General features: G+C 63.7%; 53 protein-coding genes (1 of these 53 only partly in view). 24 read left to right on the top strand and 29 right to left on the bottom strand.

What is annotated here, in order from left to right; genetic code table 11:
* The 6 genes from LB536_RS26590 to LB536_RS26565 form a co-directional block, all read right to left on the bottom strand.
* Nucleotides 1–499 carry the 5' end (the start) of a proline racemase family protein gene (locus LB536_RS26590; RefSeq protein WP_224597817.1) on the bottom strand. It extends 500 nt beyond the left edge of the window, so 499 of the gene's 999 nt are visible here — the first part of the coding sequence; the start codon lies at nt 497–499; its stop codon lies off the left edge, out of view.
* A 10-nt stretch (nt 500–509) separates the two neighbouring features.
* Nucleotides 510–1,313: an isocitrate lyase/phosphoenolpyruvate mutase family protein gene (locus LB536_RS26585; RefSeq protein ID WP_140760782.1), complete on the bottom strand. Its 804-nt coding sequence runs from the start codon at nt 1,311–1,313 to the stop codon at nt 510–512.
* A 75-nt stretch (nt 1,314–1,388) separates the two neighbouring features.
* Nucleotides 1,389–2,240 (bottom strand): hypothetical protein, encoded by an 852-nt coding sequence (locus LB536_RS26580; RefSeq protein WP_140760784.1) that lies wholly within the window; start codon nt 2,238–2,240, stop codon nt 1,389–1,391.
* An 84-nt stretch (nt 2,241–2,324) separates the two neighbouring features.
* Nucleotides 2,325–2,996, bottom strand: coding sequence for an HAD family hydrolase (locus LB536_RS26575; RefSeq protein ID WP_224597814.1), 672 nt, complete (start codon nt 2,994–2,996; stop codon nt 2,325–2,327).
* Between the two features lie 53 nt (nt 2,997–3,049).
* A complete protein-coding gene (gene dut, locus LB536_RS26570) occupies nt 3,050–3,535 on the bottom strand; it encodes a dUTP diphosphatase (protein WP_224597811.1) in 486 nt (161 codons plus the stop codon).
* Nucleotides 3,536–3,631: 96 nt separating this feature from the next.
* Nucleotides 3,632–4,102, bottom strand: coding sequence for an Lrp/AsnC family transcriptional regulator (locus tag LB536_RS26565; RefSeq protein WP_140760791.1), 471 nt, complete (start codon nt 4,100–4,102; stop codon nt 3,632–3,634).
* A gap of 113 nt (nt 4,103–4,215) precedes the next feature.
* Between LB536_RS26565 and LB536_RS26560 the strand changes: the two genes are divergently transcribed.
* The 3 genes from LB536_RS26560 (at nt 4,216) to LB536_RS26550 (ending at nt 6,820) form a co-directional block, all read left to right on the top strand.
* On the top strand, nt 4,216–4,464 hold the full coding sequence (locus LB536_RS26560; RefSeq protein ID WP_140760793.1) for a DUF6356 family protein: 249 nt from the start codon (nt 4,216–4,218) through the stop codon (nt 4,462–4,464).
* A gap of 13 nt (nt 4,465–4,477) precedes the next feature.
* Nucleotides 4,478–5,278 carry a class II glutamine amidotransferase gene (locus tag LB536_RS26555; RefSeq protein WP_224597807.1) on the top strand — a complete coding sequence of 267 codons (801 nt, stop codon included), beginning with the start codon at nt 4,478–4,480 and terminating at the stop codon, nt 5,276–5,278.
* 171 nt (nt 5,279–5,449) lie between these two features.
* Nucleotides 5,450–6,820, top strand: a complete 1,371-nt coding sequence (locus LB536_RS26550; protein WP_224597804.1) for an amidase — start codon at nt 5,450–5,452, stop codon at nt 6,818–6,820.
* Here the strand turns inward: LB536_RS26550 and LB536_RS26545 are convergent.
* Nucleotides 6,814–7,887: an NAD(P)/FAD-dependent oxidoreductase gene (locus LB536_RS26545; protein ID WP_224597801.1), complete on the bottom strand. Its 1,074-nt coding sequence runs from the start codon at nt 7,885–7,887 to the stop codon at nt 6,814–6,816. The two genes, LB536_RS26550 and LB536_RS26545, sit on opposite strands and share 7 nt — an antisense overlap.
* Nucleotides 7,888–8,028: 141 nt before the next feature.
* Here LB536_RS26545 and LB536_RS26540 point away from each other — a divergent pair, with 141 nt between their 5' ends.
* A complete protein-coding gene (locus LB536_RS26540; protein WP_224597798.1) occupies nt 8,029–9,621 on the top strand; it encodes a peptide chain release factor 3 in 1,593 nt (530 codons plus the stop codon).
* A 91-nt stretch (nt 9,622–9,712) separates the two neighbouring features.
* On the opposite strand, the gene LB536_RS26535 is transcribed toward LB536_RS26540, so the two are convergent.
* Complete coding sequence (locus LB536_RS26535) at nt 9,713–10,180, bottom strand: VOC family protein (RefSeq protein ID WP_224597795.1); 468 nt, start codon at nt 10,178–10,180, stop codon at nt 9,713–9,715.
* A gap of 247 nt (nt 10,181–10,427) precedes the next feature.
* Between LB536_RS26535 and ilvD the strand changes: the two genes are divergently transcribed.
* Entirely contained in the window at nt 10,428–12,272 is a 1,845-nt protein-coding gene (gene ilvD, locus LB536_RS26530; RefSeq protein WP_224597793.1) for a dihydroxy-acid dehydratase, read from the top strand.
* A gap of 244 nt (nt 12,273–12,516) precedes the next feature.
* Here the strand turns inward: ilvD and LB536_RS26525 are convergent, their stop codons facing one another.
* Nucleotides 12,517–14,271, bottom strand: coding sequence for an ABC transporter ATP-binding protein (locus LB536_RS26525; RefSeq protein ID WP_224597788.1), 1,755 nt, complete (start codon nt 14,269–14,271; stop codon nt 12,517–12,519).
* Between the two features lie 150 nt (nt 14,272–14,421).
* Between LB536_RS26525 and LB536_RS26520 the strand changes: the two genes are divergently transcribed.
* Both LB536_RS26520 and LB536_RS26515 read left to right on the top strand, forming a co-directional pair.
* A complete protein-coding gene (locus LB536_RS26520; protein ID WP_224597785.1) occupies nt 14,422–15,702 on the top strand; it encodes an amidohydrolase family protein in 1,281 nt (426 codons plus the stop codon).
* A gap of 81 nt (nt 15,703–15,783) precedes the next feature.
* A complete protein-coding gene (locus LB536_RS26515; RefSeq protein ID WP_224597783.1) occupies nt 15,784–16,707 on the top strand; it encodes a DMT family transporter in 924 nt (307 codons plus the stop codon).
* 120 nt (nt 16,708–16,827) lie between these two features.
* Here the strand turns inward: LB536_RS26515 and LB536_RS26510 are convergent, their stop codons facing one another.
* Nucleotides 16,828–17,730: a phosphotransferase family protein gene (locus LB536_RS26510; RefSeq protein ID WP_224597781.1), complete on the bottom strand. Its 903-nt coding sequence runs from the start codon at nt 17,728–17,730 to the stop codon at nt 16,828–16,830.
* Between the two features lie 94 nt (nt 17,731–17,824).
* Here LB536_RS26510 and LB536_RS26505 point away from each other — a divergent pair, with 94 nt between their 5' ends.
* Complete coding sequence (locus LB536_RS26505) at nt 17,825–18,457, top strand: class I SAM-dependent methyltransferase (protein WP_318013501.1); 633 nt, start codon at nt 17,825–17,827, stop codon at nt 18,455–18,457.
* Here LB536_RS26505 and LB536_RS26500 read toward each other — a convergent pair.
* Entirely contained in the window at nt 18,454–20,907 is a 2,454-nt protein-coding gene (locus LB536_RS26500) for an FAD-dependent oxidoreductase (protein WP_224597777.1), read from the bottom strand. The two genes, LB536_RS26505 and LB536_RS26500, sit on opposite strands and share 4 nt — an antisense overlap.
* Nucleotides 20,904–21,791 (bottom strand): phosphotransferase, encoded by an 888-nt coding sequence (locus tag LB536_RS26495; RefSeq protein ID WP_224597775.1) that lies wholly within the window; start codon nt 21,789–21,791, stop codon nt 20,904–20,906. The genes LB536_RS26500 and LB536_RS26495 overlap by 4 nt, the downstream gene beginning before the upstream one ends.
* 418 nt (nt 21,792–22,209) lie before the next feature.
* On the opposite strand from LB536_RS26495, the gene LB536_RS26490 reads away from it, so the two are divergent.
* Nucleotides 22,210–22,986 carry a DeoR/GlpR family DNA-binding transcription regulator gene (locus LB536_RS26490; RefSeq protein WP_140810826.1) on the top strand — a complete coding sequence of 259 codons (777 nt, stop codon included), beginning with the start codon at nt 22,210–22,212 and terminating at the stop codon, nt 22,984–22,986.
* Here the strand turns inward: LB536_RS26490 and LB536_RS26485 are convergent.
* From LB536_RS26485 to LB536_RS26470, 4 genes are all read right to left on the bottom strand, one after another.
* A complete protein-coding gene (locus LB536_RS26485; RefSeq protein ID WP_224597773.1) occupies nt 22,983–23,882 on the bottom strand; it encodes an NAD(P)/FAD-dependent oxidoreductase in 900 nt (299 codons plus the stop codon). The genes LB536_RS26490 and LB536_RS26485 overlap by 4 nt on opposite strands.
* Entirely contained in the window at nt 23,872–24,321 is a 450-nt protein-coding gene (locus LB536_RS26480) for an RrF2 family transcriptional regulator (RefSeq protein ID WP_140810829.1), read from the bottom strand. The genes LB536_RS26485 and LB536_RS26480 overlap by 11 nt, the downstream gene beginning before the upstream one ends.
* 68 nt (nt 24,322–24,389) lie before the next feature.
* Nucleotides 24,390–25,751 (bottom strand): sensor histidine kinase, encoded by a 1,362-nt coding sequence (locus tag LB536_RS26475; protein WP_224597771.1) that lies wholly within the window; start codon nt 25,749–25,751, stop codon nt 24,390–24,392.
* 10 nt (nt 25,752–25,761) lie between these two features.
* The gene (locus tag LB536_RS26470; protein WP_224597768.1) at nt 25,762–26,436 is read right to left on the bottom strand and encodes a response regulator transcription factor; all 675 of its coding nucleotides are present in this window, start codon (nt 26,434–26,436) and stop codon (nt 25,762–25,764) included.
* A 292-nt stretch (nt 26,437–26,728) separates the two neighbouring features.
* Between LB536_RS26470 and LB536_RS26465 the strand changes: the two genes are divergently transcribed.
* The 9 genes from LB536_RS26465 (at nt 26,729) to LB536_RS26420 (ending at nt 36,170) form a co-directional block, all read left to right on the top strand.
* Nucleotides 26,729–27,328: a class I SAM-dependent methyltransferase gene (locus tag LB536_RS26465; RefSeq protein WP_224597765.1), complete on the top strand. Its 600-nt coding sequence runs from the start codon at nt 26,729–26,731 to the stop codon at nt 27,326–27,328.
* The gene (locus LB536_RS26460) at nt 27,325–27,942 is read left to right on the top strand and encodes a DedA family protein (protein WP_224597764.1); all 618 of its coding nucleotides are present in this window, start codon (nt 27,325–27,327) and stop codon (nt 27,940–27,942) included. Before LB536_RS26465 ends, LB536_RS26460 begins: the two co-directional genes overlap by 4 nt.
* A gap of 81 nt (nt 27,943–28,023) precedes the next feature.
* Nucleotides 28,024–28,929, top strand: coding sequence for a LysR substrate-binding domain-containing protein (locus LB536_RS26455; RefSeq protein WP_140810834.1), 906 nt, complete (start codon nt 28,024–28,026; stop codon nt 28,927–28,929).
* 300 nt (nt 28,930–29,229) lie between these two features.
* Entirely contained in the window at nt 29,230–30,075 is an 846-nt protein-coding gene (locus LB536_RS26445; RefSeq protein WP_140810835.1) for a class I SAM-dependent methyltransferase, read from the top strand.
* A gap of 216 nt (nt 30,076–30,291) precedes the next feature.
* Nucleotides 30,292–31,446, top strand: a complete 1,155-nt coding sequence (locus tag LB536_RS26440) for an ABC transporter substrate-binding protein (RefSeq protein WP_140810836.1) — start codon at nt 30,292–30,294, stop codon at nt 31,444–31,446.
* A gap of 196 nt (nt 31,447–31,642) precedes the next feature.
* Nucleotides 31,643–32,641, top strand: a complete 999-nt coding sequence (locus tag LB536_RS26435; protein ID WP_224597762.1) for an ABC transporter ATP-binding protein — start codon at nt 31,643–31,645, stop codon at nt 32,639–32,641.
* Nucleotides 32,642–32,852: 211 nt separating this feature from the next.
* On the top strand, nt 32,853–33,818 hold the full coding sequence (locus LB536_RS26430) for an ABC transporter permease (RefSeq protein WP_140810840.1): 966 nt from the start codon (nt 32,853–32,855) through the stop codon (nt 33,816–33,818).
* Nucleotides 33,808–34,623: an ABC transporter permease gene (locus LB536_RS26425; protein WP_140757991.1), complete on the top strand. Its 816-nt coding sequence runs from the start codon at nt 33,808–33,810 to the stop codon at nt 34,621–34,623. The genes LB536_RS26430 and LB536_RS26425 overlap by 11 nt, the downstream gene beginning before the upstream one ends.
* A 119-nt stretch (nt 34,624–34,742) precedes the next feature.
* Nucleotides 34,743–36,170, top strand: a complete 1,428-nt coding sequence (locus LB536_RS26420) for a gamma-aminobutyraldehyde dehydrogenase (RefSeq protein ID WP_224597760.1) — start codon at nt 34,743–34,745, stop codon at nt 36,168–36,170.
* A 128-nt stretch (nt 36,171–36,298) separates the two neighbouring features.
* Here LB536_RS26420 and LB536_RS26415 read toward each other — a convergent pair whose 3' ends face one another.
* The 12 genes from LB536_RS26415 to LB536_RS26360 form a co-directional block, all read right to left on the bottom strand.
* A complete protein-coding gene (locus tag LB536_RS26415; RefSeq protein ID WP_224597758.1) occupies nt 36,299–37,708 on the bottom strand; it encodes an FAD-binding oxidoreductase in 1,410 nt (469 codons plus the stop codon).
* 353 nt (nt 37,709–38,061) lie between these two features.
* Nucleotides 38,062–38,376, bottom strand: coding sequence for a hypothetical protein (locus tag LB536_RS26410; protein WP_140810841.1), 315 nt, complete (start codon nt 38,374–38,376; stop codon nt 38,062–38,064).
* Nucleotides 38,377–38,411: 35 nt separating this feature from the next.
* A complete protein-coding gene (locus tag LB536_RS26405) occupies nt 38,412–38,837 on the bottom strand; it encodes a nuclear transport factor 2 family protein (protein WP_224597756.1) in 426 nt (141 codons plus the stop codon).
* Nucleotides 38,838–38,856: 19 nt separating this feature from the next.
* Complete coding sequence (locus LB536_RS26400) at nt 38,857–39,336, bottom strand: carboxymuconolactone decarboxylase family protein (protein ID WP_140810842.1); 480 nt, start codon at nt 39,334–39,336, stop codon at nt 38,857–38,859.
* Nucleotides 39,337–39,442: 106 nt separating this feature from the next.
* Nucleotides 39,443–40,996 carry an alpha/beta fold hydrolase gene (locus LB536_RS26395; protein ID WP_224597754.1) on the bottom strand — a complete coding sequence of 518 codons (1,554 nt, stop codon included), beginning with the start codon at nt 40,994–40,996 and terminating at the stop codon, nt 39,443–39,445.
* 107 nt (nt 40,997–41,103) lie between these two features.
* A complete protein-coding gene (locus LB536_RS26390; RefSeq protein ID WP_224597753.1) occupies nt 41,104–41,415 on the bottom strand; it encodes a formate dehydrogenase subunit delta in 312 nt (103 codons plus the stop codon).
* Nucleotides 41,405–42,229 (bottom strand): formate dehydrogenase accessory sulfurtransferase FdhD, encoded by an 825-nt coding sequence (gene fdhD / locus LB536_RS26385; protein ID WP_224597751.1) that lies wholly within the window; start codon nt 42,227–42,229, stop codon nt 41,405–41,407. Before fdhD ends, LB536_RS26390 begins: the two co-directional genes overlap by 11 nt.
* Before the next feature lie 280 nt (nt 42,230–42,509).
* The gene (fdhF, locus tag LB536_RS26380) at nt 42,510–45,422 is read right to left on the bottom strand and encodes a formate dehydrogenase subunit alpha (RefSeq protein ID WP_224597748.1); all 2,913 of its coding nucleotides are present in this window, start codon (nt 45,420–45,422) and stop codon (nt 42,510–42,512) included.
* A gap of 10 nt (nt 45,423–45,432) precedes the next feature.
* Nucleotides 45,433–46,989 carry a formate dehydrogenase beta subunit gene (locus tag LB536_RS26375; protein ID WP_224597745.1) on the bottom strand — a complete coding sequence of 519 codons (1,557 nt, stop codon included), beginning with the start codon at nt 46,987–46,989 and terminating at the stop codon, nt 45,433–45,435.
* Entirely contained in the window at nt 46,986–47,465 is a 480-nt protein-coding gene (locus LB536_RS26370) for a formate dehydrogenase subunit gamma (RefSeq protein WP_224597742.1), read from the bottom strand. The genes LB536_RS26375 and LB536_RS26370 overlap by 4 nt, the downstream gene beginning before the upstream one ends.
* A 194-nt stretch (nt 47,466–47,659) precedes the next feature.
* The gene (locus LB536_RS26365) at nt 47,660–48,559 is read right to left on the bottom strand and encodes a LysR family transcriptional regulator (RefSeq protein ID WP_140757979.1); all 900 of its coding nucleotides are present in this window, start codon (nt 48,557–48,559) and stop codon (nt 47,660–47,662) included.
* Between the two features lie 95 nt (nt 48,560–48,654).
* A complete protein-coding gene (locus LB536_RS26360) occupies nt 48,655–49,032 on the bottom strand; it encodes a VOC family protein (RefSeq protein WP_224597739.1) in 378 nt (125 codons plus the stop codon).
* A 145-nt stretch (nt 49,033–49,177) separates the two neighbouring features.
* Here LB536_RS26360 and LB536_RS26355 point away from each other — a divergent pair, with 145 nt between their 5' ends.
* The gene (locus LB536_RS26355) at nt 49,178–50,347 is read left to right on the top strand and encodes an Mrp/NBP35 family ATP-binding protein (RefSeq protein ID WP_224597736.1); all 1,170 of its coding nucleotides are present in this window, start codon (nt 49,178–49,180) and stop codon (nt 50,345–50,347) included.
* Nucleotides 50,348–50,363: 16 nt separating this feature from the next.
* Here the strand turns inward: LB536_RS26355 and LB536_RS26350 are convergent, their stop codons facing one another.
* A complete protein-coding gene (locus LB536_RS26350; protein WP_140757976.1) occupies nt 50,364–50,813 on the bottom strand; it encodes an SRPBCC family protein in 450 nt (149 codons plus the stop codon).
* 151 nt (nt 50,814–50,964) lie between these two features.
* Between LB536_RS26350 and LB536_RS26345 the strand changes: the two genes are divergently transcribed.
* From LB536_RS26345 to LB536_RS26325, 5 genes are all read left to right on the top strand, one after another.
* Nucleotides 50,965–52,770 (top strand): IlvD/Edd family dehydratase, encoded by a 1,806-nt coding sequence (locus LB536_RS26345; protein WP_140810850.1) that lies wholly within the window; start codon nt 50,965–50,967, stop codon nt 52,768–52,770.
* 254 nt (nt 52,771–53,024) lie between these two features.
* Complete coding sequence (locus tag LB536_RS26340) at nt 53,025–53,843, top strand: chromate resistance protein ChrB domain-containing protein (protein ID WP_140757974.1); 819 nt, start codon at nt 53,025–53,027, stop codon at nt 53,841–53,843.
* A complete protein-coding gene (chrA, locus tag LB536_RS26335; protein ID WP_224597734.1) occupies nt 53,840–55,231 on the top strand; it encodes a chromate efflux transporter in 1,392 nt (463 codons plus the stop codon). The genes LB536_RS26340 and chrA overlap by 4 nt, the downstream gene beginning before the upstream one ends.
* A gap of 169 nt (nt 55,232–55,400) precedes the next feature.
* Nucleotides 55,401–55,799, top strand: a complete 399-nt coding sequence (locus LB536_RS26330) for a hypothetical protein (protein ID WP_224597842.1) — start codon at nt 55,401–55,403, stop codon at nt 55,797–55,799.
* A gap of 271 nt (nt 55,800–56,070) precedes the next feature.
* Nucleotides 56,071–56,559: a hypothetical protein gene (locus LB536_RS26325; RefSeq protein WP_224597730.1), complete on the top strand. Its 489-nt coding sequence runs from the start codon at nt 56,071–56,073 to the stop codon at nt 56,557–56,559.
* Nucleotides 56,560–56,622: the final 63 nt, after the last annotated feature.

Below are 56,622 nucleotides of genomic sequence, written 5' to 3'. Positions count from 1 at the left end.
CATAGGCGATATCGAAACCGATTTTGCCATATTCCGGCAGCTCGATCCGCTGGTCGCGGGCGAACAGGAAGGCCGGCACGCTCTCGAACGACACCGAACCGGCCCTGCCATCGCTGACCGCGACAGAGGCGACGACAAGGCCGCACGGCGCCTCGATGTTCACGGTAGTGAACGGCTCCTGTTTCGCCACCAGTCCTTGATCGATGGCGTAGCGGCCGAGCGCGACGATGGCGTGGCCGCACATGGTCGAATAGCCCTCATTGTGCATGAACAGCACGGCGAGGTCGGCGCCGGGCAGGTCCGGCTCGACCAGCAGGGCGCCATACATGTCGTAGTGGCCGCGCGGCTCGAAGATCAGCAGTTTGCGCAAATGATCGAGATGGTCGCGCACATAGGCGCGCTTCTCCAGGATGGTGCCCTTGGGAATGCTGGGATAGCCGCCCGTGACGATCCGGAGCGGCTCGCCGCCCGTATGCATGTCGACGACGGTGAGGTTCATGCGGCCGGTCCTAGCCCTGGGATTTGCCGTACAGCGCCTGCAATTTGCCGAACGGCATGGCGGCGCGGGTGAAGCCGAACGTGCCGTCCTGCTGGATTTCGCGCGCCGCCGTCTCCAGCATGCCGTAGGCGAAATTGGTCAGCCAGGGGCCAAGCGAAATCCGTTTGACGCCGGCCATGGCAAGGTCGGCGATGGTGAAGCCGGGCCTCGCCATGACGTTGACCGGCTTGCCGACCGCCGAGCAGATCGTGCGCACCATCTCGATGTCGCCGATGCCCGGCGCATAGAGCACGTCGGCGCCGGCCTTTTCGAAAGCCTGCAGCCGCTTGATCGTGTCGTCGAGGTCGGACTTGCCCCAGAGGAAATTCTCGGCCCGCGCCGTGAACACGAAATCGCGCTTCAGCGCACGCGCCGCCTCCACCGCGGCCGCGACACGCTCGACCGCGTGCGAAAACTCATAGATGGGCTTATCCGGATCGCCGGTGTGGTCCTCAATCGAGCAGCCGGCAAGCCCGGCGGCTTCCGCCGCGAAGATGGTCTCGGCGGCCTGCTCGGCGCTGTCGCCCTTGCCCTTCTCGAGATCGGCCGAAACCGGCAGGTCGGTGGCGGCCGTCACGTCGCGGCAATGATGGATCATCTGGTCGAAGCTCACGGCTCCATCCGGCAGGCCGCGCGAAAAGGCAAAGCCGGCGCTGGTCGTGGCCAATGCCTTGAAGCCGAAGGAGCCAAGCAGCTTCGTCGTGCCCGGGTCCCAGGGATTGGGCATGACGAAGGTCGAGGCATGCAGGTCGCGAAAAATCTTGCCCTTGTCCATGGATGCTCCCCCATAACGAGTGTCGGGGCGGATGCTAGCGCGCTGTTTGCGGCCGGGCAAACGAATGCGGTTGGTTCAGAAGCGTTTCTCGTTGTCTGCTGCCAATTTCTCGAAAGCGTCGGAATCGGCGACATAGCCCGCCGTTCTCTTATCCCAGCGGTAGGTGACGGAAATGTCGTTCGAGACGGCCTTCGGGGCCGGTTCGTCGCAAGTCTCTTCGCCGGGCGCTGTCTTGTCGGTTATCGTCGCCTTGATCGCCGCGTAGGGCGGGCCATCGCTCAAAGCCTGGAAGGCCAGATCCTGGGAGCGCCGGTAGGAACAGACATTTTCGTCGAACGTGTTGATGAGGTCGATCAGCTCAAAACGGTCGTCTCGCACCAGGATAAGCGGCGTCGACATGTAGCCCTGGTTCGAGTTGAAATGCGTGCTGGAGATCATCAGCGCATCGTCACCGACGCCGAGCGAAAGTTTACCGGGGTGGCGAAAGAAGGTGAAACGGTCGGTCGCCACATTGACGGCATCGAGCAGCCTCGGTTTGCCGGTGAGGTCGTAAAGCGCCAGCACCACATAGCCCTCCGCGCTGTCGGGCGACTCGCCGAGGTCGAACAGCATGGCCAGCCGGTCCTTGCCGCCGGCTTTGATGCCAAGCACGCCGGCGCTGAAAATGCTCGGTGCTTCCGGTGGCGAGCTGTCATTGTCGGGACCGGCAATGTGCCGCATCTCGATCGGCGAGGAGCCGACATAATAGTCACCCTTCGCCGTCAGATCCGGAATGACCATCCTGATGAGATCGGCATAGGTCGTATCGGCGTGGCCGGCGATGGGTTTGGCGAGGTCCGGGCTGGCGGCATCCTGGGCGCTGGCCGCGCCGCACAGCAATGGCACCAACAGGCAGGCAAAGACGAGCCGATGCAAAAATCCTGACATGCTTGATATCGTCCCCTCACCGCAAGCATCGCGAAGCTAACATGGCTTGCGGGGCGCCGCAGCTAGCCAATCCGGCCGGCAAAGTCAGTGGATCGGCACCAGCCCGGCGAGTTCGCGCATGTCGTCGAACAGGATGCCCCCGGCCTGGATCAGGCCGTTGCGGTCGGAATAGGGATCGCCATGATAGGAGAACACCCGCATGCCGGCGGCGATGCCGGCCTGCGTGCCGGCAACGCTGTCCTCGATGACGATGCAGTCGGCGGGCTCGAAGCCCATGGTCCTGGCCGCATGCAGGAACAGGTCGGGGAACGGCTTGCCCCGAGACACCATGGTGGCGCTGAACATGGCATGCTCGAACAGCGGCAACAGCCCGGTCTGGCCAAGCGTTATGTGCATTTTGGAGATCCTGGCCGAGGTGGCGACGCAATAGGCGAGGCCGGCCGCGCGGACCGCCTCGATGAACTCCCGGACATAAGGGATAGCTTCGACGCCATGGGCGAACAGATCCGGCAGGCCGGCATTCCAGCGCTCGACGAAATCGGCGCCGAGCCTGACGCTGGTCGTCTCTTCGATCTCCTTCTGCACTGACACCATGCTGCGGCCGGAGAAGTTCTTCCGGCAATATTCGAAGGTCGTTGCGTAGCCGGCCGCGCTAAGCCATTCGGCCAGGCGTCGGTTGGCCAGGTTCTCGGTATCGACCAGGATCCCGTCGCAGTCGAAGATGACGAGCTTTGGCAGCGGCCGTGTTTCAATCATATTGGATCAGTCTACCCGGCAAACGGCTCAACATGCCGAAACGCAGCCATGCATCAGGCGGTGCCGGTCGATCCGAATCCGTCCGAGCCGCGCGCCGTGCCGCCGGCGAGCGAACGCTCTTCCACCGCCACCTGCGTCACGGCGGTGAAAACGATCTGGGCAATGCGCATCCCGCGCGTGACGGCAAAATCCTCGTCGCCGAGATTGACCAGCAGCACCTTCACCTCGCCGCGATAATCGCTGTCGACCGTGCCCGGTGAATTGAGGACGGTAAGGCCATGTTTGAAGGCAAGGCCCGAGCGTGGCCGCACCTGGCCTTCCATGCCTTCGGGAATTTCCAGGATCAGCCCGGTCGGCACCAAAGCGCGTTTGCCCGGCAGGATCAGAAGCGGCCGGTCTTCGGGCACCGCTGCGCGCAAATCCATGCCGGCGGCGCCGGCGCTTTCATAGGCTGGAAGAGGAAGTCCCTCACCGTGCGGCAGCCTGACGAAGCCGACGGTCGGACCGATGACGGAGGGAGTTTGGAGGGCTGCGCGCATAAAATCGATCCTATCGGCGCGATTGTCGATTCGGTCAACTCGACCGCGGACCTATCAACGGCTTTCTTTCGGGCATCACTATGGCCTGAGGGCGGCTTAGCGAACTTCCATCGGAACAACCGTCGTCTCCTTGATCTCCTCCATGACGAAGGAGGCGGACACATCGGACAGCGCCACCTTGGCGATCAGTCGCTGGTAGAGCCGGTCATAGGCTTTCACGTCGGCGACGCGGGCGCGCAGCACATAGTCGAGATCGCCAGACATGCGGTAGACGCCGATGATCTCGGGCAAGCCGGTCACCGCGGCGCGGAATTTCTGCAGCCAGTCCGGATCGTGGTTGGATGTGCGGATCAGGATGAACACCGAAAGGCCGAGCCCGAGCTTTTCGGCATCGACCAGCGCCACGCGTCCGGTGATGACGCCATCTTCCTCCAGCCGCTTGACACGACGCCAGCAGGCATTGCGCGACAAGGCCACCCGCTCCGACAGCTGGTCGACCGACAACGTGCCGTCACGTTGCAATTCGGCGAGCAGTTTTCGATCGATTTCGTCGATTGCCAGTGTCATGTGGGATGTTTGTCCCATGAAATAGTAAAATGCAAGGATATTTTGGGACCAATGAACCGGTGAGGCGTGTCAGGATATTCATATCGGAACGCAAGCGCTGAAGGGGAACCAGCATGTCGGTCGCAAGGATTTTCACCTCACATCCGGCCAAGGTCGGTGAAACCTATTTCGGCCACATGGCCTTCGCCGCCTGGTTCTCGTCGCGCCTGCTGATGGCGGCGGGAGCAGCATTTGTTCACGCTTTCTTGCCATTTCTCTTCGAGACTACCGCCAGCCGAATCATCCGCGAGCTCTACGAGCGGACGCACAACAGAGGCACACACGCGATCAACGAGCCGGTGGCTCTTCCGGATCGCGCCTAGGGGACGACAAGCGATGTGCCGGTGGGCCGCCTATCTCGGTGAAGCGGTCTTTCTCGAAGACATCCTCACGGCGCCCTGTCACTCGCTGATCGCCCAAAGCCACTGCGCCCAGGAAGCGAAGTCGCCGACCAATGGCGACGGTTTCGGCCTTGCCTGGTACGGCGACCGGCCCGAGCCCGGTCTTTATCGCGACATCCTGCCGGCGTGGTCCGATCCCAACCTGAAGAGCCTGTGCCGGCAGATCAAATCCGGCCTGTTCCTCGCCCATGTGCGGGCCTCGACGGGCGGCGCCACCAGCCGCATGAATTGCCATCCGTTCATCTCCGGCCGCTGGTCGTTCATGCACAATGGCCAGATCGGCGGCTTCGAGAAGATCCGCCGCGCGCTGGAGAACTCGCTGTCCGACGCTGTCTTCGACCTGCGCGAGGGCACCACCGATTCCGAACTCTTTTTTCTCCTGATGATCGACGAAGGGTTGGCTGCTGATCCGCAAGGCGCCGTTTCCCGTGCCACCAGTCGCGTGCTCGAAGCCTCGCGCCGTGCCGGTCTCGAGCCGGCGCTGAAACTCACCGGCGCCTTCTCGGACGGGCAGGCGTTGTATGCGGTCCGCTATGCCACCGACGCCCAGGCGCCGACGCTCTACACAGCGATGTTCGGCAAGGGCGCTGGCCGCTGCATCGTCTCCGAGCCTTTCGATCGCGAGGGCGGCGGCTGGCAGGCGATTCCGCCATCGAGCTTCGTCACCATGACAAGGGACGGCATCGCCATCCGCCCCTTTGCGCCAACTGCGGCGAAACTGGCGCTGGTTGGATAGGCTTTCGCCGCGTTGAGTAACGTCGCGGGACAGAGGGGGGCGCCGTAGAGTGCCGACCTCAACGCAATCCCAATCAAAGGCCGACTTCCAAGGAATGCTCAACTCCGCTTGAAGCCGCGCCGCTGTCCGCCATCTTGAAGGGCAGGCGGCAAGCAAGCTGGAGCATTCGTCATGGACCCGGTCTTTTCCACAACCACCGATCTCGCCGCCGCCATCGCCAATCGCAAGATCTCCGCCGTCGAAGCGCTCGACGCCCATCTCGCGCGGATCGACAGGCACAACCCTGCCGTCAACGCGGTCATCTCACTCGACAGGGAAGGGGCTCGCGAGCGTGCCAAGAAGGCCGACGCGGCATTGGCGCGTGGCGAAGCGCTCGGGCCGCTGCACGGCGTTCCCTTCACGCTGAAGGACGTGCACGAGACATTCGGCATGAGGACCACGGTCGGCTTCCCGCCCTTCGCCGACTATGTGGCGAAAGAAGACAGCCCGGTCGTTATCAGGCTGAAGGCGGCCGGCGGTGTGCTAATGGCCAAGACCAATGTCGCCACCATGTTGTCCGACTGGCAGTCGGACAATCCGCTGTTCGGCCGCACCTGCAATCCCTGGAACCTCCAGCGCACCCCGGGCGGATCCAGCGGCGGCGCCGCTGCCGCCGTCTGCACAGGCATGACACCGTTCGACGTCGGCACCGACATGCAGGACTCGATCCGCCTTCCGGCGGCTTTCTGCGGCGTCTATGGGCTTAAGCCGACCGAACATCGCGTTTCGCTGGCCGGCGCCTTTCCGGATCCTGGCGGTGCCGCGCGCGGCGTGCGGCTGATGTCCTGTCTCGGCCCACTGGCGCGCAGCGTCGAGGATCTGTCGTTGATCTATCGGATCATCGCCGGCCCGGACAGCCGCGACACCGACCTTGCGCCGGTGCCGGTCGAGGCCATGCCGAAGCTCGACCTTCAGACACTACGCATCGCTTTCGCGCCCGACTTTCCCGGTTTCCCGGTGGCCGGCGACATCAGCGCCGCGGTCGAAAATCTTGCAAGGCAACTGCAAGACGCCGGCGCTATCATCGAGGAAGCGAAACTGCCCAAGCTCGACCTGCACGACGATCTCGCCGAGGGCGGCGCGCTGATCGGTATGATGATGGAGGCGGCGCAGGAAACCCCGGAGCGGCCGACATCGGTCTCGCGCTGGTTCGAGGCACTGGCCCGCCGCGACAAATCCATTCTCGCCTGGGACCAATTCTTCGAGGATTGGGACGCGCTGCTCTGCCCGGTCGCCATGACCACGGCATTCCTGCATTGTGCGCCGGGCACTGCGATCAAGGTCGACGGCAAGGACCGGAGCTACTGGATGCTGCCGGCCTACGGCGCCCTCTTCAACTACAGCGGCCACCCAGCGCTTTCGATGCCATGCGGACAGGACAGCGACGGCCTGCCGATCGGCCTGCAGCTTGTCGGCAAACGCTGGTCGGAATCGCGGCTGCTCGCCATCGCCAGGGCGATGGAACCGCTGGCCGGCGGCTTTCGCCGGCCGCCCGGCTATTGAGCGAAGCGCGACAGCCCGTAAGGCGCCATCAGCGGGTCGCGCTCGCCGCCAAGAATTTCGCGGGTGGCGAACAGGCCGACGGCCGGCGCCAGCGTGATGCCGGAATGCATGACCGCGACATAGACGCCATCCATGCTCTCGGCGCGGCCGATGATCGGAAAGCCGTCGATCGGCGTCGGCCGGTAGCCGACCGTGTGGAAATCCAGCTCAAGTCCGTCGCTGTCGCGCAACATGGCTTTCGTGGCCGCGAACAACGCGCGCGCGGTGGCCTCGGCATCCATCCCCGGATCGGCGCCGCCGAAGTCCGAGCCGGCGATGATGCGGCCTTCCGCCGTTTGGCGCATGTGCAGCCGCTCGGCCAGCACCAGTCCGTTGAGCAGCTTCTTGTATGGCCGCGAATGGACGATCAGGCCGGGCGGCGTCTCGATCGGCAGGTTGATGCCGGCGGTCGCCGCAATGTCAGGCGAGCCGACGCCTGCCGCGATCACCACCTCGTCGGCGGCGATCAGCCCATGCGATGTGTCCACGCCGGTTATCCTGCCATTGGTCTGGGCAAGTGCCGTCACCGTGCTGGAGGCGATGCGTGCACCGCGTTGTTCGGCATCCGCCAGCAGCGCCTTGGCGGCTGCGACCGGCTCGGCGACACCCTCTTCGGCTACATGCAAAGCGACATCCGGAAGTTCGGCGAGATTCGGCTCGATGCGCGCCGCGCCGGCACCATCGACGCGCTCGATGCCGTAGCCCCAGGCAGAATGCTCCGCGGCATAGGTTTCCATTTCGGCCGCCGATAGATCCCAGCACAGGCCGCCGCACCAGGCGAGCGGCAGGCTTGGCAGATCCCGCGCTAGCCGAGTCCATTCAGCCATCGCGCGGCTGCGCAGCCGGAAATACGGCTCCGGGTTACCCCAGCTGGCATTGATCCAGGCAAAGGAACTTGGCGTGGCGACACCGCCAATGCCGCTTTCGGAGATGACGGTCACTTGCGCGCCGGCCTTGGTCAGATGCCAGGCGATGGAAGCACCGATGATGCCGGCGCCGATGACGATGATTTGCTTGGTTTCGCTCATGCTTGATCTCCGCCGGATTGGCATCCCTGATGCCATCGCCGCGGTCGGAGCTCAAGTGCGGACAGGGCCCTTCAGGCCAAAACCGTCGACAGGCCGGAAAAGCGCTGCTAGAAGCCCGCGCCACAGACAGGATTCCAGAAATTGGCAGAAGACATCGAACAGGCGGTATCGCGCCGCCGCACTTTCGCGATCATCGCCCACCCTGACGCCGGCAAGACTACGCTGACCGAAAAGCTGCTGCTGTTCGGTGGCGCCATCCAGCTTGCCGGCGAGGTGAAGGCCAAGAAGGACCGTATCCAGACGCGGTCCGACTGGATGAAGATCGAGCGCGAGCGCGGCATTTCGGTCGTCACCTCGGTGATGACGTTCGAATATGAGGACAACGTCTTCAACCTGCTCGACACGCCGGGCCACGAGGATTTCGCCGACGACACCTATCGCACACTGTCGGCGGTCGACTCGGCGGTCATGGTCATCGACGCCGCCAAGGGCATCGAGCCGCGCACGCTGAAACTGTTCGAGGTCTGCCGGCTGCGTGACATCCCGATCATCACCTTCGTCAACAAGATGGATCGCGAAAGCCGCGATCCGTTCGAGATTTTGGACGAGATCGAGCAGAAGCTGGCGCTGGACACCGCGCCCATCACCTGGCCGATCGGCCGTGGCAGGACCTTTTCAGGCACCTATCACCTGGCGCTGAACGCGGTGCGTAAGGGCGATGACGAGAAGGAGCGCACGCCGGTCAACGGTCCCGATTCCAACCGTGTTGCCGGCCTGCTGCCGGAAAACGAGCGCGAGGCCTTCATCGAGGAACTGGAACTCGCGCGCGAAGCTTGCCGCCCGCTCGACATCGACGCCTTTCGCGAGGGCCATCTGACGCCTGTCTATTTCGGCTCGGCGCTGCGCAACTACGGTGTGCGCGACCTGATCGAGGCGCTCGGCGCCTTTGGCCCGCCGCCGCGCGCGCAGGAGGCCGATACCCGCACCATCGAGGCGACCGAGGAGAAAATGACCTCCTTCGTCTTCAAGATCCAGGCCAACATGGATCCCAACCACCGCGACCGCATCGCCTTCGTGCGCGTTTGCTCGGGCAAGCTCGAGCGCGGCATGAAGGCAAAGCTGGTGCGCACCGGCAAGCCGATGTCACTCTCGGCGCCGCAATTCTTCTTCGCCCGCACCCGTGTCACCGCCGATGAGGCCTTCGCCGGCGATGTCGTCGGCATCCCCAACCACGGCACGCTGCGCATTGGCGACACGCTGACCGAGGGCGAGGAGATCCTGTTTCGCGGCGTGCCGAACTTCGCCCCGGAAATTCTGCGGCGTGTCCGCCTCGGCGACGCGATGAAAGCGAAAAAACTTAAGGAAGCGCTGCACCAGATGGCCGAGGAAGGCGTCGTGCAGCTGTTCTCGCCCGAGGACGGCTCTCCGGCGATCGTCGGCGTTGTCGGCGCCTTGCAGCTCGATGTGCTGAAAGAGCGGCTGAACTTCGAGTACACGCTGCCCGTCGAGTTCGAAAAGTCGCGCTTTTCGGTCTGCCGCTGGATCTCGGCCGACGACAAGGCCGAGGTGCTTCGCTTCATCGAAGCGCATCGCGGCGACATCGCCCGCGACCTCGACAACGACCCGGTCTTCCTCGCCCAGCACGCATTCTCTCTGAACTACGAAGCCGACCGCTGGAAAGCGATCCGTTTCGCCACGATCAAGGATTACCAGGTGAGAGACAAGGCGGCGTGATTATAGTGAGTAGTCAGTAGTGTGCAGTGAGTAGTCAGTAGTCAGCAGTGATATTACTACTCACTACTCACTACTCACTACTCACTTGCGATCACCCCTTCGCCGCTTCCTCGATCTTGGCGATGTCGATCTTGCCCATCTGCATCATCGCACTCATCACCCGGCCGGCCTTGGCCCGGTCCGAATCCAGGAGCAGGCGCGGCAACTGTTCCGGCACGACCTGCCAGGAAACACCGAACTTGTCCTTCAACCAGCTGCAGGCGCCAGGCTCCCCGCCCTCGGTGAGCTTCTCCCAGAAATAATCGACTTCTTCCTGCGTCTTGCAGTCGATCGACTGCGACATAGCCTCGTTGAACTTGAAGTTGGGGCCGCCATTGAGCGCCTGGAACGGCACGCCGTCGAGCTCGAACGTGGTCAGCAGCACTTTGCCCTCATCGGCGTGACCCTTGGGCCAACGCAGCACGCTCAGCACCTTCGAATTCTTGAAGATGGAGACGTAGTGGTTCATCGCTTCTTCGGCCTGGCCGTCGAACCACAGGCAGGTGGTGATCTTTTGCATGTCGTGCTCCTCGGTTGCTTCTTGCGCCACAATGAAACGGCCGACTCCCGGAATGGTGCCATTTCTTGCCGTCTGCCCAAGGACGGCCGTGAAACGCCCGATCCGACAGTGGCATCGAATTTTCCTAGAGAATCTGGCGCATTGCAAAAATGTGGCCAGACCATACTTGCGCGTCTATAACCCCTGCGATCAAAATTCAGCGCCGCCGCGCCATTCTTCGGCTGCGGTCAGCCATCAAGGAAAAAACATGCCCGCCTACCGTTCCCGCACCACCACCCATGGCCGCAACATGGCCGGCGCCCGCGGCCTATGGCGCGCCACAGGCATGAAGGACAGTGATTTCGGCAAGCCGATCATCGCGGTCGTCAATTCCTTCACGCAGTTCGTGCCGGGTCACGTCCATCTGAAGGACCTTGGGCAGCTGGTCGCCCGCGAGATCGAGAAGGCCGGCGGCGTTGCCAAGGAATTCAACACCATCGCCGTCGATGACGGCATCGCCATGGGGCATGACGGCATGCTCTATTCGCTGCCGTCGCGCGAGCTGATCGCCGACTCCGTCGAATACATGGTCAATGCGCACTGCGCCGACGCCATGGTCTGCATCTCCAATTGCGACAAGATCACGCCGGGCATGCTGATGGCGTCGCTGCGTCTCAACATCCCGACCGTGTTCGTCTCCGGCGGCCCGATGGAGGCCGGCAAGGTGGTGCTGGCCGGCAAGGCGCAGGCGCTCGACCTCGTCGATGCCATGGTGGCCGCCGCCGACGACAAGATCTCCGACGAGGACGTCAAGGTCATCGAGCGCTCGGCTTGCCCGACCTGCGGCTCCTGCTCGGGCATGTTCACCGCCAACTCGATGAACTGCCTGACCGAGGCGCTGGGGCTTTCGCTGCCCGGCAACGGCTCGACACTGGCCACGCATGCCGACCGCAAGCGGCTGTTCGTCGAGGCCGGCCATCTCGTCGTCGATCTCGCCCAGCGCTACTACGAGCAGGATGACGAAAGCGCATTGCCGCGCAGCATTGCCTCCAAGGGCGCCTTCGAAAACGCCATGACGCTCGATATCGCCATGGGCGGCTCCACCAACACCGTGCTGCACATCCTGGCCGCCGCCCATGAGGGCGAGGTCGACTTCACCATGGAGGACATCGACCGGCTGTCGCGGCGGGTCCCCGTCCTGTGCAAGGTGGCGCCGGCCAAGTCCGACGTGCACATGGAGGACGTCCATCGCGCCGGCGGCATCATGGCCATCCTCGGCCAGCTCGACAATGCCGGCCTGATCAATCGCGACCTGCCGACCGTGCACACGGCCAGCCTCGGGGAAGCGCTCGACCATTGGGATATTTCACGCACCTCGAGCCAGAATGTGCGGGACTTTTTCCTCGCCGCCCCCGGCGGTGTGCCGACGCAGGTCGCCTTCAGCCAGGACCGCCGCTGGGACGAGCTCGACACGAACCGCGAGACCGGCGTCATCCGCTCGGCGAAGACCCCTTTCTCGAAAGACGGCGGCCTCGCCGTCCTGAAGGGCAATCTGGCGCTCGACGGCTGCATCGTGAAGACGGCAGGCGTCGATGAGTCGATCCTGAAATTCACCGGTCCTGCTCGCGTCTTCGAAAGCCAGGACGCTTCGGTCAAGGCGATCCTTGCCAATGAGATCAAGGCCGGCGACGTCGTCGTCATCCGCTATGAGGGACCGCGCGGCGGCCCCGGCATGCAGGAAATGCTCTATCCGACCAGCTATCTGAAGTCGAAGGGCCTGGGCAAGGCCTGCGCGCTGGTCACCGATGGACGCTTCTCCGGCGGCACGTCGGGCCTGTCCATCGGTCATGCTTCGCCGGAAGCAGCGGAAGGCGGTCTGATCGGGCTGGTGCAGGAGGGCGATACGATCGAGATCGATATCCCGAACCGCACCATCCGTCTTGCCGTCGACGACGCGGAACTCGATGCCCGCCGCGCGGCCATGGAGGCCAAGGGCGCGGCCGCCTGGAAACCGCAGGAAAAGCGCAAGCGCAAGGTGACAACCGCTTTGCGCGCCTACGCCGCCTTCGCCACCAGCGCGGACAAGGGTGCCGTGAGGCACGTGCCGGAGTAAGGCTCGAATCTCGTCAGGTCGGCGCTGCCCCTCATTGTCCTGCCGGACATTTCTCCCCGTATAGTGACGGGGAGAAAGAGGCCATTACCAACGGCTTCGCCCAATTGTCGGCGTTGCAAGAAAGCTGAGAGGTTGCGACCAGCCCCTTCTCCCCGTCACTATACGGGGAGAAGATGCCGGCAGGCAGATGAGGGGCGGCACAAACACTGCAGGACTACCTGTCCTCGGCTTGCGCCGCTCCACACTAAGGCATCAACTGATACTCATAGAGCTTCTGGTAAAGCCCGCCCTGCTTGAGCAAGGCCCGGTGCGGCCCGCTTTCCACCACTTTGCCGGCTTCCAGCACCACGATCGTGTCGGCCTGGTGCACGGTCGACAGGCGGTGCGCGATGACGATCGTGGTGCGCCCTTCCGTCAGCTGTTGCAGCGCGTCGCGGAACAGCGCCTCTGACTCCGCGTCGAGCGCGCTGGTCGCTTCGTCGAGCAGCAGGATTTCGGCGTTGCGCAGCATGGCGCGCGCGATCGAGATGCGCTGGCGCTGGCCGCCCGACAAAAGGCCGCCATTCTCGCCGACATCGGTTTCATAGCCTTTCGCCTGCGCGACGATGAAGTCATGCGCGTTGGCCGCCCTGGCCGCGGCGATCACCTCGTCGTCGGTCGCGTCCTCGCGACCAAGCCGGATGTTGTGCATGATGGTGCCGGCAAACAGGAACGTGTCCTGGCTGACATAGGCGATCTTTTCCCTGAGCGAGGCGAGCGTGGCATGGGAAATGTCCTGGCCGTCGAGCAGCACCCTGCCGCTCTTCGGGTCGTACATACGCATGATCAGGTTCAGGATCGTTGACTTGCCGCCGCCGGAAGGGCCGACCAGCGCCGTCATCTTGCCGGGCGCCAGGGTCAGGTCGAACCCATCCAGCACCGGGGAGCCGTTCTGGTAGGCGAAGCTGACCGCGTCGAACCGTATCTCGCCCGGTCCGGCCTGAAGCGGCCTTGCATCCGGCTTCTCGGCCAATGTCAGCGGCTCGTCGGCCAACTGGAACATCATGCGCACGCCGACAATGCCGCTTTCCAGCGAGATACGGACGCGCGCGAGGCGCTTTGCCGGTTCATAGGCAAGCAGCAGCGCCGCGATGAAGGCCATGATGTTGCCAGGCATCTGGCCGCCCTTCAGGACCAGTAAGCCGCTGACCATGACCGCGCCGGCGATCGCCAGGCCGGCCAGCGTTTCCATCACAGGATTGGTCACTGCTTCCAGCGCGGCGATGTTGTTGGCCCGGTCCTCGACATCGGACACCGCCCTGTACATACGCTTGCGCATCAGGCCTTCGAGGTTGAAGGATTTGACCACGCGCACGCCGATCGCGGTTTCCTGCATCACCTGCACGATCTGGCCGACCGAGCGGAACTCCATGGCGGCGAACTTGCGCACGCGCTTCAGGATGCGGTTGACGCCATAGATGGCCAGCGGACCGACGACGAAGCAGATCAGGGACAGCGCCGGCTGCTGCCAGACCATGACCCCAATCAAGGCAGCCAGCGTCACCAGGTCGCGCACATAGGAGGTGACGATGAGGTCGAGCACGTTGCGCGCCGCCTGGGCATTGTTGGTCATGCGGGTGATCAGGTCGGACGACGAGGTCGAATGGTAGAATTCGATGCCTTGCGCCAGGATGCGATCGTAGATCTTGCGTTGCCGTTCGGCGATGATGGCGTTGCCGACGCGGCTCATGAAGTAGGCCTGGACGAAGTTGGCGATGCCCTTGACGATGAAGATCCCGGCGACCGCCACGGCAATCATGTTGACGCGATCGACCCTTTTGTCGATCACGAATTCATTGGTGATTTCGCGCAGGATCCAGGCGCTGGCGGCCGTCATGCCGGCCACCACCAGCATCGACAAGATCGCGGCGGCGTAGCCGGCCCTGTGCTGCCGGAACGATTCCCGGAGCAGCCTTGCGACGAGGCGCTGGTTTTCCGTCGAGCGGAAGAAGCGAAACACGGCTGATCCTTGATGCCGGGATGACGAAGGCGGCTTATAGAGGGAGTTGCCGCCGGAGGGAACCTTTCGCCGCCATCGAAAGAAACCGCTGCGGCAGGCTGTCTTTTGAGACACGATACAACTGTGATTCTTCAAGCGGGATGATGAGAGATGGATTTCGACTTAATCGTTCGTGGCGGCACGCTGCCGGAGGGCGGCATAGCCGACATCGGCATCAGCGGCGAGACGATCGCGGCGATCGAGCCGAAGCTCGAGGGTTCCTCGCGGACCGAGGTTGACGCCCGTGGCAATCTGGTCTCGCCGCCCTTCGTCGATCCGCATTTCCATATGGACGCCACGCTGTCCTACGGCATCCCGCGCATCAACGCGTCGGGCACGCTGCTCGAGGGCATTGCGCTGTGGGGCGAACTGAAGCCGCTCCTGATGCACGAAGCTGTGCGCGATCGCGCGCTCGCCTATTGCGACTGGGCGGTGTCGATGGGGCTACTCGCCATCCGCACCCATGTCGACGTCTGTGACGACAGGCTGCTGGCGGTCGAGGCGCTGCTGGAGGTCAAGAAGACCGTCGCCCCCTATATCGACCTGCAACTGGTGGCATTTCCGCAGGACGGCTTCTATCGCTCGCCGATGGCGCGCCAAAACACCATTCGCGCGCTGGACATGGGGGTCGACATCGTCGGCGGCATTCCGCATTTCGAGCGCACCATGGCCGATGGCACGCGCTCGGTGACCGAACTGTGCGAGATCGCGGCAAAACGCGGCCTCATGGTCGACCTGCATTGCGACGAGACCGACGACCCGCTGTCGCGTCACATCGAGCAACTCGCCTATGAAACGCAGCGCCTCGGGCTGCGGGGCAGGGTGGCCGGCTCGCACCTTACCTCGATGCATTCGATGGACAATTACTATGTCTCGAAGCTTCTTCCGCTGATCGCCGAGGCCGGTGTTTCGGCGATCCCCAACCCGCTGATCAACATTATGCTGCAGGGCCGTCACGACACGTTCCCGAAGCGGCGTGGCATGACGCGGGTCAAGGAAATGCAGGCGCTCGGCATCCGTGTCGGCTGGGGTCAGGATTGCGTACTCGATCCCTGGTATTCGCTGGGCACCGCCGACATGCTCGACGTTGCCTTCATGGGCCTGCATGTCGCTCAGATGTCGAGCCCGGCCGACATGGCGCGCTGCTTCGACATGGTCACCAACGTCAACGCCGCGATCATGGGCCTCGATCATCTCGGCCTGGCCGTCGGCAAACGCGCCAGCCTGGTGGTCCTCGATGCCGGCAATCCGATCGAGGCCCTGCGCCTGCGCGCCGAGCGCATCTGCGTCATCGCCAGGGGCAAGGTGGTGGCGGAGCGAACAAGGCAGGATACCAGGCTTTCGATCTCCGGCAGGCCATCGCAGGTGAACCGCAGACATATATCCACCTAGAACAGCCGATTCCCGACGCTGGTCTTACCGTTTCTCCGATTCCCACTCGTCAAAGTTGGCGCTTGCGGATAGGAGCCGGGCATGGTTGAGCCCGTCGCCCGGAATTCGATGGTCAGGAATGTGCTTCTGGCCGGCATCCTGCTGATGCTGGCGGGCGACTTCCTGTTTGCGCTGAACGACGCGATGGGCAAGTGGCTGGTTACCAGCTTCTCCGTCGGCCAGGTCGTGTTGATTCGCTCGATTGGCGCCTTCATCGTGCTCGGCCCGATGATCGCCAACCAGGGCGCTGGCAGACTGTTCCAGCTGGAACGGCCCGGGCTGCAGATCCTGCGCGTGGTGGCGACGACGCTGGACACCGCTTTGTTCTACGCCGCCGTCGTCTATCTGCCGCTTGCCGATGTGATGAGCTTCTACATGGCCGGGCCGATCTATGTGGCGGCGCTATCGCATTTCCTGCTTGGCGAAAAGGTCGGCTGGCGCCGCTGGGTGGCGATCCTGCTCGGCTTCTGCGGCGTGGTGATCATGCTGAAACCATCCTCTGCCGCGTTTTCGCTGTCGTCGGGTTTCGCGCTTGTCGGCAGCCTTGCCTTCGCATTCGCCATCATCCTCAACCGGCGCTTGCGCGGCACCAGCGACACCAATCTGGTGACGTGGCAGACGATCGGCACGCTGGCGGTTGGCGGCGTGCTGACCATCGGCGCCTGGAAGGCGCCTTCGGCGCTCGATCTCGGCGCCATGCTGCTGCTCGGCATCGTCTCCTGCGGCGCGCATCTGATGATCACGCGGGCGCTGAAACTGGCGCCGGCCTCGACGCTGGCGCCGCTGCATTACACGCTGCTCTTGTGGGCGGTGGTGTTCGGGCTGGTGTTCTTCGGCGACGTTCCCGGTCCACGCATCCTGATCGGCTCCGGCATCATCGTTCTGGCCGGCCTGTTCATCTTCCATCGCCAGAAAGTGGTCGACACCACGGTGCCGCCGGAGAACGTGCCGAAGGGTGTGAACTGAGGCCCGGATTTCGGGTGCCTAATGCATGTCGCCCAAAAGTGACCTCGGTTTTGGGAGAACGACATGCATCAAAACAAAATCTAAAGCGCGTCGCATGAACACGTTTCACTGCGACGCGCTTTAGCCTTGGCGTACCGCAGCAAGGTGCCGCGAAAATTCCTCTGTCTCCATCAGCACCTTGCAGCGCGCGAAGCGGCCGTCGGCATAGGCGCGGAAATCGTCTACTGGGTTGTTGTTGGCAAGCTGGATCAGCCCCCACAGCGTCCACAACAGGTCGCACATCGCCTTGTAGATGACGATGCGGCCGCGCTCCGCCGGCTTCGCCTCGCCACCGAAATAAGCGCGCATCAGCTCCTCGTCCTGGGCCGCGTCGAATTTGCCCTCGACGCTGAGATCGCCGAGGTCCCAGAGCGGGTCGTTCATTCCGGAATATTCCCAGTCGACGATCCACATCCGCTCGCCCGTATCGAGAAAATTTTCGCACAGCGGATCGCAGTGGCAGGCGACGAGGGGCAAGGGGCGGACGGCCAGCGCCGAGCGCACGCTGCCGGCCTCGCGCACCACGTCGTGATAGCCGGCGGGCAGGGCGACATCCCTCGTCGACAGCACCTTGAGATAGTCGTCGATCATCGAAAACAGCTCGAAGCGGAAGGGGAACACCGCGCCGGACGCGTGCAGCTTGCGGAAGGCCTCGGCCGCCCGGGCCGGACTGCCCTGCCGGTCCCTGAATTTCTCCGGCGACATCGTCTCGGCACCAGCGATGTAGCGCGTCACCATCAGGCCCGTGGCGGCATCGGCATGCAGCACCTCGGGGCTGACACCGGCCTTTGCCGCCTCGCGCGCCGCCACCGCCTCGTTGGCGCGGTTGATGTATTCCTCGGTGCCTTTGCCTGGAATGCGCAGGCAGTAATCGCCGGCCTTGAAGACGAGGTTGGTCAGGCCACCGAGCCGTTCCAGCGGCCCGGTGTAGCCGGCCAGCACCGGAATGGCGGCAAGTTTTGCCCGCGCCTCGTCTGTGACCATGCCTGCGTCCCCACGCGCTATTTCTTCGCCGCAACGGTTCCACAATTTTCGTCGTTTGGCTATCATCCCGGCAAGACGAGGGATTGGTGGACACGTGACGGACAGCAAACACCATGGCGCACTTGGCGAGGTCTACGCGGCCAAGCGCCCGGAAGAGGTGGCGGCACTCTATGACAGGTGGTCGCAGACCTATGACGCCGACATGTCGGCCGCCGGCTACCGCCATCCGACGATCTGCCTTGCCTTGCTGGCGCGCCATCTGCCGCGCGGCTCTGCCCCGTTGCTCGACGCCGGCGCCGGTACCGGGCTGATCGGCGAATGGCTGGATATTGCCGGCTATCCCCAGGTCGAGGGGCTGGACATCTCGCAAGGCATGCTGGATCAGGCCGCGCGCAAGGGCGTCTATTCGGCGCTGCATTGCCTGGCGCTCGGCGGCGCCTTGCCTTTTGCCGACGATGCCTATGCCGGTATCATCTCGGCCGGCGTGTTCACCTCGGGTCATGTCGGCGCCGAGGGCTTGGACGAACTGATCCGCATCTGCCGGCCGGGCGGAGTGATCGTGCTGACGGTCAAGAACACGCTGTGGGATCAGGGTTTTGCCGCGCGCATCGCGGAACTCGAGGCGCAAGGTCTCGTCACCCGCGCCGAGGAAACCCGCCCTTACGTCTCGATGCCCGGGGAGGCTGATACCGTCCCGAGTCGTGGCCTCGCCTTGCGCGTGAGTTAAGCCTTCACTCGCTCCATTGCCGGGTCGTATAGCGGCTCGAAATAGAGTTTAGCCGGCGTCCGCTGCATCGCGACCACCAGTTCATAGCTGCCCGAGGCGAGGAAATCGTCGCTCACCCCGTCGGCGTTGCGCACATAGCCATAGCCGATGTTCTTGCCGACCGTGTAGCCATAGCCGCCGCTGGTCAGATAACCCACCGGCTCGCCATCGCGCAGGATGGTCTCGCGCCCAACGAGCACGATCTCCGGATCGTCGACCGTGAAGCCGGCAAAGCGCTTCTTCAGGGACGCGCCGCCAACCTTCTCGAGCGCGCGCCGTCCGACGAAGTCGGTGTTCTTGCGCAGCTTGACGGCCCAGCCGAGCCCGGCCTCCAGCGGTGTGTCGTTGGGCGTGATGTCGGAGCCCCAGGCGCGATAGCCCTTTTCCAGCCGCAGCGATTCCAGCGCGCGGTAGCCGACCGGCCGGATGTCGTGTTTCCCGCCGGCGACCATCAGCGCGTCGAAGACTTCGCCGGTGGCGGCGATCGGCACATGCAGCTCCCAGCCCAGTTCGCCGACATAGGTGACGCGCAGCGCCCGCACCGTGTAGCCGGCTATTGTGATCTCGCGCACATAGCCGAACGGAAAGCCGGCATTCGAAACATCGCTCCCGGTCACCGCCGAAAGCACGTCGCGGGCACGCGGTCCCATCAGCGACAGCGTGCCGAAATCCTCGGTGACATCGGCGAGCTGGGCATCGAGGCCCTCGCCAATATGGTCGCTGATCCACGAGGCGTCATGGGTGCGGAAACCTGTGCCGGTGACGATGTAGAATTTTTCCTCGCCAAGCCGCGACACGGTCAAATCGGCCTCGATGCCGCCGCGCGTGTTGAGGAGTTGCGTGTAGGTCAGCCGGCCGACCGGCTTGCTGACATCGTTGGCGCAGATCCAGTCCAGGGCCTTCGCCGCATCGGACCCGCTCAGCTCATACTTGGCGAAGGACGACTGGTCGAAGATGCCGACATGCTCGCGCACATGCCGGTGTTCGTCGCCGACGGCGGCGAACCAGTTCTGCCGGCCCATCGAATAGATGTCCTTTGGCTCGACGCCCTCCGGCGCGAACCAGTTCGGCCGCTCCCAGCCGAGCTTCGAGCCGAATACGGCGCGCTGGTCTTTCAGCCTGTCGTAGAGCGGCGAGACGATGCGCGGCCGGCCGGAAACATATTCCTCGTGCGGGAAGCCGATCGTATAGTGCTTGCCATAGGCTTCCAGCGTGCGCTCGCACACCCAGTGCCGGTCGCGGTGCAGGTTGGAAAAGCGCCTGATGTCGACCACCCACAGGTCGAGCGGCGCCTCGCCATCGACCACCCATTGTGCCAGCACCCAGCCGGCGCCGCCGCCCGAGGCGATGCCGAAGGCGTTGAAGCCGGCGCCGACGAACATGTTGGCGCATTCGGGCGCCACGCCGAGGATGAAATTGCCGTCCGGCGTGAAGCTCTCCGGCCCGTTGATCATCTGCTTGACGCCGACCGTCTCCAGCGCCGGCACCCGTGCGATCGCCTGAACCATGTGCTGCTCGAAATGATCGTAGTCGTCGTCGAACAGCCGGAACTCCCAGTCATCGGGCACGTCGCCCCCGGGGAGACCGGTTGTCCAGGCCTGCGGGTTCGGCTCATAGCCGCCCATCACCAGGCCGCCGATCTCTTCCTTGAAATAGGTGCGCCGATCGGGGTCGCGCAGCGTCGGCGCGTCGGTCGCCAGTCCCGCGATCTTTTCGGTGATGATGTACTGGTGTTTCACCGGCTGCAGCGGCACGTTGATGCCGGCCACGGCGCCGACCTGTCGTGCCCATTGCCCGGCGCAGTTCACGACCTTGTCACAGGCAATGTCGCCCTGATTGGTCTTCACCGCCGTGATGCGGTCGCCCTTCATCTCGAAGCCGGTGACGCGCACATCCTCATAGAGTTTGGCGCCATGCATGCGCGCGCCCTTGGCCAGCGACTGCGTGATGTCGGAAGGGCTCGCCTGGCCGTCGGTCGGCAGCCAGGACGCGCCGACGAGATCGCCGGTCTCCATCAGCGGCCACATCGCCTTGACCTCCGCCGGAGACAGCAAATGCATGTCCATGCCGAAGCTTTTCGCCGTCGTCGCCAGCCTTTTGTACTCGGTCCAGCGGTCGGCATTGGTGGCGAGCCTGAGGCAGCCGGTCATCTTCCAGCCGGTGGCAAGGCCGGTCTCGGCCTCCAGCCCCTTGTAGAGATCGACGGAATATTTCAGCACCCGCGTGATCGAGGCCGAAGAGCGCAATTGCCCGACCAGGCCGGCGGCATGCCAGGTCGAGCCCGAGGTCAGCTTGCCCTGTTCGAGCAGCACCACGTCGGCCTTGTGGTCGCGCGCCAGATGATAGGCCGTCGAACAGCCGATGATGCCGCCGCCGATGACGACGATCGCGGCCTGGCTAGGCAAGGTCATGATTTCAGGATCCCGTATTTTGTCCGGTAGTTTTCCAGCGCCGCGTCGAGCCGCGCCAGGTTTTCCTCGGTATAGGCGACGTAGTCGATGCCGGGCGCGTCGAGATAGAGCTCCGACACCATGCTCCACATCGCCTCGCGCAGCAGCGAGGCGCATTGCATGGCTGCGTGCGAGCGGCGGATCGCCTCGTCCGGTTCCTTCATGAAATAGGCGGTCAGGAAGGCGAAGGATTCCTCGTCGCTCATGCCCGCGTTCGAAGCGACGCCGGCAAGGTCGAACATTGCTGTGTTGAAGCCGGCATATTCGAAATCGATCAGCCATAGCCTGCTGCCGTCGTCGAGAATATTGGCAGGCAAGAGATCATTGTGGCCAAAGACGATCGGCAGCAGTTTCTGGGCGCGCTCCAGTTCGTCGGCCAGCGCCAGAAAGCGCGGCAGGTCACCGCGCTTGCGGCTGTTACCTTCTTCAAGCGTGCGCGCGTAGTCGCGGATGACGTGGAACACCCAGAACATGAAGCCGGCGCCGGAGATATGGTTGGGCATCTCCCGGTGAAAGCCGCGCATCAGCGCCGCGACGCGGCCGAGATTGGCGCGCACGTCCTCGGCCAGATAGGTTTTGGCGCCAAGAAACGCCGTCACCAGGATTCCTGGTTCGGCATAATGGACCGCCGGCGCGAAGCCGGCGGCGTGAGCCGCCCGCGCGGTCATCACCTCGCGTTCGCGGAAGACATGGTGGAACGGATAATCCTGGCCGAAGCGCACGACGTGTTTGCCGGCGGTGTCGGTGACCACATAATTGGCATTGCTCAAGCCGCCGGGCAGCGGCGCGATCTCGATGGCGCCCGTCCAGCAGGGCAGGGCGCGGATGCGGTCTTCGGCAATCACGAAATCATCCCTGGTTTGCTGGCTTGGTTTGTTGGGCTTCGACAAGGCGCCATGGGCAGCGCAGCGACGGCGGGGAGAAACGCAAACAATCTCGTCGGTGCGGGACGCCAGGATCGGTATCCCGCACCGCACCGACGAGCCCCTTGGCCAGACTTTTGAGCCCGGCATCCGCCCCCGCGGATCTGAAAATTCCTTGAGCCAGACACGTTACGGGCTGTCCGGTCAATGAGTTGCGGCTCTGCCAATTAACCTCCCGCTGCAGCTCCGAACCCTATTGAGGGTGGATTTCACGCCAGGGTTGCCCTTCTGTCAATAAAAAGATGTGACCTTTTTTGGGTATTTTGCCCGAAAGTATAGGCAATTCCTTTAAAAGCGCTAGGAATGCCATAGAAGCGGGCAAATTCTGGGACGCGCACATATGGTCCACTCGAAACGGCATGGCGAGATCCTGCGGCTGCTGCAGGAAGAGGGAACCGTCACCATCGCCAGCCTTGCCGACCGGTTGGGCGTTTCACTCGAAACCGTGCGGCGGGACGTCAAGCCGCTCACCGGCGACGGCTCGGTTCTGAAGATGCATGGCGCCATCGGCCTGCCGTCGATGATCGGCGAGGCACCGTTCGAACGGCGCATGCGCGAGCATGCCGACGCCAAGCGCGTCATCGCGCGCATGGTTGCCGCCACCATCCGCGACGGCGAATCGATCATGCTCGACACCGGCACCACGACGTCGTTCCTGGCGCGCGAACTGCTCGGCCACCGGCGCCTGACGGTCGTCACCAACTCGTCTGATATCGCCCGCACGCTGGCCACCATCAACGGCAACAAGGTCTATATGGCCGGCGGCGAGCTGCGCAGCGATTCAGGCGCCGCGTTCGGGACGTCGGCGATCGAGTTCGTCAGCCGCTTCTCGGTCAGCCACGCCATCATCTCGACCGGCGCCGTGGATGCGGTGACGGGCGTCATGGACTTTGATCTGGACGAGGCGGAATTCGCCCGCATGGTGCTGTCGCGCGGCCAGCGCTCGCTCGTCGTCACCGATCACACGAAGTTCGGCCGCCAGGGCCTGGTTCAGGTCTGCGGCTTCGACGGCTTTTCCGAACTCGCCACCGACCGCGCGCCGCCGCATGACATTGGAGCCGCCCTCGCACAAGCCGGCGCGCGGCTCAGCATCGCCGGCGGGGAAGCCGGAATTTAGCCGAACACCAGGGACTGATGGGCACATACGCCCGCGAAAGTGCCGCCCGACACGGCGAAGGCGATGTTGTGCATCGCGCGTGCCGCGTCTCCGGCGGCATAAACGCCGGGAATCGTCGTCTGCTGTCTGTCATCGACTGATATCATCGAGCCGAGCAGGCCGTCCTTGAAGCCGCAGCCGAGCTGTTCGGCCAGCGGGCTCGCCATCGTGTTGCGTGGCGCGGTGAACATCGCTTTGACGCCGGCCTTCCGGCCGCCGTCCAGGTGGACAACCAGGCCGCCGGAGCCGTCTTCCCTCAGTTCGCTGACCGTCACGGGCTCAAATCTTACATTCTTGCCTTCCAGCACGAGCATCTCCTCGGCGGTGGGCTCGATCAGGCCGTTGCCGAACAGCGTGACGTCGCCCCAGTCGGAAATCAACTGCGTCTGATGCATGGACATCGGCCCGGTCGCGAGCACGCCAAGCGGCCCGCCGGAAACCTCGTAGCCGTGGCAATAGGGGCAATGCAGCACGGTCTTGCCCCATTGCTCGGCAAGCCCGGGAACCTCCGGCAGGATGTCGCGCACGCCGGTTGCCAGCACCAGCCGTGCGGCGCCGAATGTCTCGCCGCCACCGATGGTGATTTCGAAATCGCTGCCGCCGTTCGCAATGGCTTTGTCCGCACGCGCGGTAACCAGCCTGGCTGTCGGATAGGCAAGCAATTGCCGCCTGGCCTCGTCGAGGATGGCGCCCGGCGTGCGCCCGTCCTGGCCGAGAAAGCCGTGCGAATGCGCGGCAAAGCGGTTGCGCGGCTGGCCGGCGTCGATCACCAGCACGTTGCGCCGCGCCCGCGCCGCCTGGATGGCGGCGGACAGGCCGGCGAAGCTGCCGCCGACGACGGCAAGATCATACTGCATGGCTGGAAACTCCAATGAGGTCGAAACGGCGGCGGAAATCTGCGGTCAGGTCGGCCAGGGTGATGCGGCTGAGCTTCTCCGCCAACAGCCTCTCCGCCGCGAGGCGAAAATCGTCGAGCACGGCGATCACTGCTTGCTCGACGAGACAGCCTGGGCTTTCCGGCTCGGTGCTGAACGGCAGCAGCGTTTCGCCAAGGGCAACGCTTATCTCGGCCAGCGAAATGTTCTCGGGCGCGCGCCCGAGCAGCCAGCCGCCGCCATGTCCGCGCGACGAGGTGACGATGCCGGCGTCGCGCAAGCCGGCGATGGTGCGGCGCACCACCACCGGATTTGTATGAATGAAGGTGGCAAGCTGCTCGGAGGTCAGCGCTTGATCGGGTTTCTCGGCCATGTGGACGAGGATATGCAAGGTGGAGGATAGACGGCTGTTGCGCTTCATGTAACTTAATTAGTTACAATAAGCTGCGATGTCAAACGCGCCGGCGTCCCTGTGAACTCGCGGCGACGCTATGCCGGCAAAGCGCGAAAACTCATCCTGAAGCAGGCGCCGCTGGGCTTGCCATCGAGGATCTCGATGCGGCCGCCATGAAGATGCATGATTTCCTGCACGAGGTTGAGGCCGAGGCCGGCGCCATGATCCTGCGGGCGCAGCCGGTAGAAGGGCTCGAAAATGCGCTCCCGCTCGCCCGGCGGCACGCCGTCGCCTTCGTCCCGGACCTCTATGACGGCGGGCGTTGTGACGCCGACGGTGATCTTGCCGGCGCGGCCGCCATGCTCGATGGCGTTCTGGACGATGTTGGTCACCGCACGTTCGATCGCGGTGCGGTCGCCGGTTGCAAAAAGCGTGTCGCTGTCCGGCTCGAACGACATTTCGTAGCCGGCCGAGAACGCCATCGGCGCGAGGTCGACGATAACGCCGCGCGCGATCGCCACGAGATCGACCTTTTCGAAAGGCGATGTCTGCCGGTCGAGCCGCTGCAGGTCAAGCAACTGGTCGGTCAGCGTCGAAAGCCGTGCCGCATCCTGCAGCAGCCGTGCCCGTTCCGGTGTCGCCGGCAGCGAGGCCAGGCGCGTGTTGAGGATGGCGACCGGTGTCCTGAGCTCATGGGCGGCGTCGGTCAGGAAGCGCTTGTGGCGCTCATAGCCCTTGTCCAGCCGCGCAAGGGCTGCATTCACCGCCTTGACCAGCGGTGTCACTTCCGTCGGCACGTCCTTCAGCGGCAGCTGCACGCCACGCTGGTCGATGTCGATCCGTTCGGCCTCGGCGGCTGCATGGCCTAGGCCCGAAAGCGCGCCACGAACCACCCAGGGCGTCGCGAACAGCGTGGCCAGCGCCATCAGCCCGGCGAGCGGCAATATGCCTTGCAGGAAGAATTGCGGCGCCTGGCCGAGCAGGCGCAGCAGCGGAAGCCCGCCGTTGGTGCCGGTGAAGATCTGGACGTTGCCGGCCGCCGTGTCGGTCCAGCGGATCTTTCCCTCCGGCGGCGCGGATTGCCCGATTGCGTGGTCGATACGGGCGTCGCTGATAGTATCCAGCAATCCGGCGAAAGGCTGGAAGATGGGCGGCACGGTGCCCTCCTGCAGCCGCTGGCCCTGCTTGTCGCGGATGATGAACCAGAGATCGGGGACATCGGATCGCAGCTTCGCCAGGTCCGAGGTCTCGCGCAGGACGAGCTTGCCGCCTGCGTCACGCGCCACCGCATCCGCCAGCACGTCCATTGTGCCGTCCTCGTAATCGTGCGGAATGAGCCCGGTGGCGAGCAATGCGACGAGAATGCCGACGATGAGCAGGGTCAGCATGGCGCATTGCAGCAAGGCGATGCGCAGCACCAGGCTCCACTTCAGCGAACGCGGGCGCTTGGGACTCATCGCTTGGCGCTCATGTCGTCTCGCGCAGGAGATAGCCGACGCCGCGAATGCCGTTGATCGCCACCCCGGCATCGGCTTCGGCGAGCTTGCGGCGCAGGCGCGAGACGTGGGTGTCGAGCGCGTTGGACTGGATCTCGTCGTCGAGGCCGAACACCGCCTCCATCAGCGCCTCGCGCTGCACCATGCGGCCGGTGCGCCGCATCAGCGCCTCCAGCACCAGGAGTTCGCGGCGCGGCAGGCTGAGCGGTTCGGCGCGGATAGACGCTTCGCGATGCCCGACGTCGAGCACCAGATCGCCGGCGCGGATGAACTGCGACTGCAGCGGTGCCGGGCGCCTGAGCAGCGCGCGCAGGCGGGCCAGCAATTCCTCGAAGGCGAATGGTTTTGCCAGATAGTCGTCCGCGCCCATGTCCAGCCCATCGACCTTGTCCGATGTATCGCCTCTCGCCGTCAGCATCAGCACTGGCGTCGTGTTCTTGGCCGAACGCAATCTGGGAACCAGCGACAGCCCGTCGCCATCCGGCAACTGGCGGTCGAGCAGGATGGCGTCGTAGCTGTCGGCGGCAACGAAGCCTTCGGCTTCGTTGAGCGAGCCGGCGTGATCGACCACCATGTCGTGGCGCTTCAGCGCGGCACGCAAGGCGGAGACCATTTCAGGCTCGTCCTCGACCAGCAAGATTCGCATCGACAATTCTCCAGCAACGGCCTCGGGCGTTACCGCGCCAACATTGCGCAAACATGGCAAAGCCGAACGGCCGGAGGTCGACGAGCGCTTTCTTTGGCTCCGCGATATTGCGCAATGTCTATGCAACCCAGTCGCGGCAAACAGCGTCGGTCGGCGCGAATCGCCCATGCCGGCGAGAAGGCGTCGGGCCCGAATATGCAACAGGTCGGGCCCGACGTTGGAACGAAATGGCGCTGAAACGAATCAGTTGGCCACACAATCTGGCGTGCTGTTGTCCGGGATCGAGGTTACCATGCCTGTAAATGATGCTCTGTCTTTCCTCGCGGCGTGGACCGTGGCGCCGTTCAGGGTCGGCTCCGTCACGCCGTCCAGCTCCAGCCTGGCGGCATTGATGACGCGCGACATCGGACCCGAGACGGGCCCCGTGCTGGAGCTCGGTCCAGGAACCGGTCCTTTCACACGGGCGCTGCTGTCGCGCGGGGTGAAGGAGGAAGATTTGACGCTGATCGAATCCGATCCGGATTTTGCCGCGCTGCTCAAGCGTCGCTTTCCGGCCGCCCGGATATTCGAGATGGATGCCGTCGGTCTGCGCCATATGACGCTCTTCCACCGGCCGGTCATTGGTGCTGCCGTCAGCGGCTTGCCTTTCCGGCTGATTTCGCCGCGCAAGACGCTCGCCATTCTCGAAGGTGTTTTCGCCAATCTTCGCCCGGGCGGAGCGCTCTATCAGTTCACGCTCGGATGGCGCTGCCCGTTCGACCAGTCGCTGCTCGACAGGCTCGATCTCGAGGTTACGCGGGTTGGCCATACCTTTCGCAACTTCCCGCCGGCGACGGTCTATCGCATCGCCAGGATCAAGACGTCAGAAACCTACGACTGGCGCTTCGCATGACGGGACCGTTGTCAGCCATCCTCGGCTTCGGCCTGTTCGGCGTCTTCTGCCTCGCCTTCACCGAAAAGATCCTGCCGGTTCCGCCCTCGCATGTGTTGCTGCTGTTTCTCGGCATGACGGCGGCGCCTGACGGCGCGACGCTGGCGGTCCTGCTGGCGGTGACGACTTCCGCTTCCTTCGCCGGCTGCCTTGTCTGGTATGCGGTCGGCCGCCGGATCGGATTCGACCGCGCCGACAGGCTGATCGGACGAGCCGGCAGATATGTCTTCCTGCGCCCCGAAACCTATCGCAATCTTGGCCAGGCCTATCGCCGCAATCATGTCAGGGTGTCCTTGCTGGCACAGTTCATCCCGACGGTGCGCAATTACCTGCCGATCGCTGCTGGCGCGCTTTGTCTGCCTGCCTTGCCTTTCGCGACCGCGACACTGCTTGGCGCCACCACATGGAATGCGGCCTTTCTCCTGACCGGTTACGTCATGCGCGGCAGTGGCCAGGATTCCTTCGCGGTGGGCTTGCGCATCATCGTCGTCGTCGTGGCGCTGGAGACAGCCTTCATGCTTGCGCTGCGCTATGGCCCGACATGGCGACGCCGCATCAGGCTGATGCTCGGCTGACCGCGCTGCACCAATCTCCGGTCACGGGATAAGCTCCGCAGCCGGCTTTCCTTCGCTTGCCTGCCGGTGTTTAGTCCGGCCATGGCCTTCACCATCCGCCAGTTGCAGTTCTTCATCGCCGTCGCCGAGCAAGGCACGGTGTCGCGCGCGGCGCAAAACCTCTCCATTTCCCAATCGTCGGTCACCGAGGCGATCAAGGAACTTGAAAGCGATCTTGGCGTCGAGCTGTTCGAACGCCATCCGCGCGGTCTCAACATCACCCACAAGGGCCACCAGTTCCTGCGTCACGCGACAAAGATTCTCGCCGACGTGTCCGATGCGCGCCGCTCTTTTTCCGGCGAACAGGCCGTGGCGGGCGGGCGGCTGCAACTCGGCGTCACCTCGCTTGTCGCCGGCTACGTGCTGTCGGATCTGCTCTCACGCTACCGCCGCGCCTATCCGGGCGTCGAGGTCTCGGCCATCGAGGACAATGGCGACTACCTCGAACACCTGTTGATCGGCGGCAAGCTGGACATTGCAGTCATGGTCACCTCCAATTTGCGCGACCGCACTGCCCTGCAATCGGAAATCCTCGAAGTCTCGGCTTACCGGCTGTGGCTGCCGCTCGGCCATCCCTTGGCTGGCGCCGACATCATCGGCATCGGCGATATCGCCTCCGAACCGCTGATCATGCTGACCGTCGACGAGATCGAGGAGAACACCGGCAAGCTGCTGACGGCGATCGGCGCCAGGCCGCATGTCGCCTTCCGCACCCGTTCCGTGGAAGCCGTGCGCAGCCTGGTCGCCACCGGCGCCGGTGTGGCGCTGCTGCCCGACCTCGTCTACCGGCCCTGGTCGCTGGAAGGCGACCGCATCGAATCGCGCGACATTTCGGGCTCCTTGCCGGTGGTGCAGGTCGGCATGGTCTGGCGGCGGGGCTCCGGCCTGCCGCAGGCGGCCCGCGACTTCGTCGGCCTTGCCCAGTCGCAGCGGACGGTCCGCCGCTAGTCTGGTGTGGCCTACTCCAGGCTGACGCCTGGTGTGGCCTACTCCAGGCTGACGTCGCCAGTCTTGCGCACGATCAAGGCGAGCCGTTCCAGGACGGTCGGGTCGAACAAGCCGCGCAGGCTGCGACGGCCGATCGAAGCGATGAGGCCCTTATCCTGGTAGTAGCGAAGTGTCAGGCGGGCACGCCGGTGCGGCGCGGCACTTTGGCAATGTCGATATCTTTTATGCTTGACCTCAAGTCGGCTCGGACTCGTAGAATGTCGCGACGATCGGTGAGAGCAACAGAAAGTGAGGCCCGTTATGCCGCAATCCGCGCAGCCAAACACACGCCAAGCCGCGCTCTGGAACGACGTCAGCGGGAAGGCCTGGGTCGAGATGCAGCCGATCCTCGACGAGATACTGGCACCGTTGGAGCGGCTGGTGGTCGATGCCGGCTATCCCGGGGAGGGGGGCAATGTCCTGGACATCGGCTGCGGCGCTGGCGCCACAACCCTGACGATGGCGCGCCGCGTGGGCAACGACGGAAATTGTGTTGGGCTCGACATCTCGCGGCCGCTTGTCGCCCTGGCGACGGAGCGCGCGCGGGTGGAAGGGGCAGCAAACGCAAGTTTCGAAGTGGGCGATGCCCAGGCGCATGCGTTCGAACCAGGACGCTTCGACGCTGTTGTCTCGCGCTTTGGTGTTATGTTCTTCGATGATCCAGTGGCCGCGTTCTCCAATATAAGACAAGCCGCAAGGCGCGGTGGCAAACTCGCCTTTGTTGCTTGGCGCAGTCCGGTCGAGAATGATTTCATGACGACCGCCGCGCGAGCGGCTGAGCCTTTCCTGCCGCCCGCACCCGCGCCAGATCCCGATGCGCCGGGACAGTTTGCCTTGGCCGACGGCGCCAAGGTGAAGCGGATCCTTGAAGCGAGCGGCTGGTCATCAATCGAAGTCGAACAGGCGAACGTCCTGTGTCGGATCGCAGAAGGCGATTTGATGACGTTTGCCACCCGGCTAGGGCCGGTCGCCGCCACGCTGCGCGAAGTTGACCGGGCAACGGCCGAAAAAATCACTACGGTGTTGCCTGCTGCGTACGCGCCTTTCGTGAAGGATGGTGAGGCCCGCTTCAATGCCGCCTGCTGGCTTGTGACGGCGCTGGCTTGAAGGGCGTCTTGCTATCGGAAAAACCGATATCGCCTTTCTGATAAATGAATTTGCGAAACCGGAATTTTCAAAGCACCTTCCCTTCAAGGGAGCAAAGCCGCCACCAGAGCGACATGCGTCCGTCGGACGAACTGATACTTTTTCAGTCCGCGCGTTGACCTTGGCGAAAACCGAAACCGGTTTTCGGAGGCCGGGCGCCAAAATGGGAGATCGATGATGAATTCATTCCTGAAGTCATGCACCGCGCTGACGGTCGCGCTGACCTTTTCCGGGCAGGCCGTTGCCCAGGTCAAGGAACTCGGCAAGGGCGAAGGCCAGGTCAACATCGTTGCCTGGCCGGGCTATATCGAGCGCGGCGAGACCGACAAGGGCTATGACTGGGTCACCGCCTTCGAAAAGGAGAGCGGCTGCAAGGTCAACGTCAAGACCGCCAACACGTCGGATGAGATGGTGTCGCTGATGAACGAGGGCGGCTTCGACCTCGTCACCGCTTCGGGCGATGCTTCGCTGCGCCTCGTCGCCGGCAAGCGCGTGCAGCCGATCAACACCGATCTCATCCCAAGCTGGAAGACGGTCGACGACCGGCTGAAGGACGCGCCCTGGTTCACCGTCGACAAGGTGCATTACGGCATCCCCTATCAGTGGGGTCCCAACATCCTGATGTACAACACCGAGGTGTTCAAGGAAGCGCCGAAGAGCTGGAACGTCGTCTTCGAGGAAATGAAGCTGCCGGACGGAAAGTCCAACAAAGGCCGCGTCCAGGCCTATGACGGGCCGATCCACATCGCCGACGCCGCCAACTACCTGATGTTCCACAAGCCGGAACTCGGCATCAAGGATCCCTACGAACTGAACGAGGACCAGTACAAGGCCGCGCTCGAATTGCTGCGCGTCCAGCGCACGCTGGTCGGCCGCTACTGGCATGACGCCGCCATCCAGGTCGACGATTTCCAGAATGAAGGCGTGGTCGCCTCGGGCTCGTGGCCCTATCAGGTCAACACGCTGGTCGCCGCCAAGAAGCCGGTTGCCTCGACCGTGCCGGAAGAAGGCGTCACCGGCTGGGCAGACACCACGATGATGGAAGCCGACGCGGCCCATCCGAACTGCGCCTATATGTGGCTCGAGCATTCGCTGGCGCCGAAGGTGCAGGGCGATGTCTCGGCCTGGTTCGGCTCGCTCCCGGTCGTGCCGGCCGCCTGCAAAGGCAACGAGCTGCTCGGCGAGGAAGGTTGCAAGACCAACGGCTACGACAATTTCGACAAGATCAAGTTCTGGAAGACGCCGGTCTCGAAATGCGCCACCCAGAACGACCAGTGCGTGCCCTACTACCGCTGGGTGTCGGACTATATCGGCGTCATCGGCGGACGATAATTTTCGCTTCGTTTCGTCGATAGTTGGCGCTGCCCGTCACCCTTGCCCTCTCCCCGTGAAGAACGGGGAGAGGGGATCATCGGCGTTGAAGCGCGTCCCTTCTCCCCGTCTCAATACGGGGAGAAGGTGCCGGCAGGCCGATGAGGGGCAGCGCCAACGCCCAAGATTTGACGAGCCTGACAGATCAGGACACCACATGACCCCAGCCGTTTCCTTTCAAAAAGTCTCGCGCCATTTCGGCAGCGTTCGCGCTGTCGACGCTGTCGACCTCGACATTGTACCAGGCGAATTCTTCGCCATGCTCGGGCCGTCCGGTTCCGGCAAGACGACGTGCCTGCGCCTGATCGCCGGTTTCGAGCAGCCGACATCGGGTTCGATCTCGATCTTCGGTGAACGCGCCGAGGGCGTGCCCCCCTACCGCCGCAACGTCAACACCGTGTTCCAGGACTACGCGCTGTTCCCACATCTCAACGTGCTCGACAACGTCGCCTACGGGCTGATGGTCAAGCGTGTCGGCAAGGCCGAGCGGCACAAGGCGGCGGAAGAAGCGCTGTCGCTGGTGCGGCTGCCCGGCTATGGCGCGCGCCGGCCCGGCCAGCTTTCCGGCGGCCAGCGCCAGCGTGTCGCGCTGGCGCGTGCGCTGGTCAACCAGCCCAAGGTGCTGCTGCTCGACGAACCGCTCGGCGCGCTGGACCTCAAGCTGCGCGAAAACATGCAGGAGGAGCTGAAATCGCTGCAGAAGGCGCTCGGCATCACCTTCGTCTTCGTCACCCATGACCAGGGCGAGGCGCTGTCGATGGCCGACCGCGTCGCCGTCTTCAACGATGGCAAGATCATGCAGATCGGCACGCCGGAGGACATCTATCAGCGGCCGAGCACGCGCTTCGTCGCCGATTTCGTCGGTTCCTCGAACGTGCTGCCGCCGGATTTCGTCCAGCGTTATTCCGGCCAGCAACGCTGGGGGAGTCTCAGGCCTGAATCCATTCGCGTCGGCCGCGCCGCGAGCGGCGAGGGCGTCGCTGCGCGCCTCGTCTCGACCAACTATCTCGGCGCCACGACCAGGCTGGCGCTTGATGCCGACGGGTTGAAACTGCACGCCGTGGTGCCTGCCGGCACTGCCTTGCCGGCGGAGGGCGAGGCGGTGGTGCTGACGTTCAATCGCGAGCACCTGCATTTGATGGACGAGCCGGCATGATGAAGGTTTGCGCGATGCGCCCCCCTCTGTCCTGCCGGACATCTCCCCCTCTAGGGGGGAGATCGGATGTCGCATCGGCCTTCGCCAATCTCCAACGTCTGAAGGCTGGCGCCGCGCACGAGCTGCCAATCTCCCCCCACGTGGGGGAGATGTCCGGCAGGACAGAGGGGGGCGCGACGGATCACGGCGTTAGCAGAACTGTGCATCTGTCATGACCATCACCGCCCTCAACCCCAATCCCGTCCCCGCCATCCTGCCCGGCAGCGGCGGCATGCGCGGTGCGCTCTCCGACCTCTTCTGGCGTAGGCCGCAAGTCCTGCTGCTGCTCATGCTTTTGCCGCCGGTTCTGTGGCTCGGCATCGTCTATATCGGCTCGCTGTTCGCGCTTTTGGCGCAGAGCTTCTTCTCCATCGACGAGTTCTCCGGCCTCATCAACCGCCAGTTGACGCTGAAGACCTATGGCGACCTTTTGCAGGCCGCCAACCTCGACATCATCCTGCGCACGGTGACGATGGCGGCCCTGGTCACGCTGGCTTCGGCCATCGTCGCCTTCCCCATTGCCTACTACGCGGCGCGCTATGCACGCGGCCGCTGGAAGGCGCTGTTCTATCTCGGCGTCATGCTGCCGCTGTGGTCGAGCTACCTGGTCAAGATCTATGCCTGGAAGCTGATCCTGGCCAAGGAAGGCATTCTCACCTGGCTGCTCGCCAAGCTGCATTTGTTGTGGCTGCTCGATGCCTGGCTGTCGCTGCCCGTGGTCGGCGGCAATTCGCTGTCGGTGTCGTTCACCGGCACCTTCATCGTCTTCGTCTATGTCTGGCTGCCTTTCATGATCCTGCCGGTCCAGGCGGCACTCGAGCGCGTGCCCGGCAATCTGGTCGAGGCGTCGTCCGATCTCGGCGCCTCGCCCGGCCAGACCTTCCGCAACGTGCTGTTCCCGCTGGCGCTGCCCGGCATCGTCGCCGGCTCGATCTTCACCTTCTCGCTGACATTGGGAGATTACATCATCCCGCAGATCATCGGCACCTCGCGCCTGTTCATCGGGCAGGCCGTCTATTCGCAGCAAGGCACCGCCGGCAACATCCCGCTCGCCGCCGCCTTCACCGTGGTGCCCATCGTCATCATGGGTTTCTACCTCTGGGGCGCCAAGCGCATGGGGGCCTTCGATGCGCTCTGATCGTGGTCAATCCGCTCCCGTCGGCCTCAAGATCGCGGCCGCCTGCGGCCTGCTCTTCCTGCATCTGCCGATCCTGCTGATCTTCGTCTATGCCTTCACCACCGAGGAGAAGAGCTTCGTCTGGCCGCCGCCCGGGCTGACCACGCAATGGTTCGCCGTCACCTGGAACCGGCCCGATGTCTGGGAAGCGCTGTCGCTGTCGGTCCGCGTCGCCGCTATCTCGACCACGATTGCTCTGGTGCTCGGCACGCTGTGCGCCGCCGCCGTGTCGCGGACGAAATTCTTCGGCCGCGAAACCATCTCGCTGCTGGTCATCCTGCCCATCGCACTGCCCGGCATCATCACCGGCATCGCGCTGCGCTCGGCCTTCGCGCTCGCCGACATCCCGTTCTCGTTCTGGACGATCGTGCTCGGCCACGCCACTTTCTGCGTGGTCGTCGTCTACAACAATGCGGTCGCCCGTTTCCGCCGCACCTCGGGCTCGATGATCGAAGCTTCGATGGATCTCGGCGCCGACGGCTTTCAGACCTTCCGCCATGTCGTGCTGCCCAACATCGCCACCGCATTGCTCGCCGGCGGCATGCTCGCCTTCGCTTTGTCCTTTGACGAAGTCATCGTCACCACCTTCACCGCCGGCCAGCAACAGACCGTGCCGATCTGGATGCTGGAAGAGCTGATCCGTCCGCGCCAGCGCCCGGTCACCAATGTCGTCGCCATGGTCGTCGTCCTGGTGACGCTGCTGCCGATCCTGTTTGCCTACTACCTGACCCGCGACGGCGACCAGATCGCCGGAAGCGGGAAATGAAAGAAGTGAGTGGTGAGTAGTGAGTAGGGAATAGCCGAATCCACGGTGGAAACTCATCCACTACTCACTACTCACTACTCACTACTCACTACTCACTACTTCTGCCCAAGGAGAATCCAATGGACACCCAGATGCTGATCGGCTCGAAATTCGAGAAGGGCACCGAGACCGAGGAGCCGATCCTCAATCCAAAGACCGGGGCGACCATTCTCAACCTGCCCGAGGCCAGCCAGGCGCAGATCGAGGCGGCAGTCATTGCCGCCGAACAAGCGTTCGTCTTGTGGTCGCGCACCACGCCGGCGCAGCGCTCCGGCTATCTCCTGAAGATCGCCGACCGCATCGAGGCCGAGGCCAGGGAATTCGCCACGCTCGAGGCGTTGAACTGCGGCAAGCCGATCAACGCCGTACTCAATGACGAAATCCCGGCGATCGTCGACTGCTACCGCTTCTTCGCCGGCGCGGTCCGCTCCATGCCGGGTGTCGTCGCGGGCGAATATCTGCCCGGCCACACCTCCATGGTGCGGCGCGATCCGATCGGCATCGTCGCCTCGATCGCGCCGTGGAACTATCCGCTGGTGATGATGGCCTGGAAGCTGGCGCCGGCGATCGCTGGCGGCAACACCGTCGTCTTCAAGCCGTCGGAGCAGACGCCGCTGACGGCGCTGAAACTGGCCAGGATCCTGGCCGAAATCCTGCCCGAAGGCGTCGTCAATGTCGTGCTTGGCCGGGGCGACAGCGTCGGCAACACGCTGATCAATCACCCCAAGGTTAATATGATCTCGATCACCGGTGACGTCGCCACCGGCAAGAAGGTGCTGCAGGCCGCCGCCAAGTCGGTCAAGCGCACGCATCTGGAACTCGGCGGTAAGGCGCCGGTCATCGTCTTCGACGACGCAGACCTCGGAGCCGTCGTCAACGGCCTGCGCGCCTTCGGCTATTACAATGCCGGCCAGGACTGCACCGCCGCCTGCCGCATCTATGCCGGCAAGAAGATCTACGACAAGCTCGTCGCCGACCTCTCCACCGCCGTCTCGACGATCAAATACAACCAGCCCGACGACACCGAGAACGAGATCGGGCCGCTGATCTCGCGCCGCCAGCGCGACCGCGTCTCGAGCTTCGTCGAGCGTGCCTCGGAACTGAAGCACATCGAGATCACCACCGGCGGCAAGCCGGGCGAGGGCACCGGCTTCTACTATCAACCGACCGTCGTCGCCGGCGCGCTGCAGGAGGACGAGATCGTGCGCCGCGAAGTGTTCGGCCCAGTCGTCTCCATTACCCGGTTCTCGGAGGTCGACGACGCTGTGAACTGGGCCAATGACAGCGATTATGGCCTAGCGTCTTCGGTATGGACGAAGGACGTTTCACGCGCCATGGCAACGGCTGCCCGCCTGCAATATGGCTGCACCTGGATCAACACGCATTTCATGCTGACCAACGAGATGCCGCATGGCGGACTGAAACAGTCCGGCTACGGCAAGGACATGTCGCTCTACGCGCTGGAGGACTACACCGCCGTGCGCCATGTCATGGTGGCTCACGGGTAAGGGGATATCGCATCGCGGCGCTGACGCCCTTTGTCTGAAGGAGGGCGTCAGCGTTACTATACTCTCTATAAGGCCCTGCCTTTGACGGAGGGAAGACCGCCTAAGCGGCATAAGCAGCGATCCGCCAGCTAAGCCGCCGTCCTGCCTTGTACCCCGGATGGCGCGGGCTTGATGTTCTGATTGACCCGAAAGACGTTGGATGGGTCATAGGTCCGCTTCACCTGGCTCAGCCGCTCGTAATTCGCGCCATAGCTTGCCCGCAAGCGCGCTTCCCCTTCGTCCTCCATCATGAAATTCACGTAGCCGCCTTCGCCATTGTGGGGATGGATGCGCGCCCAGTAATTCTTGGCCCACTTGGTGAGGTCGGCCGCCTTGCCCGGATCGGGATCGATGCCGGCTATGACCATTGACCAGCTTGCGTCGCGTGCGTTCCAGGCAGTCTCGTCCTTGCCGACGCGGCGCACGGCGCCGTCTATCGGGTAAAGATGCATGAGAGACAATTCGCTGGGCGCTTGCGCGGCCTGCGCGATATGGGTCGCGATGGCTTCGTCGGGAAGCGACTTGACGAAATCGCCCTTCCAATACCATTGCAGGCCCTTCGGAAGCAGCGGATCGAACAGCGCCTGCAACGCCGGGTACGGCATGACGCCCATCCAGTTGAAGATCGGCGGCGGCAAGTTGTCCAGCAGCGGCGCCATCGCCTTGCGCCCGTCTTCCTCCGTGCCGTTGTAGCAGGAGATGATGGCGCAGGCGCGCTTGCCCCAATACTCGCGCGGGAAGGGATCGGTCGAGGGCACGGACTTCAGGCCGACAAAAGCACCGAGGTCTTCCGGCGCCCCCGGTAGGTAGTCGCGATAGACCTGCATGACGGCCTGAGCATCCTTGGCCTCCCAGAATACCGGGCCGCCGAAGATCATGTTCACAGGATGGGCCCGGAACAGGAAGCTGGTCACGACGCCGAAATTGCCGCCGCCGCCCCGCAGCGCCCAGAACAGGTCGGGATTCTCGCTTTTGCTGGCCCTCACCACGCTGCCATCGGCCAGCACCAGATCGGCTTCGACAAGATTGTCGATGGTGAGACCGTATCTGCGCGTGAGATAGCCCGTCCCTCCGCCGAGAGTAAGGCCGGCAACGCCCGTGGTCGAGACGATGCCGAACGGGACGGCGAGCCCGAAAGCATGGGTGGCGTGGTCCACGTCACCGGACGTGCAGCCGGGCGCGACCCTCACGGTGCGCCTGTTCGGGTCGACATGGACCCCCTTCATCGTCGACAGGTCGATGACGAGGCCGTTGTCGCAAATTCCCAATCCGGCACCATTGTGCCCTCCGCCGCGCACGGCGATCAGGAGGTCGTTGTCGCGCGCGTATCTCACGGCGGTGATCACGTCGGCGACATCGGCGCAGCGTGCGATCAGCAGCGGGTGCTTTTCGATCATGCCGTTGTAGATCTTGCGTGCTTCGTCATATCCGGCATCGTCACGCAGGATCAGCCCCCCGCGCAGGTTTTCACGCAGTTTTGCATGGGTTTCGTCGGTCATCGGTTTTCTCCCTTTGATTGCGCCGGCGCTATGCGGCGTCGGCGCGACGCATCTTGTTGCTTCGTTGTGCCGCCTCCCTCGGGGCGGATGCGTTGGATGGAGCAGAGGCGAGTACATTGCACCGATCCTGTCCCCGCTGCTTCGCCCGAAAGGGCCAATGGGCAATGGCCCAGGAGAGCCATGGCGGGCAGCCGGAAGCCGCCGAAGAGATTGACCGTATAGGAGAGCGGGAGCCACGCCTCGTGGCTTTGCCTTTATCGCATGGCGCATGATGAAGGTGGCCGCCGCCTCGCAGCCACCCTCCTTGGTACTCGCCGCCTCCCAGGGGCTGGGCCACGGCTATCCGACATCAACTATTCGACGATACGGAAAATCTGCCACAGGCTGGTGCCTGACACGACATAGGGCTCCAACTCCTTGCCCCATTTGGCGTGCGCGTCGATCTTGCCGATCTTGGCGAAGAACGCCTCCAACTGGGCGAGGCTCTCGACCTGGTGGTGAGACTCGACCGTCGCTTCGCGCGCGCCGATCGAGCCGGTCATGATCTGGAACTCGAGGTCGGCGAGACCAACCTGTGAGCCGATCTCGCGTTCCCATTTTCGCATCAGTTCGAGCACGGTCTGCTTGTGTCCGAACCTGGCGTCGATCTGCCATCTGGCGCTGAACATCTTGTCCTCCGTTGTTTCGGCATGGCCGCGTTTGACTACTCGTCCCAGGCCTGCACGACGGTTTGCCGCGCGATCTGCCCGTTCTTGAGTTCCAGCATCGCCGCGGCGAACACCTTCGTGCCGTCCGGATAGGCGCAGGCCTGGGTAAAGGCCAGGCTGTCGCCGTCGGCGATGGTTGCATCGACCTTGTGGGTCATCGCGCGGCTGCAGATATCGTCCCAGAACATCGTGATCGCCGCGCGTCCGCGGATTTCGCGTGGCTTGCTCGGCGGGTTGTTGCGGTCGATCACCCGCACCAGCGCGTCGTCCGCATAGAAGCTCGACAGCATCTTTCCATCACGGCCTTCGATCGCCTTCTTGATCGCCGCGCCGTCCACTGTCTGGGTCTTGGTCAGCATTTTGTCCTCCATATGCCCGTCGTTGCGATCGGGCGGTTCATGCTTTGAGGTGTCGCCCGGCACTCATCGCCGGGCCGGGTCGTCACTGCGACTTGGCCTTGACGGCCGCGAACACGTCGTCGGTCTGTTTCTTGAAGGTCGCGAGATCGACCTGGCTGCCGTTGAGGATCGTCGACCAATGGCGCACGATTGCCGCCATCGCGATCGTCTCCTTGATCTCCTCGTCGCTGGCGCCGTTGAGCTTGGCGGCTTCGGTGTGGAAATAGATGCAGTACTGGCACGGGATCTGCGACGCGACCGCGAGCCCCATCAACTCCTTGGTCTTACCATCAAGCGCGGTCTTGGGGTTGAGCTGCACACCCTTGATCTCGGCCCAGGCGCCGGCGATGGCGACATCAGGCAGTGTCCTGAACATGTCCGGCACCGAGCCGAGCGTCGCCCGGATGTCCTTGTAGGCGGCGGTCGCCGATGCATCCTCTGCTCTTACGGGAGAGGTCGTGGTCAGCACGCCAATGCCTGCCACGACCATAAGGGATCTGACATTCAGTTTTGACTTGAGCATCTCATCCTCCGTTCGCAGCGCCTTTCGGCGATATCCGCCTGGACTGCATGGGGAATTGATAGCGCTTACACCGGTGTGCCTGCTTCGCCCGAAAGCGCCATGGCTCTCATGGCCCGTCCGGGCCAGTCTGCCTGGCGGAAAATGCCGCCGCCGCCGCTCGCGATGGCAGGTCGAGCTTGAGCAATATGTTGGCGACGTGGCGCTTGACCGTGTGCTCGCTCAGCCTGAGTTCGGCGGCGATCGCGGCATTGCTCTTGCCGTCGGCGATCAGGCTCACCACCTCGCTCTCGCGCGCGGTCAGGCAAGCCGGTTCGCTCGCCTTGGCCTTGGGACGACAAGCCGGCTCCAGGTGCTGTTCGGACATCGCAAGGACCAGCGCCATGGGCTCGTCCAGTTCGTCGATGCTGACACGGCCAGCGTCGGCGAAATGAAGCCCCGAGCCGGCTGCGAGGTCGGCGACCAGCCTCGACGCCAATATCTCGCCGCGCCCGGCGTGAGCGGCGAGTTGGATCGTCACGCGGCCCGTCAATCCTGCGGGGGGGCCGCGCAATTCGATCTCGCCGACATGCGCCCCTTGCGCGCTTGCCACACCGATTTGTTGCGCCGCGTCGCGCAATGCCGCCGCGCAGCGCAAGGCCCGCCCCGGGCCGTCGAAGCGCGAAATCATCATTTCGCCATGCACATCCGTGCAGCGCCCGCCATGGCGGCCCACAAGTGCCCGCCATATCTCGTGGAAATGCTCGCTGCGTTCGCTCCACATCCTGTCGCCAAGCCGTGCCGTGTCGTAGATGCGTGTCACCAGAAGCGCCGCCAGAACGCGCTCCGCTTCCCCCACGGCGCGTTCGCCGGTCAGGAATTCCTCGATCAGGTCGGCCACCCGGTCGACATCGCCGGTCCAGATCGGATGGTCGCGCCCCGGGATTTCGACCAGTCGCGCGTTGGGAATCTTCCTGGCCAGAAAACGGCTGGCGTCGGGGTCGACCCGCACATCGTTGCGGCGATGGATCAGCAGCGTCGGCGCGCTGATCGCCGCCAGCACGCCGCGCACATCGATCTCGGCGTTCATCCGCGCCAGTGCCACCGCTGCAGTCGGGCTCGCCGACAGTCGTTCGAAGCGGGCCCACCAGTTTGAGAACCGGGCGTCATCAACCCGGCCTGGCGCGAAATTGGGCAAGGTGGCGCCAGTGCCCCAAGCCGTCTCGGCCATCGCGATGAAGGCGTCCAGACGCTCCGGTGGCATCACCCATTTGTGGAAATGCGCATAGCCGCCATAGAGCGTCAGCGCCCGCGTCCGCTCCGGATAGGTGGCGGCGAACAGCATGGCCAGCGGCGCGCCTTCGGAAGCGCCAAGCAGGGCAGCACGGCCGCTGCCCGCCGCATCCATCACCGCTCGCACATCGTCCATACGGGTTTCGAGGCTGGGCAGGTGATGGACATCGACGCGATCGGAGAGACCCGTGCCGCGCTTGTCGAACAGGATTAGTCGGGAGAAGGCCGAAAGCCGCTTCAGGAGCCGGGTATAGCCCTCGTCTTCCCAATGCAGGTCGAGATTGGAGATGAAGCCCGGCACGAAGATGAGGTCGAACGATCCCTGGCCGACCACCTGATAGGCGATCCGCACCTCGCCGCTAAGGGCGTATCGGGTTTCGATCGGCCTCACGAGATTGTCCGCCCGGCCTGACGATTTCTGATCGCCAACCATAGCAGAGCCGCGCCGGTTGCGGCAGCTTAAACTTTAGCAAAGAGCAATATAAGCCGGCGCTGGGGCTATCTCTGCGACGCCGCGACGTCGCCCGGAAAGGCGTCGAGCCCGAGCTTGAGATCGGCTTCCGCCGACGTGATCGGCCGTTTGATCTTAGCCGAAGCCGCCACGACCAGTTCGTCGAAGCCCTCACCGCCGCTGTCCAGCATCTCGAAGAACTGGCGCCGCATTCTCGGCTCCCAGAATTTGTTGATATGCTCGGCGACGCCGGCAACGCCTTCCTCGCGTGGCCTGGAGTGGAAAAAGGCGGCGATCTGGTTGGCCATGCGCACCAGCTTTTCCCGTGTGCTGATGATGTGCTCTTCGTCATGCGACATGCTGGGTAACTCCGGAGATCACCCGGTCAGGGTGGGTAAAAACATCGAAATCGTCGCCGCGCACCAACGCCACCAGTGTCATGCCGGCTTCTTGCGCCGTGCGGATGGCAAGGGCGGTGGGAGCGGAAACGGCGATGATGAAGGCCGAACCGATCGCCGCCGTCTTCTGCACCATCTCGACCGAAACACGGCTGGTCACCACGACGGCGCCCGATGCGCCATCGATATTGGCCTTGGCCAGCGCGCCCGCCAGCTTGTCCAGCGCATTGTGGCGGCCGACATCCTCGCGCGCCATGATGACGCCCTTGCCCGGTACGTAGAAGCCGGCGGCATGCACGGCGCCGGTCTCGGTGTGCAGCGGCTGCACCTTCGACAGCAACTTGACCGAGCGGGTGATGTCTTCGGCATTGAGTGTAAGTTTCGACGCACCGACCGCATCGACCGAGCGCATCGCCTCCTCGATGGATTCGATGCCGCAGAGCCCGCAGCCGACCGGTCCGGCAAGCCGCCGCCGCCGCGCCTCGAAGCGCGTATTGGCCTGGTCCTTCAGCCGGATCTGAATGTCGATGCCGGCGCCATGATCTTCCACTTCGATGGCTTCGATCTCGTCAGGCACAGCGATGATGCCTTCGGTCAGCGAGAAGCCGAGCGCGAAATCCTCGAAATCGGCGGGGCTCGCCATCATCACCGCATGCGTGGTACCGGCAAAGGAGAACGCCACCGGCGTCTCCTCCGGCACCATGCGGCGGGCCGCAGCCGTGCCGCTGGCGCGGTGGGCCAGTCTGGAGATCTGGGTGATAGGAGAGCGGGTCACGAGGCGCCAACCTCTGGCCTGCCGGCCATTTCGCTCAGGAAGCGCCGAAGGTTTTTTGCTTCAATCGGCGATTGCTCTCCCAGGCCGCCCCCCACTCCGTCGCTGCTTCGCAGCGCCACCTCTCCCCCCTCCGGAGGGAGAGGAAGGGTGCCTCCCGGCAGAAGCTCGCACCTTTCCTCTCCCCCGTCGATCGGGGGAGAGGTGTCGAGCGAAGCTCGACGGAGTGGGGATCGATCAACCGTCAAGATTGAAGCTCTTGTTGTCGAATGCCTCGACACAGCTACTCCGCCGCCTGCAGCGGAGCGATGCGGCGGCTCTGCTTGGCCTGTTCGTCATAGTCGCGCTGCCATTCCGACGGGCCGTTGGAAGCGCCGACCTGCACCGCCGTCACCTTGTATTCCGGACAGTTGGTCGCCCAGTCGGAAAAGTCGGTGGTGATGACGTTGGCCTGCGTGTCGGGATGGTGGAAGGTCGTGTAGACCACGCCCGGCGACACCCTGTCGGTGATCAGCGCGCGCAGCGTCGTCTCGCCCGAGCGGCTGGTCAGCCGCACCCAGTCGCCATCATGTAGGCCGCGGTTTTCCGCGTCGTGCGGATGGATTTCCAGCCGGTCCTCGGAGTGCCACATGACATTCTCGGTGCGCCGTGTCTGCGCGCCGACATTGTACTGGCTGAGAATGCGGCCGGTGGTCAGCAGCAGCGGGAAGCGCGGTCCGGTCCTTTCGTCCGTCGCCACATATTCGGTGCGGATGAACTTGCCCTTGCCGCGCACGAAGCCGTCGACATGCATGATCGGCGTGCCGAGCGGTGCCTTGTCGTTGCAGGGCCATTGCACGGAGCCGACCCGGTCGAGCAGTTCGAAGGAGACATTGGCGAAGCTTGGCGTCGTCTTGGCGATTTCGTCCATGATTTCGGACGGATGCGTATAGTTCCAGTCGAGACCGATCGCGCGGGCGAGCTCCTGCGTCGCCTCCCAATCGGCGTAGCGCGCCTTCGGCTCCAGCACCTTGCGCACCATGTTGATGCGGCGCTCGGCATTGGTGAAGGTGCCGTCCTTCTCGAGGAAGGTCGAACCGGGCAGGAAGACATGCGCGTAGTTCGCCGTCTCGTTGAGGAAGAGGTCGTGCACGACCACGCATTCCATCGCGGCAAGGCCGGCGGCGACATGCTTGGTGTCGGGATCGGACTGCAGGATGTCCTCGCCCTGGATGTAGATGCCCTTGAACGATCCGTCGACGGCGGCATCCAGCATGTTGGGGATGCGCAGGCCGGGTTCGTCGTCCAGCTTCACGCCCCATAGGCTCTCATAGATGTCGCGCACCGCGTCGCCCGAAATGTGCCGGTAGCCCGGCAGCTCATGCGGGAACGAGCCCATGTCGCACGAGCCCTGCACGTTGTTCTGGCCGCGCAGCGGGTTCACGCCGACGCCCGGGCGGCCGATATTGCCGGTGGCCATTGCGAGGTTGGCGATCGCCATCACCGTGGTCGAGCCCTGGCTGTGCTCGGTGACGCCGAGGCCGTAATAGATCGCGCCATTGCCGCCCTTGGCGTAGAGGCGCGCGGCACCGCGGATCAGCTCGGGATCGACGCCGGACAGCTTGCCCACGGTTTCGGGGCTGTTTTCCGGCAGGGCGACGAAGGACGCCCAGTCCTGGAATTCCGCCCAGTCGCAACGCTCGCGGATGAAGGCTTCGTCGAAAAGGCCCTCGGTGACGATGACATGTGCCAGCGACGTCAGCACGGCGACATTGGTGCCGGGCTTCAGCGGCAAATGGTAATCGGCTTCGACATGCGCCGACTTGACCATCTCGGTGCGGCGCGGATCGAGCACGATCAGCTTTGCGCCCTGGCGCAGCCGCTTCTTCAGCCGCGAGGCGAACACCGGGTGCGCCGAAGCCGGATTGGCGCCGATGATGACGGCGACGTCGGTGAATTCGACGGAATCGAAATCCTGCGTGCCGGCCGAGGTGCCGTAGGTCTGGCCGAGGCCATAGCCGGTCGGCGAATGGCAGACGCGCGCGCAGGTGTCGACATTGTTGTTGCGGAAGCCCTGCCGCACCAGCTTCTGGACGAGATAGGTTTCCTCATTCGTGCAGCGCGAGGAGGTGATGCCGCCGATGGCGGTGCGGCCGTACTGGTACTGGATGCGGCGGAATTCCTTGGCCGTATGGGCGATCGCCTCTTCCCAGCTCACCTCGCGCCAGGGATCGCTGACCTTTTCGCGGATCATCGGCGACAGGATGCGGTCCTTGTGGGTGGCGTAGCCATAGGCGAAGCGGCCCTTGACGCAGGAATGGCCGTGGTTGGCCATGCCCTCCTTGTAGGGCATCATGCGGATGACCTCGTCGCCCTTCACTTCGGCCTTGAACGAGCAGCCGACGCCGCAATAGGCGCAGGTGGTGACGGCCGAGCGCTCCGGCAGGCCCTTTTCGAGCACGGTCTTCTCGCGCAGCGCATCGGTCGGGCAGGCCTGCACGCAGGCGCCGCAGGAGACGCATTCCGAGGCAATGAAGTCCTCGTGCATGCCGGCGACCATGCGCGATTCGAAGCCGCGGCCCTCGATGGTCAGCGCGAAAGTGCCTTGCACCTCCTCGCAGGCGCGCACGCAGCGCGAGCAGACGATGCATTGCGCCGGATCATAGGTGAAATAGGGGTTGGACTCATCGCGAGCGATGTAGTCGACCGCGAGCGAGCCATGACCGGGGGCGACGCCGCCTTCTTCCTTGACGTGGTTGCGGCCCTCGACGCCATAGCGATTTTCGGTCAGGCCGACGGACTTCGCCACCACATCGAACTCGCTGGCGCCGGTTCCCGCCTTCTCGTTCCAGCCGGTCGGATGGTCCGAGACGTAGAGTTCCATGACGCCGCGGCGGATGGCGTCGAGCCTGTCCGACTGCGTGCGCACCACCATGCCTTCGCCGACCGGCGTCGTGCAGGAGGCCGGCGTGCCGCCGCGCCCTTCGATCTCGACGAGGCAGACGCGGCAGGAGCCGAAGGAGTCCAGCATGTCGGTGGCGCAGAGCTTCGGAATCTCCACTCCGCCTTCCATCGCCGCACGCATGATCGACGTGCCTTCCGGCACGCTGATGCTGCGGCCGTCGACGGTCAGCGTGACCTGCTTCTCGGCCTTCGACTGCGGAGTTCCGTAATCGAGTTCTTCGATCAGCGTCGGGAAGTCGGCCTTGATGTTCATCTGCCAGCTCCTATTCAGCAGCCACGCGCGCTGGCGCGGGCTTGAAATCCTCGGGGAAATGCGTGATCGAGCTCATCACCGGGTAGGGCGTGAAGCCCCCCAGCGCGCAGAGCGAACCGAACTTCATCGTGTTGCAGAGGTCCGTGACCAAAGCGAGGTTCTTCTCCGGCTCGATGCCGGCGGCAAGCCTGTCGATGGTTTCCACGCCTCGCGTCGAGCCGATGCGGCAAGGCGTGCACTTGCCGCAGCTTTCGATGGCGCAGAACTCCATGGCGAAGCGTGCCTGCTTCAGCATGTCGGCAGTATCGTCGAAAACTGTGACGCCGGCGTGGCCGATCAGTCCATCGCGCTTGGCGAATTCTTCGTAGTCGAACGGCGTGTCGAACAAGGCGCGCGGGAAATAGGCGCCGAGCGGCCCGCCGACCTGCACCGCCTTGACCGGACGTCCAGTGGACGTGCCGCCGCCGATATCGTCGACGATCTCGCCCAGTGTCAGGCCGAAAGCGGTTTCGAACAGGCCGCCTTGCTTGACGTTGCCGGCGATCTGGATCGGGATCGTGCCGCGTGAGCGGCCCATGCCGAAATCCTTGTAGAAGGTGGCGCCCTTGTCCATGATGATAGGCACCGAGGCCAGCGAGATGACGTTGTTGATCACCGTCGGCTTGCCGAACAATCCTTGTATCGCGGGCAGCGGCGGCTTGGCGCGCACCACGCCGCGCTTGCCTTCCAGGCTGTTCAAGAGCGAGGTTTCCTCGCCGCAGACATAGGCGCCGGCGCCGACGCGGATTTCCATGTCGAAGGCGTTGGGCGAGCCCAGCACATTGACGCCGAGCACGCCCGCCTTGCGGGCGATCTCGACCGCCTTGTTCATGACAGCCACCGCATGCGGATATTCCGAGCGGATGTAGACAAAACCCTTGGTCGCGCCTGTGGCGATGCCGGCGATGGCCATGCCTTCGATGAGCACGAAGGGGTCGCCTTCCATGATCATGCGGTCGGCGAAGGTGGCGCTGTCGCCCTCATCGGCGTTGCAGACGATGTATTTGCGCTCCGATGTCGTGTCGAGCACCGTCTTCCATTTGATGCCGGTCGGGAAGCCCGCGCCGCCGCGGCCGCGCAGGCCCGAGTCGGTCACCTGCTTGACGATGTCGGCGGGCGCCATGGCCACCGCGTTCTGCAGGCCGTTCAATCCGCCGAGCGACTTGTAGGCATCGAGCGACAGCGGGTCGTTGATGCCGCAGCGCGCGAAGGTCAGCCTGGTCTGCTTGGCGAGGAACGGGATTTTGTCGGGCGCACCGAGCCAGCGCTTGTGATACCCGCCCTTGAGGAAGCCGCTGTCGAACAGGCTCTTCACGTCCGACGGCTTCACCGGCCCATACGCGACACGGCCATTGTCTGTCGCCACTTCGACCATCGGTTCGAGGAAATAGGCGCCGCGCGAGCCGTTGCGCACGATCTTGGCCTCGATGCCGCGCTCGGCAAGTTCATTTGCGATCGCTTTGGCGACCTTTTCCGCGCCCAGCGCCAGCGCGCCGGAATCGCCGGGAATGTAGATGCGGGGGGTCATGAGCGCACCTCGGCGACGATCTCGTCGATCTTGTCGTCATCGAGCCGTCCGATCACCTCGCCGTCAAGCATAGCCGACGGCGAACAGGCACACAGGCCAAGACAATAGACCGGCTCGAGCGTAACCGATCCGTCATGCGTGGTCTCATGGAAATCGATGCCGAGCAACTGCTTGACCCTGGCGGCGACGGCGTCCGAGCCCATCGACTGGCAGGCTTCCGCCTGGCAGAGCTTCAGCACGTGCCGGCCGGCCGGCCGGGCACGGAAATCGTGATAGAAGCTGACGACGCCGTGCACTTCGGCCCTGGAGAGGTTCAGCCCGTCGGCGATGACCGGCAGTGAGGCCTGCGGCACATGGCCGAACTCTTCCTGGATGCCGTGCAGGATCGGCAGCAACGGACCTTCGAGGTCCTTCAACTCCTCGATGATCGCCGCAATGCGCGACGCGATCTCGGTACTTGCAGGCTGCACGGTCATGCAGCGCCCTCCCTGGTCATGGCGGCCCGATATATGTCACCCCAAGATATAGAGCGGTTTTGGGGTAACGACATGCACAGGGCGCAATATCGCTAAGTCCTTACGAAATCAGAGGAAACCCCCGAGATCAATAGAGCTGTCCCGTCGTTTGATAGAAATTTTCTATCGACAACGCTCAGCCTCCATTCTCTAGCCTAGCGATGGGCGCGGAAATCGTCTGCCAGCGCCATCGCCTCGTCCAGCAGCGCCTGCACCAGCGGCGTGTGCGGCTCACGCGGCGCGGCCACCAGTCCGACTGTATGGCTGGCATCGGGCTCGACGATCGGAATGGCCCGGATCGGTTCGGAAAAACCGAATGTTTCCGCAAGGTTGAGTGGCATGATCGACGACCATTTACCGGTTCGGATGTGCGAGAACAGCACGATCATCGAGTTCGATTCCAGCGTCGGCCGCACCTGCACGCCCGCTTCCGCCAGGTGCTGGTCGATGATGCGCCGGTTCTGCATGTCCGGCGTCAGAAGGCACAGCGGCAAATGGCTGATCTCCGCCCATGTCACTTTGTCGCGGTCGGAATAGGGATTGCCGATAGCGGTGATCAACTGGTAGCGCTCGTCATAGAGCGGCACGCTGGTCACCCGTCCCAGCGGTTCGTTGTCGAGATAGGTGATGCCGGCATCGACATCGAAATTGCCCAGCAGCGACAGTACTTCGATCGAGGTGCGCGACAATACTGAAAAAGTGACGCCCGGATGCTTTTCGCGAAACGGCGTCGTCAGCCGCGCCACCATGGCGAGCGCCGTCGGGATGGCGGCGATGCGGATGCGGCCGGAGAGGCCGTGGCGCGCCGCCCGCATCTCCTCGCGCATGGTCCTGGAGTCGCCAACGATGCGGCGCGCCCAGACCAACACCTGCTTGCCCTCCGGCGTCAGCCCCTGAAAGCGCGAGCCGCGCAGTACGAGCATGACGCCGAGCTGGCCTTCCAGTTGCTTGATGCCGGCCGACAGCGTCGGCTGGGTGACGCCGCACACTTCCGCGGCGCGGCCGAAATGCTCTTCCCTGGCCAGTGCGATGAAGAATTCCAGCTTGTCGATCATTGGCGGAAGCTATCCGGCGCAGTGGCGCCGCGCCAGATGGTTGCTGCTACCGCCGACAATCGTGCCGCCCCCAGCCATTGCGCAATCGCAAAAAACTACCTGTCGACGAGATTCAGGATGTTGCCGTCCGGATCCTTGAACCAAGCGACCCTCATACCCTGTCCGACATGGACATCACCTTCCAGCGTCAAACCGGGCATTTCGTAGTGTTCAAAGACGACGCCCTTCGATTTCAGCGCGGCGACGACGGTGCCGATCGCGTCGCCGACCGCCCACGTCACCGCTGTCGCCTTGTTGGTTCCGGCGAATTGGGAGCGATAGACATTGATGGTGGTGTCGCCGCTTTTGTACACGATCAGTTCGCCGCCCTCATCGTGCACCTGTTTCAGGCCGAGCGTCCCCTCATAGAAAGCCTTTGCCTTGGCCAGGTCCCTGACCGCGAGATTGGCCGTTGCGTTGCTGTTTTCAAGCATGATCGTCTCCTTTCCTGGCTGTCATTCCCTCTGGTCATGGAAATAGGTCACCCAGGCCGCTTGACGACCGCCACACGCCTGACGCTTGGAGCCGTCCGCGTTCTGCACTATGTGAGCTGCAGCCGAACGCCAGGGAATAACAGCCATGTCCATCACCAAGGAAATCGTCGTCGAGCGCCTGAAGACCGTCAACGGGCCGGACTTCACCGGCAACATCGTCGATCTCGGCATGGTGTCGGAGATTTTCATCGCCGATTCGAAGGTGTTCTTCTCGATCACCGTGCCCGCCGCGCGCGCCCCGGAGATGGAGCCGTTGCGTGCCGCCGCCGAGCGGGTGGTGAAGGCCATTCCCGGCGTCGCCGGCGCGGTCGTTGCGCTGACGGCTGAAAAGAAAGGCGGCGGCATGGAGGCACCGGTTCCACCGCGTCCCGCACCCAGGCCGGCTCCGCCCACCGCCGCACCACGGGCGGCCCCGCATGCTCCGGCTTCGCAGAGCCATGGCAAGCGCGGCGTGCCCGGCATCGAGGCGATCATCGCGGTTGCCTCCGGCAAGGGCGGCGTCGGCAAGTCGACCACGGCCGTCAATCTGGCGCTTGGCCTTGCCGCCAATGGCTTGCGGGTTGGCGTGCTCGATGCCGACATCTACGGCCCGTCGATGCCCAGGCTGCTCAACATCCACGGCCGGCCGCAGACGGTCGACGGCAAGATCCTGAAACCCATGGAGAATTACGGCCTCAAGGTGATGTCGATGGGTTTCCTCGTCGATGAGGAGACGCCGATGATCTGGCGCGGGCCGATGGTGATGTCGGCGCTCACGCAGATGCTGCGCGAGGTCGAATGGGGGCGGCTCGACGTGCTCGTCGTCGACATGCCGCCTGGCACCGGCGACGCGCAGCTCACCATGGCCCAGCAGGTGCCTCTGGCCGGCGCGGTCATCGTCTCGACGCCGCAGGACCTGGCGCTGATCGATGCCCGCAAGGGTCTCAACATGTTCAAGAAAGTCGACGTGCCGCTGCTCGGCATCGTCGAGAACATGAGCTACTTCCTCGCCCCGGACACCGGCAAGCGCTACGATATTTTCGGCCATGGCGGCGCGCGCCGCGAGGCCGAGAGGCTGGGCGTCACCTTCCTCGGCGAGGTTCCGCTGGAAATGGGCATTCGCGAGAGCTCGGACGCCGGCACGCCGGTGGTCGTCTCGAAGTCCGACGGCGCCGAGGCGAAAATCTACCGCGATATAGCTTCCAAGGTCTGGGACAGGGTCAATGAGGAACGTGGCGCGGCCGAAGCGGCTGTGCCGAACATCGTATTTGAGTAATCCTTCACGGGAAGAATCAGCCGCCGACTTTCTCGCCGAATGCCGAAAAGAACTGTCCGGCCAGTTTCTTCGATGTCGATTCGATCAGCCGGCTGCCGAGCTGCGCGATCTTGCCGCCGACTTCTGCCTTGGCGGCATATTTGAGGACCGTCGCGTCCGGCCCGTCGGCGGTGAGGGTGACGTCGGCGCCGCCCTTGGCGAAGCCGGCGATGCCACCCTTGCCTTCGCCCTGGATGGTATAGGCATGCGGCGGCTTGAGATTTTTCAGCGTCACTTCGCCGTTGAAGGTCGCCTTGATCGGCCCGATCTTCAGCACCACCGTTGCCGCCATCTCGGTCGCCGATTTCATTTCCAGGCTCTTGCAGCCCGGAATGGCGTCCTTCAGGACGGTTGGGTCATTCAGCGCTTCCCACACTTTCTGCACGGGTGCGGCGATACGTTCCTCGCCCTCGATCACCAAAGCCATCTAAACCTCCCCGATCGCCGATGTCGGATTGGTCGTAGCGCGCGGCTCGATAGCTGTCTATCGCACCAAAGTCGGGATTCAGATCACGCGTGCCCCTTGCCTGCATCCGCGCGTTGTCATATCGATTTGTCATACAAATACGGAGACCATGATGGCCGGCGCCCCCACGAAAAAGAAAAAGTTCCGCTCGCAGGAGTGGTTCGACAATCCCGACAATCCGGGAATGACGGCGCTCTATCTCGAGCGCTATCTGAATTACGGGCTGACGCGCGCCGAGTTGATGTCGGGCAAGCCGCTGATCGGCATCGCCCAGACGGGCTCTGATCTCTCGCCTTGCAACCGGCACCACATCGAGCTCGCCAAGCGCGTGCGCGAAGGTATCGTCTCGATGGGCGGCATTCCTTTCGAATTCCCCTGTCATCCGATCCAGGAGACCGGCAAGCGGCCGACCGCGGCACTTGACCGCAACCTCGCCTATCTCAGCCTGGTCGAGGTGCTCTATGGCTATCCGCTCGACGGCGTCGTGCTGACCATCGGCTGCGACAAGACCACGCCTGCCTTGCTGATGGCGGCGGCGACCGTCAACATCCCGGCCATCGCGCTATCGGTCGGCCCGATGCTCAATGGCTGGCACAAGGGCAAGCGCACCGGCTCGGGCACCATCGTCTGGGAATCGCGCCAGCGCCTGTCGGCCGGCGAGATCGACTATGACGAGTTCATGGACATCGTCGCCTCATCGGCGCCGTCCACGGGCTACTGCAACACCATGGGCACCGCCACCACGATGAATTCGCTGGCCGAGGCGCTCGGCATGCAACTGCCTGGTTCGGCCGCCATCCCGGCGCCGTACCGCGAACGCGGCCAGATCGCCTACGAGACCGGAAAGCGCATCGTCGACATGGTGCACGAGGACCTGAAACCGTCCGACATCATGACTCGCGCGGCCTTCGAAAACGCCATCGTCGTCAATTCGGCGATCGGCGGCTCCACCAACGCGCCGATCCATCTCAATGCGATTGCCCGCCATCTCGGCGTGCCGCTCGACAATGACGACTGGCAGAAGGTCGGCCTCAATGTGCCGCTCATCGTCAACCTGCAGCCGTCGGGTGAATATCTCGGCGAAGACTATCACCACGCCGGCGGCGTACCCGCCGTGGTGGCCGAACTGATGAAGGCCGGAATGCTGCCGCATCCCGATGCCTTGACCGTCAATGGCAAGTCGATCGGTGCCAACTGCGAGGGGGTCGCCAACGAGAACACCGACGTCATCCGCACCGTGGCCGAGCCGCTGAAGTCCAATGCCGGCTTCATCAACTTCAAGGGCAATCTGTTCGATTCGGCGATCATGAAGATGAGCGGCATCTCGCCGGAATTCCGCGAGCGCTATCTGTCCAACCCGAACGATCCGGAAGCCTTCGAGGGCAACGCCATGGTCTTCGACGGCCCGGAGGATTACCACGCCCGCATAGACGATCCGGCGCAAGGCATCGACGAGCACACCATCCTGTTCATGCGCGGCGCCGGCCCTGTCGGCTATCCTGGCGGCGCCGAGGTCGTCAACATGCAGCCGCCGGCCTACCTCATCAAGAAGGGTATCCACGCGCTGGCCTGCATCGGCGACGGCCGCCAGTCCGGCACGTCGGGCTCGCCGTCGATCCTCAACGCCTCGCCGGAAGCCGCCGTCGGCGGCGGCCTGGCGCTGCTCAAGACCGGCGACCGCGTCCGCATCGACCTGCGGAAAGGCACCGCGAATATCCTCGTCAGCGACGACGAAATCACCCGGCGTCGCGCCGAACTGGAGAAAGATGGCGGCTATCATTATCCCCAGCACCAGACGCCGTGGCAGGAGATCCAGCGCGGCATGGTCGACCAGTTCTCGGCCGGCATGGTGCTGAAGCCGGCGGTGAAATACCAGGATGTCGCGCACACCATGGGCGTGCCTCGCGACAATCACTGATTCTTCCCCGGAATAATCATCGATTATTCCCCGGAATAATCATCGATTATTCCTGGCTGGTCACAGATAAATAAACGAACACCGGCGGCCTGATCGATCAAGCCGCCGTCCTCACGTCGTAGGCCGCGAACGCTCCGTCCTTGACAAGCCCGCCCAACAATTCCACCATCATGCCAAGGGGTGCATCGCGACGACCCCGTGAGGCGTCAGCCCAATGTTCGCGTCCAGGCTTCTTTGTTCAGGAGGTGGACGCCATGCCGTCAACAACCGCTATCACCGTACAGCAACTATCCCGTCTGATTGGTCTGCCCGGCGCACCTGTGATCGTCGATGTCCGCATCGATGACGATCACGACGCCGATCCGCGCCTGCTGCCGGCCTCGCACCGGCGCAACTTCAAAACCGTCTCGGTCTGGGCAAACGATCTTGCCGGCAGCCAAGTGGCCGTCGTCTGCCAGAGGGGGCAAAAGCTTTCGCAGGGCGTGGCCGCATGGCTGCGGCACCAGGGCGTTGCCGCCGAATCCCTCGAAGGCGGTTTCGAGGCCTGGCGCGATGCCGGGGGCCTTCTAGTCCGCGCCGGCAAGATACCGTCCCGCGATGAAAAAGGCCGCACCGTCTGGGTGACGCGGGCTCGCCCCAAGGTCGACCGCATCGCCTGCCCCTGGCTGATCCGGCGTTTCATCGATCCGCATGCGGTCTTTCTTTTCGTCGAGGCGGCCGAAGTGCCTGCCGTCGCCGACCGCTTCCAAGCAGTGCCCTTCGACATCGACAATGTGTTCTGGAGCCACCGCGGCGAACGCTGCACCTTCGACACGATGATCGAGGAGTTCGGGCTGGAATCCCAGGCACTCGACCGCCTTGCCACGATCGTGCGCGCGGCCGACACCGCCAGGCTCGATCTCGTTCCCCAGGCCGCCGGATTCCTTGCCGCCTCGCTCGGCCTGTCACGCATGTTCCGCGACGATCTGGAACAGCTGGGGGCGGGGATGCTGCTCTATGACGCGTTCTTCCGCTGGTGCCGCGACGCCACCGACGAGACGCACAACTGGCCGGGCGGGGCAAAGCCGTCATGAGCAGCCTCGTTTCGGGGAAAGATGCGGACGTCGTGGATGTGCCGGCGGTCCCGAGCTTCCGCGAGGCTACGAAACTCTGGGCGAAGATCGGATTGCTGAGCTTCGGCGGACCCGCGGGGCAGATCGCGCTCATGCACAAGGAATTGGTCGAGGACCGGCGCTGGATCGGCGAACAGCGTTTCCTGCATGCCTTGAATTACTGCATGCTGCTGCCCGGTCCCGAGGCGCAGCAGCTCGCCATCTATATTGGCTGGCTGCTGCACAGGACGGTCGGCGGTCTCGTCGCAGGCGTCTTGTTCGTGGTGCCCGGTGCGCTCGTCATGCTCACCCTGAGCACCTTTTATGCGCTCTATGGTGATGTCCCGCTGGTCGAGTCGCTGTTCTTCGGGGTCAAGGCCGCCGTGCTCGCGGTCGTGGTCGAGGCGGTGATCCGCATCGGCCGCCGCGCCTTGAAGAACCGGGTGATGGTGGCGATCGCGGCTTGCGCTTTTCTCGGCATCTATGTGCTCAGCATCCCGTTCCCGCTCATCGTCCTGCTTGCAGGGCTGGTGGGATGGCTGGGAAACCGGGTCGCGCCAGCCCTGTTTTCCGGCGCGGCGCACGGCAAGAACGACGCTCCCGACATCAGGGGAGCGGTCGACCTGATGTTCGAACGCGGCGAGCTAACCCATACCAGGCCGACACGATGGCATGCGCCGCGCACCGTCGCCATCTGGCTGCCGATCTGGCTCGGGCCGGTTCTGTTGCTCTGGGCGCTCACCGGCACGAGCAGCGTGTGGACGCAGATAGGCGGGTTCTTCAGCCTGATGGCGGTCGTCACCTTCGGCGGCGCCTACGCGGTTCTCGCCTATGTCGCACAGGCGGCCGTCGAATCTTTCGGCTGGCTGGCACCCGGCGAGATGGTCGATGGCCTCGGGCTTGCCGAAACCACGCCTGGTCCGCTCATTCTGGTGTTGCAGTTTGTCGGCTTCATCGCCGCGTTTCGCCACTCCGGCTCGCTGAACCCGTTGCTTGGCGGATCGCTTGGAGCGCTGCTGACCTTGTGGGTCACGTTTACCCCATGCTTCTTCTGGATATTCCTCGGTGCGCCCTATATCGAGGCCTTGCGTGGCAACAAGGCTCTGTCGGCCGCGCTGGGCGCGATCACCGCCGCTGTTGTCGGCGTCATCATGAACCTTGCTCTGTGGTTCGCCATGCACGTCATCTTTCACCAAGTCAGCAAACTTGGCCTCGGCATGAATGTGCCGGTGCCGTCATCGATCGACTGGCGAGCCGCATTGTTGTCCTGTGCCGCCATGATCGCCATCCTCAAGCTGAAGATCGGCATGCTGCCGACTCTCGCCGGGTCGGCCCTGGCTGGTCTGCTGCTGCTGGCGGTGAGCGGATAGACGCATGTCGCTGCCTTTGTATTCTGCCAGCCAACCACCTAGAGCGGTTCAGTGTTTGATAGAATCTCTGACCCGCTCTAACTTCTTGTTTTTACGCAATTCCGGACGGAAAACCGCTACGCACTTTTCCTGGAATTGCTCTAACTGGTTGGAAACGGATTGGACCATCATGGCGCAACGACGCTCTTCCCTCGGCTTTCTCGGCATGTTCGGTCGCTCGGGCGATTTGCGACAGCTCGACGCCGCCTTGCGCGGCGCCGACCTGCATCCCGCCCTCGTGCCCGAAGGGGTGAAACTCACCATCGTCAATCTGATGAAGGACCGCTGGCCCGAGGAGCCACCGCCGCAGGCCTATTCGCAGGTGGCGCAGCTGTTCAGCTATTGCATCGCCGGCCCGGAAACCTTCGAGCGTGCGCAAGGCTTGCTGCAGCGGCTCGACGCGGAGCGCCGGATCGAGGCTGCCCTTGAAACCGGCGACAGCTTCGATGCGCGGATCGTGCTGATGGCGCTGCACGCCAAGCTGATCAACGCCGAAGTCGTCGAACGCTATGGGCTGGCAGCCGGATGATTTCAGGTCTAATCGACCTGAAATCTGAATCCCTCTCTAAATCAAAGAGATAGAGCATGATACCGTCCGAGGAGATTTATTTAGTCCCGACCGACGGGTAAAGGGCGTAGGGGTTGAAAGGTAGGTCGGACGCAACTCAGCAGATATCGCCTAGCCAGTAACGTCAAAGAGGACAAACGAGGCTACTTCTTCTGCACCTGTGACAAATAATTCGACAAAGCCAAATGTATCTGATCGAGAGAATCAATCTACGCGAAATGCGATTGGACTGATGGGTGGTTTAGCCGCATTGGGCTGGAATAGCAGCGCTCGCTTTCTAAGGGGTGAAATTATGTCGGATTTCGACTTAGGGAAGGTAATCAAACAGAAACTAGAAGTCTTACTTTATGCCATCGATAGTCGCCAAGGTGGATTTTCCGAACTTGGCTATACCGGTATGCAAGATATTTTCCTTGAGCCTGCAATGAGGGAAATCGGATTAGATCGTTCTCAGACAGAAGCCGTGTTCATGTCGCGACGACTCCAGCAAGCGATGCCTCTCTCCGCGGGCATGAGCCCTGCTGAGGAGAACTCGCTCAATAACATTGTTACAGACGTAGGTATGTGGAAAGAGCGGACGGGTTATCTCTTTCGCCATGACGAAAATTCTCTTGAACGTAAAATACCGAATGGTGCTGAGGTTAAGATTGCCGGATCGGTAGTAAAAGATTGCTTTGTATCGTCAGGATTAAAAGACGTTTCCTATACTAGAGCGGGATGAGATTAGTTTCGGTCATATCCGGAGTTTTCGAAGTAGTGTGAGCATTCTGTCGGTGTGATGCGG

The organism is Mesorhizobium sp. ES1-3, assembly GCF_020164795.1.
Taxonomy (GTDB): Bacteria; Pseudomonadota; Alphaproteobacteria; order Rhizobiales; family Rhizobiaceae; genus Mesorhizobium.
The sequence above is the reverse complement of the archived record's forward strand: the minus strand, read 5'-3'. Positions and strand labels throughout refer to the sequence as shown.

What these genes read in the sequence shown, in the direction of transcription:
- LB536_RS26325 (WP_224597730.1), top strand. Translation starts at nt 56,071, where the DNA reads ATGGGTGGTTTAGCCGCATTGGGCTGGAATAGCAGCGCTCGCTTTCTA.
- fdhF (WP_224597748.1), bottom strand. Translation starts at nt 45,422, where the DNA reads ATGAACATCAAGGCCGACTTCCCGACGCTGATCGAAGAACTCGATTAC.
- LB536_RS26535 (WP_224597795.1), bottom strand. Translation starts at nt 10,180, where the DNA reads ATGCAAAAGATCACCACCTGCCTGTGGTTCGACGGCCAGGCCGAAGAA.
- LB536_RS26350 (WP_140757976.1), bottom strand. Translation starts at nt 50,813, where the DNA reads ATGGCTTTGGTGATCGAGGGCGAGGAACGTATCGCCGCACCCGTGCAG.
- LB536_RS26490 (WP_140810826.1), top strand. Translation starts at nt 22,210, where the DNA reads ATGGTCCACTCGAAACGGCATGGCGAGATCCTGCGGCTGCTGCAGGAA.
- LB536_RS26565 (WP_140760791.1), bottom strand. Translation starts at nt 4,102, where the DNA reads ATGACACTGGCAATCGACGAAATCGATCGAAAACTGCTCGCCGAATTG.
- LB536_RS26515 (WP_224597783.1), top strand. Translation starts at nt 15,784, where the DNA reads ATGGTTGAGCCCGTCGCCCGGAATTCGATGGTCAGGAATGTGCTTCTG.
- LB536_RS26550 (WP_224597804.1), top strand. Translation starts at nt 5,450, where the DNA reads ATGGACCCGGTCTTTTCCACAACCACCGATCTCGCCGCCGCCATCGCC.
- LB536_RS26455 (WP_140810834.1), top strand. Translation starts at nt 28,024, where the DNA reads ATGGCCTTCACCATCCGCCAGTTGCAGTTCTTCATCGCCGTCGCCGAG.
- LB536_RS26340 (WP_140757974.1), top strand. Translation starts at nt 53,025, where the DNA reads ATGCCGTCAACAACCGCTATCACCGTACAGCAACTATCCCGTCTGATT.
- LB536_RS26560 (WP_140760793.1), top strand. Translation starts at nt 4,216, where the DNA reads ATGTCGGTCGCAAGGATTTTCACCTCACATCCGGCCAAGGTCGGTGAA.
- LB536_RS26415 (WP_224597758.1), bottom strand. Translation starts at nt 37,708, where the DNA reads ATGACCGACGAAACCCATGCAAAACTGCGTGAAAACCTGCGCGGGGGG.
- LB536_RS26485 (WP_224597773.1), bottom strand. Translation starts at nt 23,882, where the DNA reads ATGCAGTATGATCTTGCCGTCGTCGGCGGCAGCTTCGCCGGCCTGTCC.
- LB536_RS26370 (WP_224597742.1), bottom strand. Translation starts at nt 47,465, where the DNA reads ATGACCGTGCAGCCTGCAAGTACCGAGATCGCGTCGCGCATTGCGGCG.
- LB536_RS26375 (WP_224597745.1), bottom strand. Translation starts at nt 46,989, where the DNA reads ATGACCCCCCGCATCTACATTCCCGGCGATTCCGGCGCGCTGGCGCTG.
- LB536_RS26520 (WP_224597785.1), top strand. Translation starts at nt 14,422, where the DNA reads ATGGATTTCGACTTAATCGTTCGTGGCGGCACGCTGCCGGAGGGCGGC.
- LB536_RS26585 (WP_140760782.1), bottom strand. Translation starts at nt 1,313, where the DNA reads ATGGACAAGGGCAAGATTTTTCGCGACCTGCATGCCTCGACCTTCGTC.
- LB536_RS26355 (WP_224597736.1), top strand. Translation starts at nt 49,178, where the DNA reads ATGTCCATCACCAAGGAAATCGTCGTCGAGCGCCTGAAGACCGTCAAC.
- LB536_RS26330 (WP_224597842.1), top strand. Translation starts at nt 55,401, where the DNA reads ATGGCGCAACGACGCTCTTCCCTCGGCTTTCTCGGCATGTTCGGTCGC.
- chrA (WP_224597734.1), top strand. Translation starts at nt 53,840, where the DNA reads ATGAGCAGCCTCGTTTCGGGGAAAGATGCGGACGTCGTGGATGTGCCG.
- LB536_RS26435 (WP_224597762.1), top strand. Translation starts at nt 31,643, where the DNA reads ATGACCCCAGCCGTTTCCTTTCAAAAAGTCTCGCGCCATTTCGGCAGC.
- LB536_RS26580 (WP_140760784.1), bottom strand. Translation starts at nt 2,240, where the DNA reads ATGTCAGGATTTTTGCATCGGCTCGTCTTTGCCTGCCTGTTGGTGCCA.
- LB536_RS26430 (WP_140810840.1), top strand. Translation starts at nt 32,853, where the DNA reads ATGACCATCACCGCCCTCAACCCCAATCCCGTCCCCGCCATCCTGCCC.
- LB536_RS26360 (WP_224597739.1), bottom strand. Translation starts at nt 49,032, where the DNA reads ATGCTTGAAAACAGCAACGCAACGGCCAATCTCGCGGTCAGGGACCTG.
- LB536_RS26400 (WP_140810842.1), bottom strand. Translation starts at nt 39,336, where the DNA reads ATGCTCAAGTCAAAACTGAATGTCAGATCCCTTATGGTCGTGGCAGGC.
- ilvD (WP_224597793.1), top strand. Translation starts at nt 10,428, where the DNA reads ATGCCCGCCTACCGTTCCCGCACCACCACCCATGGCCGCAACATGGCC.
- LB536_RS26410 (WP_140810841.1), bottom strand. Translation starts at nt 38,376, where the DNA reads ATGTTCAGCGCCAGATGGCAGATCGACGCCAGGTTCGGACACAAGCAG.
- LB536_RS26475 (WP_224597771.1), bottom strand. Translation starts at nt 25,751, where the DNA reads ATGAGTCCCAAGCGCCCGCGTTCGCTGAAGTGGAGCCTGGTGCTGCGC.
- LB536_RS26480 (WP_140810829.1), bottom strand. Translation starts at nt 24,321, where the DNA reads ATGAAGCGCAACAGCCGTCTATCCTCCACCTTGCATATCCTCGTCCAC.
- LB536_RS26575 (WP_224597814.1), bottom strand. Translation starts at nt 2,996, where the DNA reads ATGATTGAAACACGGCCGCTGCCAAAGCTCGTCATCTTCGACTGCGAC.
- LB536_RS26425 (WP_140757991.1), top strand. Translation starts at nt 33,808, where the DNA reads ATGCGCTCTGATCGTGGTCAATCCGCTCCCGTCGGCCTCAAGATCGCG.
- dut (WP_224597811.1), bottom strand. Translation starts at nt 3,535, where the DNA reads ATGCGCGCAGCCCTCCAAACTCCCTCCGTCATCGGTCCGACCGTCGGC.
- LB536_RS26465 (WP_224597765.1), top strand. Translation starts at nt 26,729, where the DNA reads ATGCCTGTAAATGATGCTCTGTCTTTCCTCGCGGCGTGGACCGTGGCG.
- LB536_RS26445 (WP_140810835.1), top strand. Translation starts at nt 29,230, where the DNA reads ATGCCGCAATCCGCGCAGCCAAACACACGCCAAGCCGCGCTCTGGAAC.
- LB536_RS26440 (WP_140810836.1), top strand. Translation starts at nt 30,292, where the DNA reads ATGAATTCATTCCTGAAGTCATGCACCGCGCTGACGGTCGCGCTGACC.
- LB536_RS26460 (WP_224597764.1), top strand. Translation starts at nt 27,325, where the DNA reads ATGACGGGACCGTTGTCAGCCATCCTCGGCTTCGGCCTGTTCGGCGTC.
- LB536_RS26555 (WP_224597807.1), top strand. Translation starts at nt 4,478, where the DNA reads ATGTGCCGGTGGGCCGCCTATCTCGGTGAAGCGGTCTTTCTCGAAGAC.
- LB536_RS26390 (WP_224597753.1), bottom strand. Translation starts at nt 41,415, where the DNA reads ATGTCGCATGACGAAGAGCACATCATCAGCACACGGGAAAAGCTGGTG.
- LB536_RS26420 (WP_224597760.1), top strand. Translation starts at nt 34,743, where the DNA reads ATGGACACCCAGATGCTGATCGGCTCGAAATTCGAGAAGGGCACCGAG.
- LB536_RS26345 (WP_140810850.1), top strand. Translation starts at nt 50,965, where the DNA reads ATGGCCGGCGCCCCCACGAAAAAGAAAAAGTTCCGCTCGCAGGAGTGG.
- LB536_RS26470 (WP_224597768.1), bottom strand. Translation starts at nt 26,436, where the DNA reads ATGCGAATCTTGCTGGTCGAGGACGAGCCTGAAATGGTCTCCGCCTTG.
- LB536_RS26510 (WP_224597781.1), bottom strand. Translation starts at nt 17,730, where the DNA reads ATGGTCACAGACGAGGCGCGGGCAAAACTTGCCGCCATTCCGGTGCTG.
- LB536_RS26545 (WP_224597801.1), bottom strand. Translation starts at nt 7,887, where the DNA reads ATGAGCGAAACCAAGCAAATCATCGTCATCGGCGCCGGCATCATCGGT.
- LB536_RS26500 (WP_224597777.1), bottom strand. Translation starts at nt 20,907, where the DNA reads ATGACCTTGCCTAGCCAGGCCGCGATCGTCGTCATCGGCGGCGGCATC.
- LB536_RS26365 (WP_140757979.1), bottom strand. Translation starts at nt 48,559, where the DNA reads ATGATCGACAAGCTGGAATTCTTCATCGCACTGGCCAGGGAAGAGCAT.